This window comes from Shinella sp. CPCC 101442 (assembly GCF_024704725.1).
Classification (GTDB): domain Bacteria; phylum Pseudomonadota; class Alphaproteobacteria; order Rhizobiales; family Rhizobiaceae; genus Shinella.
The window spans coordinates 593,412-649,105 of the sequence record NZ_JALIQS010000004.1; the positions used below are offsets into that span (position 1 = coordinate 593,412).

At 63.3% G+C, this 55,694-nt stretch carries 55 protein-coding genes, 1 tRNA gene and 1 other RNA gene (2 of these 57 cut by a window edge); 37 read left to right on the forward strand and 20 right to left on the reverse strand.

Features of this window, described 5'->3' with window-relative positions; all coding sequences use genetic code 11:
• Positions 1-96, reverse strand: the beginning of a protein-coding gene (gene nudC / locus MUO32_RS18205; RefSeq protein WP_257949784.1) for an NAD(+) diphosphatase. It extends 879 nt beyond the left edge of the window; the window shows 96 of its 975 coding nt (coding positions 1-96); the start codon lies at positions 94-96; its stop codon lies off the left edge, out of view.
• On the reverse strand, positions 93-503 hold the full coding sequence (locus tag MUO32_RS18210; RefSeq protein WP_257949785.1) for an HIT domain-containing protein: 411 nt from the start codon (positions 501-503) through the stop codon (positions 93-95). Before MUO32_RS18210 ends, nudC begins: the two co-directional genes overlap by 4 nt.
• A 114-nt stretch (positions 504-617) precedes the next feature.
• Between MUO32_RS18210 and ffs the strand changes: the two genes are divergently transcribed.
• The 4 genes from ffs (at position 618) to MUO32_RS18230 (ending at position 3,653) form a co-directional block, all read left to right on the forward strand.
• An RNA gene (gene ffs, locus MUO32_RS18215) (signal recognition particle sRNA small type) lies at positions 618-715 on the forward strand.
• Between the two features lie 59 nt (positions 716-774).
• Entirely contained in the window at positions 775-2,655 is a 1,881-nt protein-coding gene (locus MUO32_RS18220; RefSeq protein WP_257949786.1) for a DNA polymerase III subunit gamma/tau, read from the forward strand.
• A 26-nt stretch (positions 2,656-2,681) separates the two neighbouring features.
• Positions 2,682-3,005 (forward strand): YbaB/EbfC family nucleoid-associated protein, encoded by a 324-nt coding sequence (locus MUO32_RS18225; protein WP_069060033.1) that lies wholly within the window; start codon positions 2,682-2,684, stop codon positions 3,003-3,005.
• A gap of 36 nt (positions 3,006-3,041) precedes the next feature.
• Complete coding sequence (locus MUO32_RS18230; RefSeq protein ID WP_257949787.1) at positions 3,042-3,653, forward strand: LysE family translocator; 612 nt, start codon at positions 3,042-3,044, stop codon at positions 3,651-3,653.
• Here MUO32_RS18230 and MUO32_RS18235 read toward each other — a convergent pair whose 3' ends face one another.
• Positions 3,654-4,265 carry an MOSC domain-containing protein gene (locus MUO32_RS18235; protein WP_257949973.1) on the reverse strand — a complete coding sequence of 204 codons (612 nt, stop codon included), beginning with the start codon at positions 4,263-4,265 and terminating at the stop codon, positions 3,654-3,656. It abuts the gene before it with no gap.
• Between the two features lie 55 nt (positions 4,266-4,320).
• On the opposite strand from MUO32_RS18235, the gene recR reads away from it, so the two are divergent.
• Both recR and MUO32_RS18245 read left to right on the forward strand, forming a co-directional pair.
• Positions 4,321-4,926 (forward strand): recombination mediator RecR, encoded by a 606-nt coding sequence (gene recR / locus MUO32_RS18240; protein ID WP_257949788.1) that lies wholly within the window; start codon positions 4,321-4,323, stop codon positions 4,924-4,926.
• A gap of 48 nt (positions 4,927-4,974) precedes the next feature.
• Complete coding sequence (locus tag MUO32_RS18245; RefSeq protein ID WP_257949974.1) at positions 4,975-6,192, forward strand: lytic murein transglycosylase; 1,218 nt, start codon at positions 4,975-4,977, stop codon at positions 6,190-6,192.
• Between the two features lie 12 nt (positions 6,193-6,204).
• Here the strand turns inward: MUO32_RS18245 and MUO32_RS18250 are convergent, their stop codons facing one another.
• Entirely contained in the window at positions 6,205-7,833 is a 1,629-nt protein-coding gene (locus tag MUO32_RS18250; protein WP_257949789.1) for an MFS transporter, read from the reverse strand.
• Between the two features lie 246 nt (positions 7,834-8,079).
• Here MUO32_RS18250 and rimP point away from each other — a divergent pair, with 246 nt between their 5' ends.
• The 12 genes from rimP (at position 8,080) to MUO32_RS18310 (ending at position 21,942) form a co-directional block, all read left to right on the forward strand.
• The gene (gene rimP, locus MUO32_RS18255) at positions 8,080-8,697 is read left to right on the forward strand and encodes a ribosome maturation factor RimP (protein WP_257949790.1); all 618 of its coding nucleotides are present in this window, start codon (positions 8,080-8,082) and stop codon (positions 8,695-8,697) included.
• Positions 8,698-8,813: 116 nt separating this feature from the next.
• Positions 8,814-10,412, forward strand: a complete 1,599-nt coding sequence (gene nusA, locus MUO32_RS18260) for a transcription termination factor NusA (RefSeq protein ID WP_257949791.1) — start codon at positions 8,814-8,816, stop codon at positions 10,410-10,412.
• 75 nt (positions 10,413-10,487) lie between these two features.
• Positions 10,488-11,144, forward strand: a complete 657-nt coding sequence (locus MUO32_RS18265; protein WP_257949792.1) for an RNA-binding protein — start codon at positions 10,488-10,490, stop codon at positions 11,142-11,144.
• A gap of 104 nt (positions 11,145-11,248) precedes the next feature.
• Entirely contained in the window at positions 11,249-13,939 is a 2,691-nt protein-coding gene (infB, locus tag MUO32_RS18270) for a translation initiation factor IF-2 (protein WP_257949793.1), read from the forward strand.
• Between the two features lie 72 nt (positions 13,940-14,011).
• Positions 14,012-14,422 (forward strand): 30S ribosome-binding factor RbfA, encoded by a 411-nt coding sequence (gene rbfA / locus MUO32_RS18275; protein WP_257949794.1) that lies wholly within the window; start codon positions 14,012-14,014, stop codon positions 14,420-14,422.
• Between the two features lie 11 nt (positions 14,423-14,433).
• On the forward strand, positions 14,434-15,366 hold the full coding sequence (gene truB / locus MUO32_RS18280; RefSeq protein ID WP_257949795.1) for a tRNA pseudouridine(55) synthase TruB: 933 nt from the start codon (positions 14,434-14,436) through the stop codon (positions 15,364-15,366).
• Positions 15,367-15,586: 220 nt separating this feature from the next.
• Positions 15,587-17,239 carry a sensor histidine kinase gene (locus tag MUO32_RS18285; RefSeq protein WP_257949796.1) on the forward strand — a complete coding sequence of 551 codons (1,653 nt, stop codon included), beginning with the start codon at positions 15,587-15,589 and terminating at the stop codon, positions 17,237-17,239.
• Positions 17,240-17,273: 34 nt separating this feature from the next.
• A complete protein-coding gene (locus tag MUO32_RS18290) occupies positions 17,274-17,594 on the forward strand; it encodes an SH3 domain-containing protein (protein WP_257949797.1) in 321 nt (106 codons plus the stop codon).
• Positions 17,595-17,759: 165 nt separating this feature from the next.
• On the forward strand, positions 17,760-18,029 hold the full coding sequence (gene rpsO / locus MUO32_RS18295; protein ID WP_257949798.1) for a 30S ribosomal protein S15: 270 nt from the start codon (positions 17,760-17,762) through the stop codon (positions 18,027-18,029).
• A gap of 317 nt (positions 18,030-18,346) precedes the next feature.
• The gene (gene pnp, locus MUO32_RS18300) at positions 18,347-20,488 is read left to right on the forward strand and encodes a polyribonucleotide nucleotidyltransferase (RefSeq protein WP_257949799.1); all 2,142 of its coding nucleotides are present in this window, start codon (positions 18,347-18,349) and stop codon (positions 20,486-20,488) included.
• A gap of 93 nt (positions 20,489-20,581) precedes the next feature.
• A complete protein-coding gene (locus MUO32_RS18305) occupies positions 20,582-21,598 on the forward strand; it encodes a class I SAM-dependent methyltransferase (RefSeq protein WP_257949800.1) in 1,017 nt (338 codons plus the stop codon).
• Positions 21,599-21,711: 113 nt separating this feature from the next.
• Complete coding sequence (locus tag MUO32_RS18310; protein ID WP_257949801.1) at positions 21,712-21,942, forward strand: hypothetical protein; 231 nt, start codon at positions 21,712-21,714, stop codon at positions 21,940-21,942.
• A gap of 39 nt (positions 21,943-21,981) precedes the next feature.
• Here MUO32_RS18310 and fabI read toward each other — a convergent pair whose 3' ends face one another.
• From fabI to fabA, 3 genes are all read right to left on the reverse strand, one after another.
• Positions 21,982-22,788: an enoyl-ACP reductase FabI gene (gene fabI, locus MUO32_RS18315; RefSeq protein WP_257949802.1), complete on the reverse strand. Its 807-nt coding sequence runs from the start codon at positions 22,786-22,788 to the stop codon at positions 21,982-21,984.
• 5 nt (positions 22,789-22,793) lie between these two features.
• Positions 22,794-24,017, reverse strand: coding sequence for a beta-ketoacyl-ACP synthase I (gene fabB / locus MUO32_RS18320; RefSeq protein ID WP_257949803.1), 1,224 nt, complete (start codon positions 24,015-24,017; stop codon positions 22,794-22,796).
• 79 nt (positions 24,018-24,096) lie between these two features.
• The gene (gene fabA / locus MUO32_RS18325) at positions 24,097-24,612 is read right to left on the reverse strand and encodes a 3-hydroxyacyl-[acyl-carrier-protein] dehydratase FabA (protein WP_257949804.1); all 516 of its coding nucleotides are present in this window, start codon (positions 24,610-24,612) and stop codon (positions 24,097-24,099) included.
• A gap of 316 nt (positions 24,613-24,928) precedes the next feature.
• Here fabA and irrA point away from each other — a divergent pair, with 316 nt between their 5' ends.
• Entirely contained in the window at positions 24,929-25,351 is a 423-nt protein-coding gene (gene irrA, locus MUO32_RS18330) for an iron response transcriptional regulator IrrA (RefSeq protein WP_257949805.1), read from the forward strand.
• 8 nt (positions 25,352-25,359) lie between these two features.
• Here irrA and MUO32_RS18335 read toward each other — a convergent pair whose 3' ends face one another.
• Positions 25,360-25,995 carry a trimeric intracellular cation channel family protein gene (locus MUO32_RS18335; protein ID WP_257949806.1) on the reverse strand — a complete coding sequence of 212 codons (636 nt, stop codon included), beginning with the start codon at positions 25,993-25,995 and terminating at the stop codon, positions 25,360-25,362.
• Between the two features lie 128 nt (positions 25,996-26,123).
• Here MUO32_RS18335 and MUO32_RS18340 point away from each other — a divergent pair, with 128 nt between their 5' ends.
• Entirely contained in the window at positions 26,124-26,597 is a 474-nt protein-coding gene (locus MUO32_RS18340) for a hypothetical protein (RefSeq protein WP_257949807.1), read from the forward strand.
• Positions 26,598-26,603: 6 nt separating this feature from the next.
• Here the strand turns inward: MUO32_RS18340 and MUO32_RS18345 are convergent, their stop codons facing one another.
• Both MUO32_RS18345 and MUO32_RS18350 read right to left on the reverse strand, forming a co-directional pair.
• Entirely contained in the window at positions 26,604-27,395 is a 792-nt protein-coding gene (locus MUO32_RS18345) for a YdcF family protein (protein ID WP_257949808.1), read from the reverse strand.
• Positions 27,396-27,417: 22 nt separating this feature from the next.
• Positions 27,418-28,602, reverse strand: coding sequence for a TMEM43 family protein (locus MUO32_RS18350; protein ID WP_257949809.1), 1,185 nt, complete (start codon positions 28,600-28,602; stop codon positions 27,418-27,420).
• A gap of 161 nt (positions 28,603-28,763) precedes the next feature.
• Here MUO32_RS18350 and MUO32_RS18355 point away from each other — a divergent pair, with 161 nt between their 5' ends.
• Both MUO32_RS18355 and MUO32_RS18360 read left to right on the forward strand, forming a co-directional pair.
• The gene (locus MUO32_RS18355) at positions 28,764-29,036 is read left to right on the forward strand and encodes a DUF2934 domain-containing protein (protein WP_257949810.1); all 273 of its coding nucleotides are present in this window, start codon (positions 28,764-28,766) and stop codon (positions 29,034-29,036) included.
• 122 nt (positions 29,037-29,158) lie between these two features.
• A complete protein-coding gene (locus MUO32_RS18360; RefSeq protein ID WP_257949811.1) occupies positions 29,159-29,782 on the forward strand; it encodes a recombinase family protein in 624 nt (207 codons plus the stop codon).
• Between the two features lie 351 nt (positions 29,783-30,133).
• Here the strand turns inward: MUO32_RS18360 and MUO32_RS18365 are convergent.
• Both MUO32_RS18365 and MUO32_RS18370 read right to left on the reverse strand, forming a co-directional pair.
• A tRNA-Ala gene (locus MUO32_RS18365) sits at positions 30,134-30,209 on the reverse strand.
• A gap of 147 nt (positions 30,210-30,356) precedes the next feature.
• Entirely contained in the window at positions 30,357-30,743 is a 387-nt protein-coding gene (locus MUO32_RS18370; protein ID WP_257949812.1) for a TIGR02300 family protein, read from the reverse strand.
• A gap of 254 nt (positions 30,744-30,997) precedes the next feature.
• Between MUO32_RS18370 and aroA the strand changes: the two genes are divergently transcribed.
• The 3 genes from aroA (at position 30,998) to rpsA (ending at position 34,919) form a co-directional block, all read left to right on the forward strand.
• Positions 30,998-32,353, forward strand: coding sequence for a 3-phosphoshikimate 1-carboxyvinyltransferase (gene aroA / locus MUO32_RS18375; RefSeq protein ID WP_257949813.1), 1,356 nt, complete (start codon positions 30,998-31,000; stop codon positions 32,351-32,353).
• Positions 32,354-32,467: 114 nt separating this feature from the next.
• Complete coding sequence (cmk, locus tag MUO32_RS18380; protein WP_257949814.1) at positions 32,468-33,097, forward strand: (d)CMP kinase; 630 nt, start codon at positions 32,468-32,470, stop codon at positions 33,095-33,097.
• A 115-nt stretch (positions 33,098-33,212) separates the two neighbouring features.
• Positions 33,213-34,919: a 30S ribosomal protein S1 gene (rpsA, locus tag MUO32_RS18385; protein ID WP_257949815.1), complete on the forward strand. Its 1,707-nt coding sequence runs from the start codon at positions 33,213-33,215 to the stop codon at positions 34,917-34,919.
• A gap of 81 nt (positions 34,920-35,000) precedes the next feature.
• On the opposite strand, the gene MUO32_RS18390 is transcribed toward rpsA, so the two are convergent.
• Positions 35,001-36,806 carry a hypothetical protein gene (locus MUO32_RS18390; RefSeq protein ID WP_257949816.1) on the reverse strand — a complete coding sequence of 602 codons (1,806 nt, stop codon included), beginning with the start codon at positions 36,804-36,806 and terminating at the stop codon, positions 35,001-35,003.
• 402 nt (positions 36,807-37,208) lie between these two features.
• Between MUO32_RS18390 and MUO32_RS18395 the strand changes: the two genes are divergently transcribed.
• Together MUO32_RS18395 and MUO32_RS18400 are read left to right on the forward strand one after the other, a co-directional pair.
• Positions 37,209-38,591 (forward strand): nicotinate phosphoribosyltransferase, encoded by a 1,383-nt coding sequence (locus MUO32_RS18395; protein WP_257949817.1) that lies wholly within the window; start codon positions 37,209-37,211, stop codon positions 38,589-38,591.
• Positions 38,592-38,648: 57 nt separating this feature from the next.
• On the forward strand, positions 38,649-38,990 hold the full coding sequence (locus MUO32_RS18400; RefSeq protein ID WP_257949818.1) for a DUF6665 family protein: 342 nt from the start codon (positions 38,649-38,651) through the stop codon (positions 38,988-38,990).
• On the opposite strand, the gene MUO32_RS18405 is transcribed toward MUO32_RS18400, so the two are convergent.
• Genes MUO32_RS18405 through MUO32_RS18415 form a run of 4 tightly spaced genes read right to left on the reverse strand, consistent with a single transcriptional unit; the run spans position 38,987 to position 41,799 of the window.
• The gene (locus MUO32_RS18405; protein WP_257949819.1) at positions 38,987-40,237 is read right to left on the reverse strand and encodes a hypothetical protein; all 1,251 of its coding nucleotides are present in this window, start codon (positions 40,235-40,237) and stop codon (positions 38,987-38,989) included. The two genes, MUO32_RS18400 and MUO32_RS18405, sit on opposite strands and share 4 nt — an antisense overlap.
• Before the next feature lie 55 nt (positions 40,238-40,292).
• A complete protein-coding gene (locus tag MUO32_RS18410) occupies positions 40,293-41,039 on the reverse strand; it encodes a DUF817 domain-containing protein (RefSeq protein ID WP_308311311.1) in 747 nt (248 codons plus the stop codon).
• Complete coding sequence (locus MUO32_RS29320) at positions 40,937-41,164, reverse strand: hypothetical protein (RefSeq protein ID WP_308311312.1); 228 nt, start codon at positions 41,162-41,164, stop codon at positions 40,937-40,939. The genes MUO32_RS18410 and MUO32_RS29320 overlap by 103 nt, the downstream gene beginning before the upstream one ends.
• Before the next feature lie 8 nt (positions 41,165-41,172).
• The gene (locus MUO32_RS18415; RefSeq protein WP_257949820.1) at positions 41,173-41,799 is read right to left on the reverse strand and encodes a ribonuclease D; all 627 of its coding nucleotides are present in this window, start codon (positions 41,797-41,799) and stop codon (positions 41,173-41,175) included.
• A 108-nt stretch (positions 41,800-41,907) separates the two neighbouring features.
• On the opposite strand from MUO32_RS18415, the gene MUO32_RS18420 reads away from it, so the two are divergent.
• On the forward strand, positions 41,908-42,192 hold the full coding sequence (locus tag MUO32_RS18420; RefSeq protein WP_257949821.1) for a hypothetical protein: 285 nt from the start codon (positions 41,908-41,910) through the stop codon (positions 42,190-42,192).
• Between the two features lie 55 nt (positions 42,193-42,247).
• Entirely contained in the window at positions 42,248-43,279 is a 1,032-nt protein-coding gene (locus tag MUO32_RS18425) for a hydroxyacid dehydrogenase (RefSeq protein ID WP_257949822.1), read from the forward strand.
• Positions 43,280-43,336: 57 nt separating this feature from the next.
• Here the strand turns inward: MUO32_RS18425 and MUO32_RS18430 are convergent, their stop codons facing one another.
• The 3 genes from MUO32_RS18430 to MUO32_RS18440 form a co-directional block, all read right to left on the reverse strand.
• Positions 43,337-43,591: a GlsB/YeaQ/YmgE family stress response membrane protein gene (locus MUO32_RS18430; protein WP_244761038.1), complete on the reverse strand. Its 255-nt coding sequence runs from the start codon at positions 43,589-43,591 to the stop codon at positions 43,337-43,339.
• Between the two features lie 96 nt (positions 43,592-43,687).
• Positions 43,688-44,977, reverse strand: coding sequence for an L-rhamnose catabolism isomerase (gene rhaI, locus MUO32_RS18435; RefSeq protein WP_257949823.1), 1,290 nt, complete (start codon positions 44,975-44,977; stop codon positions 43,688-43,690).
• Positions 44,978-44,987: 10 nt separating this feature from the next.
• A complete protein-coding gene (locus tag MUO32_RS18440) occupies positions 44,988-47,087 on the reverse strand; it encodes a bifunctional rhamnulose-1-phosphate aldolase/short-chain dehydrogenase (RefSeq protein ID WP_257949824.1) in 2,100 nt (699 codons plus the stop codon).
• Between the two features lie 201 nt (positions 47,088-47,288).
• Here MUO32_RS18440 and MUO32_RS18445 point away from each other — a divergent pair, with 201 nt between their 5' ends.
• The 8 genes from MUO32_RS18445 to MUO32_RS18480 form a co-directional block, all read left to right on the forward strand.
• Positions 47,289-48,101, forward strand: a complete 813-nt coding sequence (locus MUO32_RS18445) for a DeoR/GlpR family DNA-binding transcription regulator (RefSeq protein ID WP_257949825.1) — start codon at positions 47,289-47,291, stop codon at positions 48,099-48,101.
• 36 nt (positions 48,102-48,137) lie between these two features.
• Entirely contained in the window at positions 48,138-49,124 is a 987-nt protein-coding gene (gene rhaS / locus MUO32_RS18450; protein WP_257949826.1) for a rhamnose ABC transporter substrate-binding protein, read from the forward strand.
• Positions 49,125-49,273: 149 nt separating this feature from the next.
• Complete coding sequence (locus MUO32_RS18455) at positions 49,274-50,770, forward strand: sugar ABC transporter ATP-binding protein (RefSeq protein WP_257949975.1); 1,497 nt, start codon at positions 49,274-49,276, stop codon at positions 50,768-50,770.
• Positions 50,767-51,753: an ABC transporter permease gene (locus MUO32_RS18460; RefSeq protein ID WP_257949827.1), complete on the forward strand. Its 987-nt coding sequence runs from the start codon at positions 50,767-50,769 to the stop codon at positions 51,751-51,753. The genes MUO32_RS18455 and MUO32_RS18460 overlap by 4 nt, the downstream gene beginning before the upstream one ends.
• Positions 51,746-52,750: an ABC transporter permease gene (locus tag MUO32_RS18465; RefSeq protein WP_257949828.1), complete on the forward strand. Its 1,005-nt coding sequence runs from the start codon at positions 51,746-51,748 to the stop codon at positions 52,748-52,750. The genes MUO32_RS18460 and MUO32_RS18465 overlap by 8 nt, the downstream gene beginning before the upstream one ends.
• Before the next feature lie 2 nt (positions 52,751-52,752).
• Entirely contained in the window at positions 52,753-53,067 is a 315-nt protein-coding gene (gene rhaM, locus MUO32_RS18470; protein WP_257949829.1) for an L-rhamnose mutarotase, read from the forward strand.
• Positions 53,068-53,071: 4 nt separating this feature from the next.
• The gene (locus MUO32_RS18475) at positions 53,072-54,433 is read left to right on the forward strand and encodes an FGGY-family carbohydrate kinase (protein ID WP_257949830.1); all 1,362 of its coding nucleotides are present in this window, start codon (positions 53,072-53,074) and stop codon (positions 54,431-54,433) included.
• Positions 54,434-54,988: 555 nt separating this feature from the next.
• Positions 54,989-55,694, forward strand: partial view of a globin-coupled sensor protein gene (locus MUO32_RS18480; protein ID WP_257949831.1) — the 5' end (the start) only. The gene runs 893 nt beyond the window's last position; 706 of the gene's 1,599 nt are visible here — the first part of the coding sequence; the start codon lies at positions 54,989-54,991; the stop codon falls past the right edge of the window.

Here is a 55,694-nt window from a genome sequence, read left to right on the forward strand (position 1 = left end):
GTGTTCGGACTGGCGGTCGAGCGTGTTTTCCGCAAAGGCCACCATGGTGCTGGGTTCCGCATGCGGGCGATAAAGGTCGAAAAGCGATGGCTTCATGGGGTCAATGCGTCCAAAAGCTTGGCTGAAAAGGCCTTGGTTTCATCGGCCGAGCGCGGCTCGGCGGCGCCGAAGCCCCAGACGGGGCCGGGCCAATTGGGATCATCCTCGCTGCGGGCGATGACATGGACGTGAAGCTGACGCACGATGTTGCCGAGCGCCCCAACATTGATCTTCGTGGCGCCCGTCACGGTCTTCAGCGCCTCGGCGACAAGCGTCGTCTCGAAGGTCAGCATGGTCTGGTCGAGGGGGGTGAGATCGAAAATTTCGCAGACATCGGGGCGCTGCGGCACGAGAACCAGCCAGGGCCAGCGGCTGTCCTTCATCAGGCGCAGCTCGCACAGGCCGATCCTGGTCAGGAAGTCGCTGTCGCGCGCCAGCCGTTCGTCGGGTCGAAAATCGCTCATCGGGTTCTCCCGCATGCTGTTATCAACGATTCATGCCACGCGCCTGATTTCCCTCCAACAGTTTTTTGTAAGCCGCGCTTGCATTCGGATGGAATATTGCCGATATGGGGGACGGGAGGTTGGTGGTGGACGAGCCACTCGCCAACCGGGTCAGGTCCGGAAGGAAGCAGCCCCAACGAGCTCCGGCACGGGTCATCGTGCCAGCCTCCCACCTTACCGTCCTGCTTCTGGCCGTCCTGTCGGGACAGACATTTGAATAACGGCAGGGTCGATGAGCGACGAAACCTCTAAACCGTCCACCGAAAAGCCCGCCGCCTATCGCGTCCTTGCGCGAAAGTACCGGCCGAAGGATTTTTCGGATCTCATGGTCGGCCAGGAGCCGATGGTTCGCACGCTGACCAATGCGTTCGAGACCGGCCGTATCGCCCAGGCCTATATGCTGACTGGTGTTCGCGGGGTCGGCAAGACCACGACCGCCCGCATCCTCGCCCGCGCGCTGAACTACAAGACCTCTGAAATCGACAAGCCGACGATCGACCTCCGCGTGCCCGGCGAACATTGCCAGGCGATCATGGAAGGCCGCCATGTCGACGTCATCGAGATGGACGCCGCCTCCCATACGGGTATCGACGATATCAGGGAGATCATCGAGCAGGTGCGCTACCGCCCGGTTTCGGCGCGCTACAAGGTCTATATCATCGACGAAGTGCACATGCTTTCGACGCAGGCCTTCAACGGCCTGTTGAAGACGCTCGAAGAGCCGCCGGAGCATGTGAAGTTCATTTTCGCGACGACGGAAATCCGTAAGGTTCCGATCACCGTTCTGTCGCGCTGCCAGCGTTTCGACCTGCGCCGCATCGGCGCTTCCGATCTCGTTGGCCTGTTCACCACCATTCTCGGCAAGGAAGGCGTCGAATTCGAGCCGGATGCGCTCGCCATGGTCGCCCGCGCCGCCGAAGGCTCGGCCCGCGACGGCCTGTCGCTGCTCGATCAGGCGATTGCCCACGGCGCCGGCCGCGTCGAGGTCGATGCCGTGCGCTCCATGCTCGGCCTTGCCGACCGTGCCCGCATCGTCGATCTCTTCGAGCATATCGTGAAGGGCGATGCCGCCGCCGCACTTGCCGAATTCGCCGCGCAATACGAGGCGGGCGCCAGCCCCTCCGTCGTGCTGACGGACCTTGCCGATTTCACCCATCTCGTCACCCGCATGAAATATGTGCCGGATGCCACGGGCGATCAGTCGCTGAGCGAGGTCGAGCGCGTGCGCGGTGTCGAATTCGCCAATACCATCGCGGTCACGGCGCTATCGCGCATGTGGCAGATGCTCCTGAAGGGCATTCCGGAAACCGAGGCCTCCAGCCGCCCGGCCGGTGCCGCCGAAATGGTTATCATCCGTCTTGCGCATGCCGCCAATCTTCCCTCGCCGGAGGATGCCGCGCGTCGTGTTGCGGAACTCTCCAGCGGCGAGGGCGGTGGCAACGGTTTTCGTGCACCGCAATCGGGCGGCAACGGTGGCCAGCCTTCGGCGCAGGCCTCGGTTTCAGCCATCGCGCGTCAGCCGGACTCGCCGGTTCGGGCCCAGGCGGGCGGCGGAACGGTTACCATGCTGCGCCCCGTGCCGCAGGCCGAACCCGTCGCGCAGCCGGTCGGCCGCATCGAGACCATGCCGGCCGTCCAGCCGGCGGCTGCGCCGAAAGTGCCGGTCAACTCGCTCTCCGATATCGCCGATCTCTGCACCAAGAACCGCGACATCCGCCTGCGGGCGCTGTTGCGCGCCTTCGTGCGGCCCGTCAGCGTCGAGGCCGGCAAGCTGGAAATCAGCCTGACGGATGATGCGCCGAAATCGCTGGTTGCCGACCTTTCCAACCGGCTCCAGGAATGGACCGGCATGCGTTGGCTGGTCATCCTGTCGCGCGAGGCCGGTGGGCCGACGCTCTCCGAAGCCGAGACGATGGCGCAGGAAGCCCGTGTCGCCGATGCGCGCCAGGACCCTGACGTTGCGGCCATCCTGCAGCGCTTTCCCGGCGCCAAGATCACCGACGTGCGCATAAAGGTGCAGGAAACCGAAGAGGAGGCCGAGACCGTCGAGGTCGCGGCCGCAGCGGAATCCGCCGAGGGCGATATTTTGCCCGGCGACGACATCGAACACTAATATCAAGCAAAAAAGAGGAGAGACCGATGCGCGACATCATGGGCATGATGGGCAAGGTCAAGGAAATGCAGGCCAAGATGGAGAAGATGCAGGAGGAGATCGCCGCTCTCGAGGTGAACGGCACCTCCGGCGGCGGTCTCGTCTCCGTCACGCTCGACGGCAAGGGCAATCTCAAGGGCTTGAAGATCGATCCCTCGCTCTTCAAGGAAGACGACGTCGAAATCCTCGAGGACCTGATCGTCGCCGCCCACAAGGACGCCAAGGACAAGGCTGAGGCCGAAACCGCCGAACGCACCAAGGCGCTGACCGCCGGCCTGCCGATCCCGCCCGGCTTCAAACTGCCGTTCTGATGTTGTAGGGTTCGGGCTTCCCGAGGAGGAATTCCGATGAGCCTGATGACCCTGCTTGTCTTTGCCGGCGCGCTGATGATGGCAGCCGGTTCACCCGGTCCGAGCATTGCGGCGCTCGTTGCCCGCGTGCTCTCTCGCGGGCCGAAGGACGTAATGCCCTTCCTCGCCGCCATGTGGATCGGCGAGGGTGTCTGGCTCACCTTTGCCGTGCTTGGCCTTGCGGCGATTGCGGAAACCTTCCACACCGCCTTCGTCGTTATCAAGTGGCTCGGCGTTGCCTATCTGCTCTATCTCGCCTGGAAAATGTGGTTCGCGCCGACGGAAACCGGCGACGAGACGCTGCCCGAGGCGCGCTCGGGCGCAAAACTGTTCTTCGCCGGGCTGACCGTGACACTCGGCAATCCCAAGATCATGATGTTCTACGTCGCACTCTTGCCGGCGATCATCGATCTCGGCGCCGTCACGCTGGTCGGCTGGGCCGAACTGGTCGTCACCATGTTCGTCGTGCTCGTGGCGATCGATCTCGCCTGGGTCTTCCTCGCGTCCCGCGCCCGCCTCTTCCTGAAGAGCCCGCGCGCCGTGCGCATCGCCAACCGCCTCAGTGCCGGCACCATGGCCGGAGCCGCCGCGGCGATCGCCGCGCGCTGATCAGCCGGTGAGTGCTGCGCGCAGCTTGTCGTTGATCGGGGCAGCGAGATAGCGGATACGGTCGTCCTCGGAAATGTTCCTGCCGTAGGTACGCAGCAGTTCCGGCATGGTGACGGGCTCGCCGTGAAAAGGCGTATAGGTCACGGCATCGCCGGCCTGGATCACGCCGTCGCGCAGCACGCGGCAGTAAAAGCCCGGCCGGCCGGCCTGCATGAAACGTCGGGCGAAACCCGGATCGCCCATGGTTGCCGTCAGTGTGTTGCAGGGAATGCGCGTCGAGGTGACTTCCAGGAGCACGCTCTCGGTCTCGAACCGGTCGCCGACGGAAACGCTGCGGCTGTCGATGCTTTCGATCACGAGGTTTTCGCCGAAGGTGCCGGGTACGATCGTGCGGCCCAAGTCCTTCGACCACCAGTCGAGGTCCACGGAGCCGAGGCCGTAGACGGCCTGCTCGGGGCCGCCATGGTGTTTGCGGTTGCAGATGGCATCGCCCAGAAGTCCTTCGCGGTCGACGACGATGGCGGCATCGGTCGGCGTCTTGAAAATGCCGGTCTTGTAGGTTTTGCCGGGCATTGGACGGGCGACGCCCGTGCACACCGCGAGGATTTTGATCAAGCGTCGAACTCCCGAGATTCCGTTTCCCCTTGATATGGGCTAGATACCGGCAATGGCAAAACGAGTCACCGGCCCCGAAATCGAAAAACTCATCCAGCTTCTGGCCAAGGTGCCGGGCCTCGGGCCGCGCTCGGCGCGGCGCGCCGCGCTCCATCTCGTCAAGAAGAAGGACCAGCTGCTTGGCCCGCTCGCCGAAGCGATGGGCGAGGCGCATCGCAAGGTGCGCATCTGCTCGTGCTGCGGCAATGTCGACACGAGCGATCCCTGCACGGTCTGCACGGACGTGCGCCGTGACCACACGATGATCATCGTCGTCGAGGACGTTTCCGACCTCTGGGCGCTGGAGCGCGCCGGCGCCATGAACGCCGCCTATCATGTGCTCGGCGGCACGCTGTCGCCGCTCGACGGCGTCGGTCCTGACGATCTCAACATCCGCGGCCTCGTCGACCGGGTGGCCAAGGGCGGCGTGCGGGAATTGATCATCGCCGTCAATGCCACCGTCGAGGGTCAGACGACGGCGCATTACATCACCGACCAGCTTGCGGGCCTCGACGTGAAGATCACGCGGCTTGCCCATGGCGTGCCCGTCGGCGGCGAGCTCGATTATCTCGACGAAGGCACGTTGACGGCCGCGCTCCGCGCCCGAACCGCAATCTGAAGGAGACCGATCTTGAGCATTCGCAAAGCCTTCAAGGCCTCCGTCGGCATAGCGCTGTTTTCCCTCGCTCTCGCGCTGCCGGCAGCGGCCGCGTCCAAGGCCGAGGTAGAAAAAATGTTCCGCGCCTGGATCGACAAGGATCTCTGGCCGGCGGCTCAGAAAACCGGCGTCAGCGAAAAGACTTTTCGCGCGGCTATGGAGGGCGTAACGCTCAACTGGGACCTGCCCGATCTCGTGCCGCCGGGCTCCAAGCCGAAGAAGGAGCAGGCGCAGAGCCAGGCGGAGTTTTCCTCGCCCGGCGCCTATTTTTCGGAAAAGCGCTTGCAGGGGCTGGCGGGAACGGGTCGTGGTCTTGCCAAGACCCACGCATCGACGCTGCGCAAGATCGAGCAGAGGTTCGGCGTTCCCGGCGAGATCGTCGTTGCCGTCTGGGGCCGTGAATCCGGTTTCGGCAGCGCGAAGATCCCCTATTCGGCGGTCGAGGTGCTCGCGACAAAGGCCTTCATGTCGACGCGCAAGGATCTCTTCCGCAAGGAGCTGATCGCCGCGCTGCACATCGTCGATGGTGGTGACCGGACGGTGGCGCAACTGAAGGGCTCCTGGGCCGGCGCGCTCGGCCAGCCGCAGTTCATGCCGACCAGCTACCTGCAATATGCCGTCGATTTCGATGGTGATGGCGTGCGCGACATCTGGGGTTCGGTGCCGGACAGTCTTGCCTCCATCGCCAATTACCTCGCGAAAAAGGGTTGGCAGGCCGGCCGTGGCTGGGGCTACGAGGTCTCCATTCCCTCGGGCGTTTCCTGTGCGCAGGAAGGGCCTGATCTCGCCAAGCCGATCTCGGCCTGGGCATCGACGGGTATCACGCGTATTTCCGGCAAGGGCTTTCCGGGCAGCGAGAGCAAGGCCTCCGGCATGATGCTCGTTCCGGCCGGTACGCATGGGCCGGAATTCATCGTCACGCCGAATTTCTACGTGCTGAAGGAATACAACAACTCCGACCTCTACGCGCTCTTCCTGGGCAATCTCGCTGACCGTATCGCCTATGGCAGCGGGCCGTTCCAGGGGGCTTGGGGCGATGTCGGAAAGATGCTGCGCTCGGATGTGCTCGCCATGCAGAAGGCACTGGTCGCCAAGGGTTACGATGTCGGCAAGGTCGATGGCCTGCCGGGCTACAAGACCCGCCGCTCGCTGGGCGACTGGCAGGCCAAAAGCGGCCTTGCGCCGACGTGCTATCCGGATGCATCGCTGAAATCCAAGCTGCGGTAGGCGCTCTGTCGCTCAGTGCATATCCATCTGCCGCTTGAAGCGTTCGTATTCATGCGGAACGATGGTCTGGCGTTCGATCATGCGGTGCACGCGCGGATCTTCGGCTCCACTGTGCAACTGGCGTAGTTTCTCGCCGTTTGCCGCATCCGCATGGGTGCGGCGCTGGTTGTGGCGAACATATTCCACCCAGGTCGGCACGTGGTAGGTCTCGGTCCAGATCGTCGGGTTTTCGAGATCGCGCATCAGCGCCCATTGTCCGGCGCCATCGCGGATGCGGATGCGCCGCCGCTCGGTCATCGTCTCCAGGAACTCCGGAATATCCGCTTCGGCGATCTCGTAGTCGATCAGAATGACGATCGGGCCGCTGCGTGGTTTCAGGTCGAGTGGCAGGTCGGGTTCGCTGAAACGGTTGAGCGGGTCGACATTGAGGCTCTGCAGTTCGGGAAGGGCATAGCGCAGGCCAAGCGCGGCGCCGGCGATCATCGCGACCGCCGAAGCCAGCAAGGCGGCCTCCGCGCCGTGCGTATCGGCGGTCGTGCCCCAGATCCAGCTGCCGGCCGCGATACCGCCGAAAGTGGTGGTCTGGTAGAGCGAGAGCGCCCGGGCGACGACCCAGCGCGGGGTGGAAAGCTGCACCGTCGTGTTGAACAGCGAGAGCGCCATGACCCAGGAGGCCCCGGCGATGAGCAGGACTGCGCCCGTCAGCGCCGCCGAGGTGCTGGTCGCCGCGACCGTCGCGCTGATGGCAAAGCCGGTGAAGGCCATGCGGGCGATGGTTTCGCTGTTGAAACGCTCGCGCAGCCTCTCGTTCATCAAGGCCCCGCCGATGGCGCCTAGCCCGAAACAGCCGAGCAGGATGCCGAAGGTGAGCGGTCCGCCGTTCACCAGGTCGCGGGCGATCAGCGGCAGAAGCGACAGGATCGAACTCGTCGCAAGACCGAAGGCGAAGCCGCGCAGCAGCACCTTGCCGATATTCGGCGACATCGAGACGTAGCGCAGGCCGGCCGAGACCGCGCGGCCGAAATCTTCGCGTGGAAGCGTGCGCGTCGACAGATTGGGCTTCCAGCGGAAGAGGGTGAAGAAAAGGGCGAAGTAGCTGCAAGCATTGACGGCAAAGGCCGCGGCCGCACCCGCCGTGGCGACGATGACGCCGCCGATGGCGGGGCCGACGCTGCGGGTGATGTTGAAGCCCATGCTGTTGAGCGACACGGCGGCCGGCAGGTCCTCGCGCGGCACCATGTCGCCGACGGACGCCTGCCAGGCCGGGTTGTTCAGCGCCGTGCCACAGCCGATGAGGAAGGTAAAGGTCAAAAGCAGCCAGGGCGTGATCAGCCCGTACCACGCGCAAAGCGTGAGCGTGACCGAGACGACGAACATGAAACACTGCGCCGTCAGCATGAGCCTGCGCCGGTCGAAATTGTCGGCAAGCGCGCCGGCGGCCACCGAGAACAGCATGATCGGCAGCGAGGTGGAGGCCTGCACCAGCGCCACCATGTTGGCGGAGGACGAGATGGAGGCCATCATCCACGCCGCGCCGACGGACTGGATGAGCCCGCCGAAATTGGAGATCAGGCTTGCCGCCCAGATCACCCGAAAGGTTTCGTTTCGGAAGGGAGCGAGGGGGGATTTCCGGTCCGGCACGATGGGGCACTCATTCTCGACGCAGCGACACCTGCAATCTAGTCCATCGGTGAAAAGCGGCAAGGCGATGACGGCAAATACGTTGCCCACAGACGCCTTTCAGGGCCGAACTTGCAATTGTGACGGATACGGTCTATATCACCATCAAATTCTTGATCGTCAGATGGAGAGTGGGCCCGCAAGGACCCGCTCTTTTTTGTTGCCGCGATCAGGTGCATGATAACGACTATCCCGGGAGGGCATGTCATGTCCGACACGAGTGAGACAGAAACTGTGGCGATCGAGCCGCGCCTGATCGTCGAAACCGGCCTCGACCGCCGCGTCGCCGACATCATCGAGCCTTCGATCGAGCAGATCGGCTACCAGCTGGTGCGCGTGCGTCTTTCGGCGCAGAACGGCGCCACGCTGCAGATCATGTGCGAGCGCCCCGACGGCACCATGACCGTCGAGGACTGCGAGAAGGTCTCTATGGCCGTGTCGCCGGTGCTCGACGTTGAGGATCCGATCGACAAGGCGTATCATCTCGAAGTGTCGTCGCCCGGCATCGATCGGCCGATGGTGCGCAAGTCGGACTTTTCGCGCTGGACCGGTCATCTCCTGAAGTGCGAGACCTCGATCCTTGTCGAGAGCCGCAAGCGCTTCCGCGGCAAGATCGTCGCTGCCGACGAAAACGGCTTCACGCTGGAACGCGACCAGCCCGCCGCCGGCGAGGAGCCGACGGTCGTCATTCCCTTCACGGCGCTTGCCGAGGGCCGGCTGATCCTGACCGACGAACTGATCCGCGATGCGCTGGCCGCCGACAAGAAGGCGAAGGCCGCGCAGGCCGCCAACCAGAACGACGAAGACGGCGGCGACGAAGAGTAAGCGAGTGAGTGCGTTTCGCCCAGGGTGGCGGAGCGGAGAGGACGGAACCGGAGCGGCCAAACCGCTCCTGACAGGCCGGCGACAAAACCCCGGCCCGACCATGGAGACCTGAGACAATGGCAGTCAGTGCGAACCGGCTTGAGCTTCTGCAGATCGCGGATGCCGTGGCCCGTGAAAAGGTCATCGACCGCGAGATCGTGCTTGCCGCGATGGCCGACGCCATCCAGAAGGCAGCCCGCTCGCGTTACGGCACGGAATCCAACATCCGCGCCGACATCAATTCCAAGACCGGCGAAATCCGCCTCCAGCGCCTGCTGGAAGTCGTCGAGAAAGCCGAAGACTATTCGACCCAGATTCCGCTGGAGCTTGCCCGCGACCGCAACCCGGACGCCAAGCTCGGCGACTTCATCGCCGATCCGCTGCCGCCGATGGATTTCGGCCGCATCGCCGCCCAGTCGGCCAAGCAGGTCATCGTGCAGAAGGTGCGCGAAGCCGAGCGTGACCGCCAGTTCGACGAATACAAGGATCGTATCGGCGAAATCGTCAACGGCACGGTCAAGCGCGTCGAATACGGCAACGTCATCGTCGATCTCGGCCGTGGCGAAGGCATCATCCGTCGCGACGAGATGATCCCGCGTGAAAACATGCGCTACGGCGACCGCGTTCGCGCCTTCGTCTACGACGTGCGCCGCGAGCAGCGCGGCCCGCAGATCTTCTTGTCGCGTACCCATCCGCAGTTCATGGTGAAGCTGTTCACCATGGAAGTGCCGGAAATCTACGACGGCGTCATCCAGATCAAGTCCGTCGCCCGTGATCCGGGTTCGCGCGCCAAGATCGCCGTCATCTCGAACGATAGCTCGATCGATCCGGTCGGCGCCTGCGTCGGTATGCGCGGTTCGCGCGTCCAGGCCGTCGTCGGCGAATTGCAGGGCGAAAAGATCGACATCATTCCGTGGTCGCAGGATCCGGCGTCGTTCATCGTCAACGCGCTTCAGCCGGCGGAAGTCGCCAAGGTCGTTCTCGACGAGGATGCCGAGCGCATCGAAGTCGTGGTTCCCGATGAGCAGCTGTCGCTCGCCATCGGCCGTCGCGGCCAGAACGTTCGCCTCGCTTCGCAGCTGACCGGCTGGGATATCGACATCCTGACGGAAGCCGAAGAGTCCGAGCGTCGCCAGAAGGAATTCAACGAGCGCACCGCGCTCTTCATGGACTCCCTCGACGTCGACGAGATGGTCGGTCAGGTTCTCGCGTCCGAAGGCTTCGCCGCCGTGGAAGAGCTTGCCTATGTCGATCTCGACGAAATCGCCTCGATCGATGGTTTCGATGAGGATACGGCCCAGGAACTCCAGACCCGTGCCCGCGAGCATCTCGATCGCCTCGAAGCGGCGATGGATGCCAAGCGCAAGGAACTCGGCGTTTCCGACGACCTGCGCCAGATCGACGGTCTGACGAGCCAGATGCTCGTTGCACTCGGCGAAGACGGCATCAAGACGATGGAAGACTTTGCAGGCTGCGCCGCTGACGACCTCGTCGGCTGGTCGGAGCGCAAGGACGGCGAGACGAAGAAGTTCGAAGGCCTGTTCTCGAAGTTCGAGGTTTCCCGCGCAGAAGCCGAAGCCATGGTCGTTCAGGCCCGCCTTGCGGCCGGCTGGATCACGGAAGCGGACCTGGTAAAGGAAGAACCGGTCGTCGAAGGCGGTGAAGAGGACGCCTGACCGGCGTCCCCTGAGGTTGGACATGCCGTTGGCTGATGTGCTCAGCGGTTTGCGTTGGCAAGAGCGGAAACCTATATGGGCAAGAAGGACGAGGACGGCGTGAACGACCGCATGTGCATCGTGACGCGCGAAAAGGGCGAGGCGGATGATTTGATCCGCTTCGTCGCAGGTCCCGACGGAAGCGTCGTGCCGGACCTGAAGCGTCAACTCCCCGGACGCGGATGCTGGGTAAAGGCCGAACGGGCGATCGTCGACAAGGCGGTCGCCAAGAAGCTTTTCGGGCGTGCGCTGAAGACGGAGGCGAAAGCCGGGCCGGAACTTGGTGCCGAGGTGGACAGGCTGATCGCCGCCCAGCTCGGCGGCATGATGAACATGGCGCGCAAGGCGGGCCAGTTCATCACGGGCTCCTCGAAGGTCGACCAGGCAGTGCGTTCTTTGGCAGCCCTTGCGGTGTTCCATTCGACGGACGCGGCGGCCGACGGGGTGCGGAAAATAGACCAGGCGCGGAAGGCTGCGAGCTTTCTCACCGACGACGAAACGGAAATACGCTCCTTCAAGCTCTTTTCGGAGAGCGAATTGGAGGGCCTTTTGGGCCAGAATGCTTTTATCCATGCCGCAGCGCTTGCAGGGCAGGCGGGTGAGGGTGTAGTGAAGCGCGCAATCATGCTCGAGAAGTACCGGGGCGACAGCCAAATGATGGCACAAGGTGGCGCTGGCCAGACAAACCAATGACGCGGTTACCGGCATCCGGCCGGCCGCAATCGCATTGGATGAACACATTTGAACGACAGAGTCTGGTGATACGCATCCGGCTCTGATCTTAGGAACGGAACGGAATGACCGACAACGAAGACGACAAGACGACCAATGTGGCTGGCAAGAAGACCCTTAGCCTGAAGCCCTCGGGGGTTCAGCAGGGAACCGTGCGCCAGGACATGGGTCGTGGCCGCACCAAGGCCGTCGTGGTCGAGACCCGCACGAAGCGCCATTTCAGCCGCCCGGGTGAAGAACGCCAGGCATCGACGCCCGTCGCGCCGGTGCAGCGCCAGCCGGAACCGCAGCAGGCGCGTCCTGTGCAGCAGCCTTCGCGCCCTGTGCAGCAGCCTTCTCGTCCGGCGCACCAGCAGTCCTCCCGTCCGGTCGAACAGAACCGTCCGCGCGGCGTGGTGCTGAACCAGCTTTCGCCTGACGAAGTCGAGGCCCGTCGCCGCGCGCTTGCAGAAGCGCAGATCCGCGATGCCGCCGAAGCCCGCCAGCGCGCCGAGGACGAAGCCCGCCGCAAGGTCGAGGACGAAGCCCGCCGCATTGCCGAGGAAGAAGCACGCCTCGTGCGCGAGAAGGAAGAGGCAGAGCGCCGCGCCGTCGAGGCCGCCTCTCCCTCGCCCGTCGTGGAAGAGGTCGTGGCAAAGCCTGCCGCCGTCGCCGCTCCGGCAGCCGCCGAAGCCCGCCCGCAGCCGGCCCGCACGCCTTCGGCTCCCGCGCCGGCCGCCACGCCGGTCGCCGGCCGTGGCCGCCGCGAAAACGAAGAGGACGACGACAAGCGTCCGCGCAGTGGTGCTCCGGTAAACCGTGGCGCCGTCAAGCGTCCCGAACCGGCCAAGGCTCCCGCCCGTCCGAAGGCCGACGACGGCCGCCGTCAGGGTAAGCTCACGCTGACCACCGCCTCGACCGATGAGGACGCGACACAGCGTGGCCGTTCGCTCTCGGCCATGCGTCGCCGCCAGGAGAAGTTCAGGCGCAGCCAGATGCAGGAGACGCGCGAAAAGGTTATGCGCGAAGTCATCCTGCCGGAGACCATCACCATTCAGGAACTGTCGCAGCGCATGTCCGAACGCGCGGTCGACGTCATCAAGTACCTGATGAAGGAAGGGCAGATGATGAAGCCCGGCGATCTGATCGATGCCGACCTGGCTGAAATCATCGCCGGCGAATTCGGCCATACCGTCAAGCGCGTTTCGGAATCCGACGTCGAAGAAGGCATCTTCAATGTCACCGACGATGCCGGCGATCTGGAATCGCGCCCGCCGATCGTGACCATCATGGGCCACGTCGACCACGGCAAGACCTCGCTGCTCGACGCCATCCGCAAGGCGAACGTGGTCGCTGGCGAAGCCGGCGGTATCACGCAGCACATCGGCGCCTACCAGGTCGAGCATAACGGTCACAAGATCACCTTCATCGACACCCCCGGCCACGCCGCGTTCACCGCCATGCGTGCCCGCGGTGCGCAGGCGACGGATATCGCGATCCTCGTGGTCGCGGCCGACGACAGCGTGATGCCGCAGACGATCGAGTCCATCAATCACGCCAAGGCGGCGGGTGTTCCGATCATCGTGGCGATCAACAAGATCGACAAGCACGAAGCCGACCCGCAGAAGGTGCGCAATCAGCTCCTCCAGCACGAGGTGTTCGTCGAATCCATGGGCGGTGAAACGCTCGACGTGGAAGTGTCGGCCAAGAACCGCCTCAACCTCGACAAGCTGCTCGAAGCCGTTCTGCTGCAGGCCGAAATCCTCGACCTCAAGGCGAACCCGGACCGTACGGCCGAGGGCGTCGTCGTCGAAGCCCAGCTCGATCGTGGCCGTGGTTCCGTTGCCACCGTTCTCGTCCAGACGGGTACGCTGAGGCCCGGCCAGATCATCGTGGCCGGCGATCAGTGGGGCCGTGTGCGCGCGCTCGTCAACGACAAAGGCGAACACGTCAAGGAAGCCGGCCCGTCCATGCCGGTCGAAATCCTCGGCCTGTCCGGTACCCCGGCCGCCGGCGACAAGTTCGCCGTGGTCGAAAACGAGAGCCGTGCCCGCGAGATTTCGGAATACCGCCAGCGCCTCGCCCGCGAAAAGCAGGTGGCACGCCAGGCCGGTTCGCGCGGTTCGCTCGAACAGATGATGAGCCAGTTGCAGAATACGGGCCTCAAGGAGTTCCCGCTGCTCATCAAGGGCGACGTGCAGGGCTCCATCGAAGCCATTGCCGGCGCGCTCGAAAAGCTCGGCACGGACGAAGTCCGCGCTCGCATCGTTCACTCCGGTGCCGGTGGCATCACGGAGTCGGACATCTCGCTTGCCGAAGCCTCGAACGCCGCCATCATCGGCTTCAACGTTCGTGCCAACGTACAGGCTCGTACGGCTGCCGAACGGGCCGGTCTCGAAATCCGCTACTACAACATCATCTACGATCTGGTGGATGACGTGAAGGCGGCGATGTCGGGTCTGCTCTCGCCGGAACGTCGCGAAACCTTCCTCGGCAATGCCGAAATCCTCGAGGTGTTCAACATCACGAAGGTCGGCAAGGTCGCAGGTTGCCGTGTCATCGAGGGCAAGGTCGAGCGTGGCGCCGGTGTGCGTCTCGTGCGCGACAACGTCGTCATCCACGAAGGCAAGCTCAAGACGCTCAAGCGCTTCAAGGACGAAGTCTCCGAAGTGCCGATGGGCCAGGAATGCGGCATGGCCTTCGAGAACTACGAGGACATCCGCGCCGGCGACACGATCGAGTGCTTCCGCGTGGAGCACATCACCCGCACGCTGTAAGCGTCCGGCGATCCCAATATCGTGCGAGCGCCGGACTGTTTCGGCGCTCGCATTTTTTTGAAGGTGACGACCATGGTAAGAGCAACAACCTCAGCACCGTCGCAACGCATGCTGCGCGTGGGCGAGCAGGTGCGCGCGGCGATCACCCAGGTTCTCCAGCGCGGCGAAGTGCGTGATCCCCTGATCGAGAAGACCGTGATTTCCATTTCGGAGGTCCGCATGTCGCCGGACCTGAAACATGCGACGGCCTATGTGACGCCGCTCGGCGTCAAGGATCATGACGTGGTGATCGAGGCGCTGAACCGCAACGCGAAGTTCATCCGCGGCCGTATGGGCTCGCAGCTGCGGCAGATGAAATACATGCCGGACGTTCGCTTCCTCGACGATACGAGCTTCGACAATTACAAGAAGATCGACGAACTCCTGCGCTCGCCGGAAGTGTCGCGCGATCTCTCCGCCGATGACGGCGAAGACGACAAGTAATCAGGATACAGATGTCCAGACCCCGTAAACCCAAGGGCCGGCCGGTTTCCGGCTGGCTGATCCTCGACAAGCCCTTCGATTTCGGCTCGACCGAAGCCGTCGCCAAGATCAAGTGGCTGTTCAAGGCGCAGAAGGCCGGCCATGCCGGCACGCTCGATCCGCTCGCATCCGGCATGCTGCCGATCGCGCTCGGCGATGCCACCAAGACCGTTCCCTATGTGATGGATGGCCGCAAGATCTATGAATTCACCGTGACCTGGGGCGAGGAGCGTTCGACTGACGACCTCGAGGGCGAGGTGACCCACAGCGCGGACAAGCGTCCGACCGCCGACGAAATCAACGCGATCCTCGGCGAGTATACGGGCGTCATCCAGCAGATTCCGCCGCAGTTTTCCGCAATCAAGATCGATGGCGCGCGCGCCTATGACCTCGCCCGCGAAGGCGAAGTCGTCGAGATCCCGTCGCGCGAGGTGGAAATCCACCGGCTGACGCTGGTCGGTTCCGACGAAAACACCGCCCGCTTCGAAGCCGAATGCGGCAAGGGCACCTATGTCCGTGCGCTTGCCCGCGATTTCGGCCGGCAGCTCGGTTGCTATGGCCATATCTCGGCGCTGCGTCGCACCTTCGTCGCGCCCTTCGGCGAGGATGACATGGTGCCGCTCGCCGATCTTGTCGCTCTGGAGAAGATCGAGGACGATGCCGAACGACTGGCCGCGCTCGACGCCTTCCTGATCGATACCGGCGAAGCGCTTTCGAGCCTGCCGCAGATCGTCATCAACGACGACCAGGCCCATCGCCTGCGCATGGGCAATCCCATCATCGTGCGCGGCCGCGATGCGCCTGTTTCGGCGGATGAAGCCTATGCTTCGGCGCGTGGCAAGCTCGTTGCGATCGGCGAGATCGCCGGCGGCGAATTCCGCCCGAAGCGCGTTTTCCAGGGCTAAGAATCAGGGGGCGGAACCAACGTCCCCTGACTTGATTTCACCACAAGCTATGGGCTTTATGGGCCGGCGAGGTTCGCTTGAGCGCGGGCCGGGCGGCGCTTTGCCGTTTCGGCCGGTTGGGGTGAAGGGTGAAAAGGGCTGGCCGTTGACGATTTCGCCGACTGACAGAACGGTATCTGCCGGGGGCGCGGAAGCGAAACCCGCCGAGGCGCGTCGGCGCATGCACCACCCGGTGGTCTTCTATCTCGTCTGCCTCATCCTGGTCATCGTGATCCCCGCCTTCCTTTTTTCGATCGTCGTGCTGAAGCGCACCACCGAGGCGCAGGACCGTATCTTCGAGTCGCTGCTGCGCACCTCGACAAGCGCCGTGAACCGTGCGGTCGAGCGCGAAATCTCGGGTATGTTCTCGACGCTGAATTTCCTCTCGACATCGGAAAGCCTGCAGCAAAGCGATTATGCGGGGCTGCATGCGCAGGCTGTGAAGACGCTCGAGGGCACGGATATCTATTTCCTGGTTATCGATCAGTCGATGCGCCAGCTCGTCAACACACGTGTGCCTTACGGCACGCCGCTCAACGCGGCATCGGACCCGGTCTCTGCCGGCATGGCGCTGGCGCGGGGCGAGCGCATGGTCTCTGACCTCTTCTTCGGCAAGACTGCCCAGCAATGGGTGTTCAACGTCTATCAGCCGATGCGGCTTCCAAGCGGCGAGCATGTTCTCCTTACGCTGACGAAAAATGCCGAAGCGCTGCGGCGCGCGGCCAATCCGGACGTCCTGTCGCCAGGCTGGAATGCCGCCGTGCTCGACAGCAGGGGCACTGTCATCGCGTCGACCGATGAAAAGCAGGAGACGGGAAAGCCGTTCTTTCTGCGCGTCGTGCCGGCGCTGCGGCTCGGCGTGAGCACGATGGGGCAGGACGGCGTCAACTACCAGGTCGTCACCGAATTCTCCTCGCTTGCCGGCTGGCGCATGATTGCCTGGGCGAAATCCTCCGACGTGCAGGCGCCTGCCGTGTCTTCCTTCTTGTGGCTGGCGATTGGCGGCATCGTGTTTGCGCTCCTTGCCGCCGTGAGTGCCGTCGGCATTGCGCGCGTGCTGTCCCGCGACGTGCGGCTGCTCGCCTATGACGCCCGCCGCCTTGGTCACGGAGAACGCGTCGCGCCGCGTCTCTATGCCATTTCCGAGCTGGAGACGGTCTCCAAGGCACTGGCGGAAGCGGCGGATGCACGGGTGAAATCGGAAAACGAGGTGCGCTTCTTGATGCGGGAGGTCGCGCATCGCTCGAAGAACCAGCTGACCGTCATCCAGGCGATGCTCAACCAGTCGGCGGCGGGCGCGGACAATGCCGGCGAATTCGCCGAAACGTTCCGTCGGCGGGTGGCGGGTCTCGCCCGCTCGACGGACCTGATGATCGCCAACGCCACTGAAGGCATCAATCTCGTTGAACTCGCCCGGAACCAGCTGAAGCCCTTCACGCCGGATGACGCCGCGCGCGTGCGCATTGCAGGCCCCGCCGTGCTGCTTGATCCCCAGGCCTCCCAGACGCTCGGCATGGCGCTGCATGAACTCTCCACCAATGCCACCAAGTACGGCGCGCTTGCCAATGACAAGGGCATCGTTTCACTGAGCTGGGTCAGTGCGGGCGAAAACCTCGACCTCGTCTGGCGCGAAAGCAAGGCGACCATCGACAGGCAGGCCATCGCCGCCAGTCGCAAGGGTTTCGGCAGCGTGGTGCTGGAGCGTATGCTCGGCATGGTGCTCGACGCGAAGCTGGACTTCATCGTGCATGACGACGGCATCGAATGGCGGGTGACGATCCCGCTCGCCCGCCTGCGCGATGAGAGTGGGCATCAACAGGAGGGCGAACATTGACGGATCCCGCGTTTCACGCCTGCAGGAATGTTTCATGATGGTTCTTTTGCGCGCTGCCGTCCTTTTGAGCCTGTTTGCCGTCACGCCCGCTCTTGCGGCCGGCGAATGCCTGATCGACGACCCCACGGGCACGCCGCTCAATGTGCGCGCCGAGCCGAATGGCGCGATCCTGACGACGCTTCAGAATGGCGCCAGCGTCGCCATCATCGAAGAGCGCAGGCTCGGCACGAAGCGCTGGCTCCTCGTCTCCTTGCAGGGTCGGCAGCTCGGCTGGATCTTTGGCGCCTATGTCGTCTGCCCCAAGGCGGGCGATGAGGTGAAGGCTGCACCGAGCCAACCGGCTGAGCAGCGCTAGAGGCATCCGGCGGCCGTTCATCACGGCTCTTCCCTTTCATAAGGGAATGGTTTATAGGCACCGCCAGCAATGCGGGGCTTCATGCCTCCTTGCCTTCACGGCCATCGCTGGACGACATCCCGGCTTTTGGCGACCTTTAGTTCTCCATTCATGAAAGGACATACGATGTCGATCACTGCTGAGCGCAAGGCTGCGCTGATGAAAGAATACGCTACTGTCGAAGGCGACACCGGCTCTCCGGAAGTTCAGGTTGCGATCCTGACCGAGCGTATCAACAATCTCACCGGCCATTTCAAGGACCACAAGAAGGACAACCACTCCCGTCGTGGCCTTCTGACCATGGTGTCCACCCGTCGCTCGCTTCTTGATTACCTCAAGAAGAAGGACGATGCCCGTTACAGCAAGCTGATTGCTGCTCTCGGTATTCGCCGCTAAGCAATTTCGGCGGGCGTTCTTGCGAGCGCCCGCCGCTTTCTTTCGCGGAAGAGAATTCCGCCATACCGCTTTGCCTGTGCCGGTTGCGACCGCCTCGTGAAACGGATTTTCCAGCAGGCCGGATGGGCCGGCCCTGCGGAACCAACCGATGACCTGTCATGGGGCAGGATTGCAGGATGCTTCGGGCACGCGTCGTTGGAGACCGCGAGCCGTCACCCGGAAGCCTCCCGTTGTCTTGCCCATGATGTGTCATGAAAGCGGATAGACCACCTGCGCCCTATGGCGGCGGTGCGCGTATCCGCCAAGAAGGACAACACATGTTCGATACCCATACGGTTGAAATCGAATGGGCGGGCCGCCCGCTCAAGCTGGAAACCGGCAAGATCGCCCGTCAGGCTGACGGCGCTGTTCTCGCGACCTACGGCGAAACCGTCGTTCTCGCCACCGTCGTTTCCGCCAAGGCGCCGAAGCCGGGCCAGGATTTCTTCCCGCTGACCGTCAACTACCAGGAAAAGACCTACGCCGCCGGCAAGATCCCGGGTGGCTACTTCAAGCGCGAAGGCCGTCCGTCGGAAAAGGAAACGCTGGTTTCCCGCCTGATCGACCGTCCGATCCGCCCGCTCTTCCCGGAAGGCTACAAGAACGACACGCAGGTTGTCGTCACGGTCGTCCAGCATGACCTAGAAAACGATCCCGACGTCCTGTCGATGGTTGCCGCTTCCGCAGCGCTCACGATTTCCGGCATTCCCTTCATGGGCCCGGTCGGCGGTGCGCGCGTCGGCTACATCAACGGCGAATACGTCCTGAACCCGCATCTCGACGAGATGGACGAGTCGGTTCTCGACCTCGTCGTCGCCGGCACGCAGGACGCCGTCCTGATGGTCGAATCCGAAGCCAAGGAACTGAACGAAGACGTCATGCTCGGCGCCGTCATGTTCGGCCACAAGGGCTTCCAGCCGGTCATCGACGCGATCATCAAGCTCGCCGAAGTGGCTGCCAAGGAACCGCGCGATTTCAACCCGGAAGATCATTCCGCGCTTGAAGCCGAAATGCTCGGTATTGCCGAAGCCGAACTTCGCGTTGCCTACAAGAACACCCAGAAGGCTGAGCGCTACGCTGCCGTCGACGCCGTTAAGGCCAAGGTGAAGGCGCACTTCTTCCCGGAAGGCGCTGAGCCGAAGTACACGAACGAAGTCATCGGCGCGGTGTTCAAGCACCTGCAGGCCAAGATCGTTCGCTGGAACATCCTCGACACCAAGAGCCGCATCGACGGCCGCGATCTCGACACCGTTCGCGCCATCGTGTCGGAAGTCGGTATCTTGCCGCGCACGCACGGCTCGGCCCTGTTCACCCGCGGTGAAACCCAGGCTGTGGTCGTTGCCACGCTCGGCACCGGCGAAGACGAGCAGTATGTCGACAGCCTGACCGGCATGTACAAGGAACGCTTCCTGCTGCACTACAACTTCCCGCCCTACTCGGTCGGTGAAACGGGCCGCATGGGCTCCCCGGGCCGCCGCGAAATCGGCCACGGCAAGCTCGCTTGGCGCGCTATCCGCCCGATGCTGCCGACGGCGGAACAGTTCCCCTACACGCTGCGCGTCGTCTCCGAGATCACCGAGTCGAACGGTTCGTCCTCGATGGCCACGGTCTGCGGCACCTCGCTTGCCCTGATGGATGCCGGCGTACCGCTGGCAAAGCCCGTTGCCGGTATCGCCATGGGCCTCATCCTCGAAGGCGAACGCTTTGCGGTTCTCTCCGACATCCTCGGCGACGAAGACCACCTCGGCGACATGGACTTCAAGGTTGCCGGCACGGCTGACGGCATCACCTCGCTGCAGATGGACATCAAGATCGCCGGCATCACCGAAGAGATCATGAAGGTCGCGCTCAGCCAGGCGCAGGGCGGCCGCAAGCACATCCTCGGCGAGATGGCCAACGCCATCACCGAAGGCCGCTCGCAGCTCGGTGAATTCGCTCCCCGCATCGAAGTCATGAACATCCCGGTCGACAAGATCCGTGAAGTCATCGGCACGGGCGGCAAGGTCATCCGCGAAATCGTCGAGAAGACCGGCGCCAAGATCAACATCGAAGACGACGGCACGATCAAGATCGCGTCGTCCTCCGGCAAGGAAATCGAAGCGGCCCGCAAGTGGATCCACTCGATCGTCGCTGAACCGGAAGTCGGCATGATCTACGAAGGTACGGTCGTCAAGACCGCCGACTTCGGCGCTTTCGTCAACTTCTTCGGCCCGCGCGACGGCCTCGTGCACATCTCGCAGCTTGCTCAGGAGCGCGTTGCCAAGACCTCCGACGTCGTCAAGGAAGGCGACAAGGTCTGGGTCAAGCTGATGGGCTTCGACGAGCGCGGCAAGGTTCGCCTCTCCATGAAGGTCGTCGACCAGGCGACCGGCAAGGAAGTCGCTGCCGACAAGAAGGGCGACGGCGAAGCCGCCGAGTAACCCTATCCTTACGCATCGAGGGGGCGCGGAGCGGTACGTTCCGCGCCCCTTTTCCTTTGACCAACCCGTTGTCCCGTCCGCCGAAAGCCCGCTATGACCCGCGAAGCCCTGAAAACCCTGTTCCATCCCTTTGCCGCCGGCACGCTCGGCATGCCCGGCGAGGGCGAACGCTACCTCTTTCTCGGAGCAGAGGCCGGCCAGCGTCCGCCGGAAGGCTTTGGTGCAACGCTTGAGGCCGTACAGCCGCAGCGCGCCCTCTATCGCGGCCTGGAGGCCGTGCGCGTACCGGTCAAGCCGGTCATCGAGGGCGAGGATTTCGACGGCGCGCTCATCCTGATGACCAAGCACAAGGGCGAGAACGAGAACCGCATCGCGGAAGCCCTTCGCCTTGTGCGCACGGGCGGCCTGATCGTCGTTGCCGGCGGCAAGGAAGACGGCGTGCAGTCGATGCGCAAGCGCCTCGACCAGCTTGGGCTTACCGGCGACTACATGCCGAAATACCATGGCCTCGCCATCTGGTTCGCGCGCCCGGAAGACCCGGCCGAGGCAATCGCCAAGCTCGCCGCAAAGCCGGTGCGCATCGTCGGCCGCTTCACGGCCGCACCGGGCATGTTCTCGCATGACCGGATCGACGACGGCTCCGAACTGCTGGCCACCCGCATCCCGGAGGATTTTCATGGCCACGCCGCCGATTTCGGCGCCGGCTGGGGCTATCTGTCCGTCATGCTCGGCGGCCGCGCGCCGCAGGTGAAGGGTATCGACCTCTTCGAAGCGCATTACGAGGCGCTGGAAGCTGCCAAGGAAAACATGGCGGAGAATTGCCCCAACATTCCCGCACGCTACTACTGGTTCGACCTGACGGCGGAAACGCCGCGCGACCACTACGACCTCATCGTCATGAACCCGCCGTTCCACGAAGGCCATGCCGTCGACCATTCGCTGGGTGCCGGCATGATCGGCATGGCGGCGAAGTCCCTGAAGGTGGGAGGTCGCCTGCTGATGGTCGCCAACCGCGGCCTGCCCTATGAGCCGGTGCTGAAGGCTTCCTTCAAGGAAAGCGGCGAACTCTGCCGCAATGCGCGGTTCAAGGTTCTCTGGGGCAAGCGCTGATCCCGGCGACTTGACAGGCGTCAGGACTGGCTGACGCCGATTGCCGCAGCCGATTGCCATTTCCCTGAAACGGGTCCACCATCTCCGGACCGTTCCCGTTCAGGAGATCCGTAATGGCTTTTGGACCTGCCAGACCGCCGATCACGGAAGATGTGGCGGATGTCATCGCAAAGGATGTAAAGCAAGGGGAGGGGCATACGCCGACCTCCGAGGTTCCGCTCGCCTTTCTGAGGCGCAGCGCGGATGGCAAGCCGCTGGAAATGAACAGCCGTGTGAAGATGATGTTCCTCGGCGTTCTCGCCGCGGTGATCCTGCTCGTCTTCGTGCTGATGGTGCTTTCATAAGAAAACGGCGCGAAGTTTGAAACTCCGCGCCGGTTCTTGTTACTCGCTATCGGCCTTGGCCAACCGCTCCAGCGTCGGCATGGAGGTGATGTTGTAGCCGGAGTCCACATAGTGGATTTCGCCGGTAACGCCGCTCGACAGGTCGGAAAGCAGATAGAGCGCCGAGTTGCCGACGTCCTCGATGGTAACGGTGCGGCGCAGCGGTGCGTTCTTCTGCTGCCAGGACAGCATGGCGCGGGCGTCGGAAATGCCCGCACCCGCCAGCGTGCGGATCGGGCCGGCCGAAATCGCGTTGACGCGGATGCCCTGCGGACCGTAGTCGCCAGCAAGGTAGCGCACGGAGGCTTCGAGTGCCGCCTTGGCGACGCCCATGACGTTGTAGTTCGGCATGAGGCGCGTGGAGCCGCCATAGGTCAGCGTCAGCATCGCACCGCCGTCGGTCATCAGGTCAGCGGCGCGCTTGGCGATTTCCGTGAACGAGAAGCAGGAAATGACCATGGTGCGCGAAAAATTGTCGCGCGAAGTGTCGGCATAGAGGCCCTTCAACTCGTTCTTGTCGGAGAAGCCGATGGCGTGCACGACGAAATCGAGCTTGCCCCACTTTTCCTTGATCGCGTCGATCGTCGCATCCACCGAAGCGATGTCCTCGACATCGCAGGGGATGACGAAATCGGAACCGAGTTCGGCAGCAAGCGGCTTCACGCGCTTGCCGAGCGCTTCGCCCTGGTAGGTGAAGGCGAGTTCGGCGCCCGCACCTGCGAGCTTCTGCGCGATTCCCCAGGCGATAGAGTGGTTGTTCGCGACCCCCATGATGAGGCCGCGCTTGCCGTTCATGATCCCCGTCATGCTGTTCATCCGTTGTGGCGCTGGAAGACCAGCGTGGCGTTCGTGCCGCCGAAGCCGAAGGAGTTGGAAAGAACGGTATCGATCTTGGCATTGTCGATGCGCTTGCGCACGATCGGCACGCCGTCGAATTCCGGATCCAGCTCGGTGATGTGGGCGCTTTCACCGATGAAGCCGGCCTGCATCATCAGCAGTCCGTAGATCGATTCCTGCACGCCGGCGGCACCCAGCGAATGGCCGGTCAGCGACTTGGTCGACTGGATATGCGGGATTTTGTCGCCGAAGACTTCGCGGATCGCGCCGATTTCCTTGGAATCGCCGACAGGCGTCGAGGTGCCGTGCGTGTTGATGTAGTCGACATCGCCCTTCACCGTGGCGAGCGCCTGGCGCATGCAGCGCATGGCGCCTTCGCCCGAGGGCGCGACCATGTCGTACCCGTCGGAGGTCGCGCCGTAGCCGACGATTTCCGCATAGATCTTCGCGCCGCGGGCCTTGGCATGCTCCAGCTCTTCGAGAACCAGAACACCCGCACCACCGGCGATGACGAAGCCGTCACGGGTCGCGTCATAGGCGCGCGAGGCCGTGGCCGGCGTGTCGTTGTACTTGGAGGACATGGCGCCCATGGCGTCGAAGAGGTTCGACATGGTCCAGTCGAGGTCTTCGTGGCCGCCGGCGAACATGATGTCCTGCTTGCCCCACTGGATCATTTCCGCGGCATTGCCGATGCAGTGCGCGGACGTCGAGCAGGCCGACGAGATCGAGTAATTGACGCCGTGGATCTTGAACCAGGTGGCGAGCGTCGCAGACGCCGTCGATGACATCGCCTTCGGTACGGCGAACGGGCCGATCCGCTTCGGAGAATTGTTCTTGAGCGTGATCTCGGCGGCTTCGATCAGCGTGCGGGTGGAGGGGCCGCCCGAGCCCATGATGATGCCGGTCCGCGGATTGGCCGCGTAGTCGGCTTCCTCGAGACCCGAATCGGCGATCGCCTGCTTCATGGCGACGTGGTTCCACGAACCGCCCTGCGAGAGGAAGCGGGCCGCGCGACGGTCGACAAGCTCGGTCGTGTCGATGTTTGGCGAACCCCAGACCTGGCACTTGAAGCCGTGGTCGGCGAAATCCTGGCTGAAGCTGATGCCGGAGCGCGCGTCGCGCAGCGACCCCGTCACTTCGTCCGCGTTGTTCCCGATAGAGGATACGATCCCCAGACCCGTGACAACTACCCGTCTCATATTCCTGCCCTTTTCTTGAACGTCTCGTGGTGACGGCGGCACTGGCGCCGCCCTCAGGCTTCCAGCGGCTCGCGCCGCCTCAGGCTTCCTTGTCCTTCGAGAGGCCGACGCGCAAATCCGTCGCCTGATAGATCGTCTCGCCATCGGCCTTCAGCCAGCCGTCCGCCGTGCCGAGCACGAGGCGCCCGCGCATGACGCGCTTGAAGTCGATGCCGTATTCCAGAAGCTTGGTGTCCGGGCGGATCATGCCCTTGAATTTCACTTCGCCGGTCGAAAGCGCCATGCCGCGGCCGGGTTCGCCGAGCCAGCCGAGGAAGAAGCCGGTCAGCTGCCACATGCCGTCGAGGCCGAGGCAGCCCGGCATGATCGGGTTGCCCTGGAAGTGGCACGGGAAGTACCAGTCGTCGGGCTTCACGTCATAAGCCGCGCGAATGTAGCCCTTGTCGAAGGCGCCGCCGGTTTCGGAGATGTCGGTGATGCGGTGGACCATCAGCATCGGCGGCAGAGGAAGCTGCGCATTGCCGGGGCCAAAAAGCTCTCCGCGGCCGCAGGACAGAATTTCCTCATAGTTGTAGCTGGATTGCCTGGTCGTCATCGAAGGTCTCATCCCCGGTCTTGTATGCGCTTGTTCAGCGTTAGATTTAGAGGAAGATGGATGCGATTTGAAGCATCCCGGCCGCCTCGTCTTTTTTGCCCCACCCTTTGAGGATGAGACGTCCATTCCGCTGTCCGCATACATGATGCCAGCGGTCACAGCCAGTGCAAAGTGGCGCGGGCAAAGCAAAGGCCCCGGTTTTTCCGCATGTTGCGCGCCTTTCGGATGCCGCATTCCTATTGAATCCCGCTTCCGCTAAAGTTATATCGAAAGTTCAAGTTAGTTGTTCAAGGCCCAGCAAGTGGACCCGTCGCCCATGACGCATGCACACGAGATGCCCATCGAAACGCGCCTGCGCCATTCCGGCCTGCGCCCGACGCGCCAGCGCGTGGCTCTTGCCGACCTCCTGTTCGCCAAGGGTGACCGTCACCTTACCGTCGAGGAGCTGCATGAGGAGGCGGTGACCGCAGGCGTGCCCGTGTCGCTGGCAACCGTGTACAACACGCTGCACCAGTTCACCGAGGCCGGCCTCATTCGTGTTCTCGCCGTCGAAAGCTCGAAAACCTATTTCGACACGAACGTTTCGGACCATCACCATTTCTTCGTCGAGGGTGAAAATCGCGTTCTCGACATACCCGTCAGCAATATCGCGATCGACAACCTGCCGGAGCCCCCGGAAGGCATGGAAATCGCCAATGTCGACGTGATCATCCGCCTGCGTCCGCGCCGGAAGGACTGAAACCCTTCTTACATGACATCGTCCGGATGCCGCCCCGGCCGGGGCCGGTAGACCGGGAAGCGCCAGCCGAAGCGCAACGCCCCGCCGCGCACGGCGAAGGCCGCGGCAATGCCGATCGCGGATGCGATCCAGAGCGGCGCGCCGGCCACGGTCGCGAATGTGAAGCCACCCGCCCCGATCAGTGCCGCCGTCACGTAAACCTCAGGCCGCAGCAGCACCGAGGGCTCGTTTGCCAGGAGATCACGGATGATGCCGCCGAAGCTGGCGGTCAGCACGCCGGTGGTGATGGCGACTGTCGGCGACTGGGTCGCCGCATAGCCCTTGGCCGCCCCCATCACGCAATAGGCCGAAACGCCCATGGCATCGAGCCAGAGCAGCAGCCGATAGCGCGACTCGATGCGGTGGGCGAGCACGAAGACGAGAAGGGCGACGGCGACGCAGACGATCAGGTAGGTCGGCTTCACCACCCAGAAAACGGGCGTTGCGCCAAGGATGACGTCGCGCAGCGTGCCGCCGCCGATGCCGGTTGCGGCCGCCAGGAACAGGAAGCCGATAATGTCGAGCTGCTTGCGCGAGGCGGATAGCGCGCCGGTCGCCGCAAAGACCGCGACACCGGTGTAATCAAGCAGTTCCAGGAATGTCACGCTCTTCTCCCCCTCCGGCCAAGCCTCGCGACAGCTTGGCAGCGGTAAAGTCGCGCGCGACAGAATCAGACCGCGCGCGTTCCGCAGCGCATAATGACCGAATCGCCTGCCATGGAAAGGTTTGAGAGATGGCCACCCGCATCATAGCCCTCGCGCTCGTCTCCGCCGCGCTGCTTGCCGCCGGCGTGCCGGCCCGTGCCGCCGAGATCGTGCAGGACCCGCTCGCGACCGTGGAGGCTGAGATCGCCACGCGCTGCAAGAGCACGATCTACGGCGAAGACTTCGCCGACAATGTCGATTTCAACAACGACCGTCTCGTCGATACGATCTTCAATCTTGGCGCTGTCAATTGCGACGGCGTGCCGGGAGGCTTGTGCGGCGATGTCGGTTGCCCGCACCAGTTCTACATCCGCGTGGCGGAGGGCGGCTACTTCCTGGCCGCCAATGCCGATCTCTACGGCTACGACATGAAGCAGCGCTTCGGCAACAAGGTGCTGGAACTCAAGGCCAACGCGGCAAGCTGTGGCCGCGACGACAGCGAATACTGCACGATGACGATCCGGGTGCGCGGCGCCCGCTTCGAAACGATTTCCAAGAAGTAGGGCCGTCTATTGCGGGAAGAGCGCGGGCGTGCGGCCCGCGACGTAGTAGAAGAGCAGGCCCGTCCATTCCCGTACCGCGGTGGTCATCAGCTGGGTGTTCGCCGAAGGCTGCGTGAAATCGAGCCCGAGGCTGGCCTTGCCCGTCGTGCGGTAATCCGTCGGCCATGGCAGGACGTCCAGACCGAGTTTGCGGAAGAGCCCCATGGACCGCGGCATATGGAAGGCCGACGTTATCAAGAGGCAGTTTTTCAGCCCGTTTGACGCCAGCAATGTCTCCGTATTGGCCGCATTCTCGAATGTGTCGCGCGATTCCGTCTCGCGGATCAGCCGGTCGGCGGGGATGCCGAAGGCGGAAAGGAAGCGCTCGGCAATAACGGCGTCGCCTTCATAGGCGCCGCTGAGCGAGCCGTCGCCACCGGAAACGAGGATGCGCGCCGCGGGGAAATCGCGCGCGAGCCGAAGCGTTTCGACAAAGCGGTCGCCCGCCTGCGTCATCTCGAAACCACCGCGTGCCGTGACGATTTCCGATTCGAAGCCGCCACCGAGTGTGATGATGCAGCTCGGCCCGCCCGCCGGGAGATCTGCGCGGGCGAAGCGGTCTTCCAGCGGCTGCAGCAGCACCGCGCCGGTCGTCGTGAACAGTGTCACGAAGAGGACGAGGGCTGCGGCGATGCTCGCCCCCATCCGGATGCCGCCCCAGTTCAGCAGCCCTGCGAGGATGCCGATGACGAGGAGCAGGAAGGCGAGGGAGAGCGGTTGGGCGACGAGCCAGAAAATCTTCGAAATGTAGAAGGTCACGCGTCACCCACTCCTGCCATTGCTATTGTCTGCCGAGCGCACCCGTCGTTACAGGCGCTGCGGCGGTCTTGCCCCTGCGCAGGTAGATGATGCCCGCCGCCAGCGCAATGCCGATGACGAGAACGGCGATGGCGATGAACGGGCGGTAGGCTATCCAGGCGATCGCGATCACGGCCGGGCCGATCAGCAGCGTCAGGATTAGCGCAATGATGGATGTGCCGAAATTGACGATGGAGCCGATGAACGGCACGACGTCACCGATCACGCCGAGGATCGAGAAGATGAAGGCAAAGCCGATGAAGATGCCGACAAGCCCACCCACGCGCACCGCCCAGGTGATGATCGTATTCTCGCTCTGCGCAGTCTCGAACATCGCCACCGCATCGTGGAGGCCGGCCTCGCTGAGAAGAAGCTCGCGCCCGTTCGTCGTCTTGTAGGGCGTAAGACTTTCGCCACGCTGCGCACCGACGAAACTCGCCTCGGAAAGATCCGACCGCTTGAAGGCAATCCTGATGTCGCCGACCTGTGGATTCTGCGGATCGAACGAGAAGACGGCCTGGCCACCAAGGGCGGAGACCGGTTTTCCGAGCGTTGCTGCTTCACCGACGCGGGTTGCGTCGAGCGCGGTCAGCGGGATCGGCCGGTCGTCACCGAGATTGGCCGCCGTTCGCCCATCGACGCTGAAGGCGCCGATATTGGCGGACTCGACCGGGAAGCTTGCATCGTCGATCGGCTTTTGCGGGTTGTCATGGCCCGGCTGGCGGAAGCTGCCGGAGCTGATTTCGCGATGGTTCCATTCCTTGCGATAGGAATAGGTCGTGACGGTTTCCTCGCTGCCGCCGAGCTGCTTGCGCGTCTCGGACTTCGAATCTTCGACCCACTGGTACATCTCGACAACGCGGTCGAGGCCAACCGCGCCCTCGGCCGAAATGCCGAGCATATTGTCCTCGGGCACGCCGACCGGCTTGACGGGACCGGATATGTGCACGAGCTTGCCCTCGTTGGCCGCATCGACGCTGCCGATATCGACTGAAACGACAAGGCCGGCGCCCTCGACGAGCGATCGATAGGTTTTGACCGAGCGGCCTTCGTTCCAGAACAGAAGCCAGATGCAGGCGATCAGCAGGATGAAGCCGACCACGATCTTGATCAGCGCCCCCTTCAGTCTGGAAAACCAGGAGGTAGTCGTTGTTTCCGTAAAGCTCATAATGTCCCCCGACAAGGCTGGCGTCGATCCCTAGACGCCCGGCGAACCATGCTTATTCGCGACCCGTGAAAGACGCAAGAAAAGTCGTTCCCGCCGGCGCCTGTGGAGGGAACATCCTGCCTCGTCAGCCGTTTTTTATCGCAACCTGAAGGGAGCCTGTCATGACCGACGACCGCGACGAAAAAATCCGCAAACGCGCCCACGAACTCTGGCAGCAGCAGGGCCAGCCCGATGGTAAGCCGGATGACCACTGGTATCAGGCCGAACGGGAAATCGACCAGGGCGGCAGAGGCGAAATCGAAGGCGACGATATTCCCAATCTCGCCGCACTGCGCGAAGCCGCCCGCCAGCACAACGACACGTTCATCGTGAAGAGCGATCTCGAGGATGCGGACCAGCGCGAAGCGACGCCGGGCATGCGCGAACAGCCCTGATGGGCGCGCTTCCAGCGAAGCGCCTCAATCTCCATCAAGGCGCACTTCGATAAATGGCATTGAGAACTCAAAACGAAGCGATAATATCGAAGCTATCCAAAGCGAAGTATGGAGCTTCACCTATGTTCATCCGCGCCTATCTCCGCGCCTCCACCAAGGAACAAGATGCCACCCGAGCGAGGGCCGACCTACAGCGTTTCGTTGATGAACGCGGCCTGAGGATTGCGGCTTCCTATGTCGAGAATGAAAGCGGCGCATCTCTCCAGCGCCCTGAACTCTTCCGCCTCCTGTCCGATTGCCAGCCGGGAGACGTGCTTCTGGTGGAGCAGGTAGACCGCCTTAGCCGTCTCAACGCTGCGGACTGGGAGAAACTCAAGGCTGAGATTGCCGCCAAGAGGGGCCGCGTGGTGGCGCTGGACCTCCCGACTTCGCATCAGTTGATCCAGCAAGGCGGTGACGAGTTCTCTGCTCGGATGCTCGACGCCATCAACGGGATGATGCTCGACATGCTGGCCGCTATCGCTCGCAAGGACTACGAGGACCGTAGGAGGCGACAAGCGCAAGGGATTGAGAAGGCGAAGACGGCAGGTGCCTACAAGGGGCGGCCGGAAGATGCGGGGCGCAATGCCGCGCTGATGGACCTCCTCAGGAAGGGGCAGACTTGGGCGAGCATCGTGGCGGCAACGGGTGTCTCAACGTCCACGCTGGCGCGGCTGGCAAAACGGCTCAAGGATGAGGCCGCCTAGCGACATTTCCCTTTCGTGTCCGAGCCCACATTTTTTGGCCCCCAAGGTGTCACCCGAGGGCAACCCCCAGACCCGTTAGAATGGAGCACATGAACAATGGAAGCAGTGAGCGTTATCGGAAAGGTTTTCCTTTGGGCCATAGCTGCCGCTTCGGTCCTCGGCATGACGTGGGTGCCGCTGTCATTGTTTGTTGATGACCGGAATAGGCGGAAGAGCGTCAATCGGTCAGTTCGCGGTGACAGCCGTTAGTCGTGGGGGCGCAAGCTGGGTACGCAAGTGGGTACTCACGATCAATTCGATTGTTCTAATATTCTTTGTAGTTCAATAGTCTATGAAGGGAAAATAGGGGTTTGGTGGAGCTAAGCGGGATCGAACCGCTGACCTCTTGCATGCCATGCAAGCGCTCTCCCAGCTGAGCTATAGCCCCATAACGGGTTCCGGCGGAGCCGGTTTCCGGGAACCGAAGCGGCGTTGCCGTTCGGTGTGGCGGCTTATTACTTCCGGTACCCGGAGATGGCAAGCCGAAAAATGAAATCCGGCCGATTTTTTTGAAACCGGCCGGAAAATCAAAATCTTACACTTCGTCGTCGTCGCCGCCGACACCGATGATGCCGGTCATGTCCTCATCGTCGTCTTCTTCCTGCTCCAGGAAGGTGTCGTCGTCGTCGCCGTCGATTTCAACATCGTCGTCGCCGAGATCCGGCAGGTCGTCGCCGCCTGCTGCGTCTTCATCGGCATCCTCGAGCGAAACGAGTTCGACTTCCGTGTTCTCGGTATCGACTTCGTTGGCGTCCTCTTCCTCTTCCTTTTCCAGGACGGCGGCCGCAGAGGTCTCTTCGAAGAAGGACAGCGGATAGGACTTGCCCGTATAGGGGGAAACGATCGGGTCGCGATTGAGGTCGTAGAACTTCTTGCCCGTTTCCGGATCGATGCGTTTGGTTCCGAGTTCCGCTTTTGCCACAGTCAAAGCCTTCTTAGTGCCGTATGTTTCCGGCGGGGCCGGATGCCCGGCGCGTTGAAAGGTAAAATGATTAGCCGGTCCCCTTAATCGTCTTGCGCAATCCTGTCAAAGCCTAACTTCTGAAGGGGCCTTTGCGCGCCGCGCAGCGATTGTTTTCCGGGAGGTGGATGACGGTTTAAATCGTTTGTGATAGCAAGCCCGCGTTCTTCCCGGCGCTCTTCCGGGGAGCTGTCCATATATCAAGGAAGACGCCCATGTCGCACGGCGCCAGTGCACGGCCCGCAACCGCCCGCAAATCCTCCGGCCTTTCCGGAACCGTTCGCATTCCCGGCGACAAGTCGATCTCCCATCGCTCCTTCATGTTCGGCGGCCTTGCCAGCGGCGAGACCCGCATCACCGGCCTGCTCGAGGGCGAGGACGTGATCAACACGGGCAAGGCGATGCAGGCCATGGGCGCCAAGATCCGCAAGGACGGCGACACCTGGATCATCAACGGCGTCGGCAATGGCGCGCTGCTGGCCCCCCAGGCGCCGCTCGATTTCGGCAATGCCGGCACCGGCTGCCGCCTGACCATGGGCCTCGTCGGCGTCTACGATTTCGCTTCCACCTTCATCGGCGACGCCTCGCTGACCAAGCGCCCGATGGGCCGCGTGCTGAATCCGCTGCGCGAAATGGGCGTGCAGGTGACGTCCGAGGACGGCGACCGTCTTCCAGTTACCTTGCGTGGGCCAAAAACCCCCACGCCGATCACCTATCGCGTGCCGATGGCATCCGCCCAGGTAAAGTCCGCCGTGCTGCTCGCCGGCCTCAATACGCCCGGCATCACGACGGTCATCGAGCCCGTCATGACGCGCGACCATACGGAAAAGATGCTGCAGGGTTTTGGCGCCAACCTCACCGTCGAGACGGATGGCGACGGCGTGCGAACGATCCGCCTCGAAGGCCGCGGCAAGCTGACGGGCCAGGTCATCGACGTTCCCGGCGACCCGTCCTCCACGGCGTTCCCGCTGGTCGCAGCCCTGCTTGTTCCGGGCTCCGACGTCACCATTCTCAATGTGTTGATGAACCCGACCCGCACCGGCCTCATCCTGACGCTGCAGGAGATGGGCGCTGATATCGACGTGCTGAACCCGCGCCTTGCCGGCGGCGAGGACGTGGCGGACCTGCGGGTGCGCTCCTCCACGCTCAAGGGTGTCACCGTGCCGGAAGACCGCGCACCGTCGATGATCGACGAGTATCCGGTTCTCGCCGTCGCCGCCGCTTTCGCCGAGGGCGCGACCGTCATGAACGGCCTGGAAGAGCTGCGCGTCAAGGAAAGCGACCGCCTCTCGGCCGTCGCCATCGGTCTCAAGCTCAATGGCGTCGATTGCGACGAGGGTGAAGCCTCGCTCGTCGTGCGCGGCCGCCCTGATGGCAAGGGCCTCGGCAATGCCGCGGGTGCTGCCGTAGCAACCCATCTCGACCACCGCATCGCCATGAGCTTCCTCGTCATGGGCCTCGTCTCGGAGAACCCTGTCACGGTGGACGACGCGACCATGATCGCGACGAGTTTTCCGGAGTTCATGGACCTGATGGCGGGTCTGGGCGCGAAGATTGAACTGAACGCATAGAAGCGGCCCGGTCGGGTGCTGCATTAATGACGACCGCCAAGCCTTACCTCTTGGCATGGCGGCGTCTTTTCCGCTAACACCCTTGATGAAAAGCATTTGATGCATGGGTGCGCTATGAAGACGATCGCCATCGATGGCCCCGCTGCTGCCGGCAAGGGCACGCTGTCGCGCCGTATTGCAGAAGAGTTTCGCTTCCATCATCTGGATACGGGCCTGACATACCGGGCAACGGCGAAGGCGCTGCTTGATCGCGGCCTGCCGCTTGACGACGAGGCGGTCGCCGCCGATGTCGCACGCAGTCTCGATCTCGGCGGGCTCGACCGTGCGGTGCTTTCGGCCCATGCGATCGGCGAGGCCGCGTCCAAGATCGCCGTCATGCCCTCCGTGCGCCGTGCGCTCGTCGAGGCGCAGCGCAGTTTTGCGGCGCGTGAGCCCGGAACGGTGCTGGATGGCCGCGATATCGGCACGGTCGTTTGCCCCGATGCGCTGGTAAAGCTCTACGTCACGGCCTCGCCGGAGGTGCGCGCGAGGCGGAGGCTGGACGAAATCCTTGCCGCCGGCGGGTCGGCCGATTTCGAGACGATCCTCGACGATATTATCCGCCGTGACGAGCGCGACATGGGTCGGGCGGACAGCCCGCTGAAGCCTGCGGACGATGCGCACTTGCTTGATACCTCGGAAATGAGTATAGAGGCGGCGTTTTCCGCGGCAAAGTCGTTCATCGACACCGCGCTTAAGCAATAGAGCAAGGCCTGTCCCCGCGCCGGATTTGCTGTCTTCCAAGACAGCGGACATCGTTTTGTTCCTCATCAACGCTAACCCCCGGCGCCCGTGCCCCAGAGGCACACCAGGAGTTTCAATGTCTCAAGCAAACCCCACGCGCGAAGATTTCGCAGCCCTTCTGCAGGAATCTTTTGCGTCTAACGATCTCGCCGAAGGCTATGTTGCCAAGGGTATCGTTACGGCCATCGAGAAGGACGTCGCCATCGTTGACGTCGGCCTCAAGGTCGAAGGTCGCGTACCGCTGAAGGAATTCGGTGCCAAGTCCAAGGACGGCACGCTGAAGGTCGGCGACGAAGTCGAAGTTTACGTCGAGCGCATCGAAAACGCGCTGGGCGAAGCTGTTCTGTCGCGCGAAAAGGCTCGCCGCGAAGAGAGCTGGGCCAAGCTCGAAGTCAAGTTCGAAGCCGGCGAGCGCGTCGAAGGCGTCATCTTCAACCAGGTCAAGGGTGGCTTCACCGTCGATCTCGACGGCGCCGTTGCCTTCCTGCCGCGTTCGCAGGTCGACATCCGTCCGATCCGCGACGTCACGCCGCTCATGCACAACCCGCAGCCCTTCGAAATCCTCAAGATGGACAAGCGTCGCGGCAACATCGTTGTTTCGCGCCGTACGGTTCTTGAAGAGTCGCGCGCCGAGCAGCGTTCTGAAATCGTTCAGAACCTCGAAGAAGGCCAGGTTGTTGACGGCGTCGTCAAGAACATCACCGATTACGGTGCGTTCGTTGACCTCGGCGGCATCGACGGCCTGCTGCACGTCACCGACATGGCCTGGCGCCGCGTCAACCATCCGTCGGAAATCCTGTCCATCGGCCAGCAGGTCAAGGTACAGATCATCCGCATCAACCAGGAAACCCACCGTATCTCGCTCGGCATGAAGCAGCTCGAGTCGGATCCGTGGGATGGCATCGGCACCAAGTACCCGACCGGCAAGAAGATTTCCGGTACGGTTACGAACATCACCGACTACGGTGCGTTCGTCGAGCTGGAGCCGGGCATCGAAGGCCTGATCCACATCTCCGAAATGTCCTGGACGAAGAAGAACGTTCACCCCGGCAAGATCCTGTCCACCAGCCAGGAAGTTGACGTGGTCGTTCTCGAAGTCGACCCGACGAAGCGCCGCATCTCGCTCGGTCTCAAGCAGACCCTCGAGAACCCGTGGCAGGCATTCGCGCACAGCCACCCGGCTGGCACGGAAGTTGAAGGCGAAGTCAAGAACAAGACCGAATTCGGCCTGTTCATCGGCCTCGACGGCGACGTCGACGGCATGGTGCACCTGTCGGACCTCGACTGGAACCGTCCGGGCGAGCAGGTCATCGAAGAGTTCAACAAGGGCGACGTCGTCAAGGCTGTCGTTCTGGATGTGGACGTCGACAAGGAGCGCATCTCGCTCGGCATCAAGCAGCTGGGCAAGGACGCTGTCGGCGACGCCGCCACGTCCGGCGACCTGCGCAAGAACGCCGTCGTTTCGTGCGAAGTCATCGCGATCAACGATGGCGGCATCGAAGTGAAGCTCGTCAACCACGAGGACCTCACGTCGTTCATCCGCCGCAACGATCTGTCGCGTGACCGTGACGAACAGCGTCCGGAGCGTTTCTCGGTCGGCCAGACCGTTGACGCCCGCGTCCTGAACTTCTCGAAGAAGGATCGCAAGATCCAGCTTTCGATCAAGGCTCTGGAAATCGCTGAAGAGAAGGAAGCCGTCGCACAGTTCGGTTCGTCCGACTCGGGCGCTTCGCTCGGCGACATCCTCGGCGCGGCTCTGAAGAACCGCAACAACGCCGAGTAAGCCTTGCTTGCCTGACCAATAAGAAGCCCGCGGAGAGCAATCTCCGCGGGCTTTTTCGTTGCGAGGTTTTTTGCTGCGCGCTCAGGTCCAGTAGTCGCCGAGCTTCTGGTAGAAGACGAGGCCGGGTTCGATGACGCCGACCATCTCCGCCGTCTTCTCGCGTCGGCGGGCCATGTCGGGGGTCTCGGGCCCTTCGCCGTCACCCGTGTTTTCGTCGTCCGTATCGCCGCCATTGCCTTCGCCGGCATCCTCGTCGGTGGCCTCATCCGTCTCGGCTTCGCGCGTTTCCGACCAGTCCAGGTCTTCTTCCACAGGTGTGTAGGGTACGAAGGCCAGCGGCACGCCCTCGCGCAGGGCCGCGACCGTCGGCGGCGCGAGATCGGGCTGCGCGGCAATCTGAACCTGGGGAGCGCCGGCGTCCGCAAGGCGCTGGGCGGGGCGGGCCTCCTCGGTGAGGACCGGCGTCTGCCGTGCCGGAACGGAGGCCGTCTGGGTCGGGTCCGGCCTTGCGCGCATCGCTTCCTCGGGAAGGTCGGTGCTCGCCAGTTCGGCATCCTGCTCGGGCGTGGCAATCGTTTCCGGTGCCGGGTCTCCTTCGACAGGCGGAAGGTCGGTCTCTGCAAATTCGCCTTCTGGTGGGATAACGAGATCGAGGGGGCGCTCAAGGAGCGTGCGGAGGAACGTTGCCTCTTCCGGAGAGAGATTCTCGACGAGATGCGCGACGGCCTGCGTCATCAGGGCGGGGGGCAGGTCCCGCGCCACGGCCTGTAGCACGCTGCGTGCCAATGCCTGGCCCACGACATTGGCAAGCGGCGTCTTTGCGGGTGTTTCCTCGCGCCTGACAGTCGCCGGCGTGGCGGTTTCATGCTCTTTCGCATCGACCTGATGGGGCGTGGCGACTTCGTTGGCGTCTATCCGCGAGTGGGCGTCTGTGACGGGGAGGACGGGCACTGACGCAGGGCTGGTCACGGTCGAGCGCGTCTCGGGCGTCCGCAGGAGAGCAGGCATCTCGACCTGCTGCCGGATGGAGCCGGCAAGTTCGGCTCTCTGCACCACCGTTCCGCGCGTTTCCGCCCGGCTTGCCGGTTCCGTCTTTACCGTCGTCGGTGTGGGTTCAGCTTTCTCCGCGTTTTCGGGCTTAGCGGTCAGTACCGCTTTTTCAGTCCTTCCAGCGGTTTCGGCTTTTGCGATCGGCTCGGCCTTGACGATCCTTGTCGTCGTCTCCACCGCTTCCGTCAGCTCGGCAGCCGCAACAAGCGGCTTGCTGGTGGCCCCATCGAAGCCGAAGATGCGCTTCAGCGCGGCTTGCAGGGTGCGGGCGTCGCCGCCGGGCAGCTGCGCCAACTGTGCCACCTGCTGCATGCCGTGGCGGCCGACGACGGCGAGTTGCTGCGCCGTCAGGGCGAGCGGCTTCTGCTGGGACGTCTGGCCGGCGGCGGGTGTATCGTCTGCCGTCAGGTTCGTGGCGAGCAGGCTGGCAAGTTTCTGCGCCTCCGGGCCATTCGGGTTGCGTACGATTTCCACGAGGGTGCGCGTCGGCATGGCCGACAGCACGGTGCTGATCAGCTTTTCAACAGCAGGACGTATTTCTGCCGGCAGCTTGGCAATGAGGTCCGCGAGCTTACGCCCGCTTTCGCCTTCCTTGCCGGGCAGGGTTTTCAGGATGGTCAGCAGCGTTTCGAGGAGGTCGCGATTGGGGCTCGGCTGGCCGGTGCGCGGCATATGCTTCAGCATCGTCTCGATGAGGCGGAGCAACACTTCGGCACGCAGATTGGCAAGGGCGGCCGCCGAGAGTTGCGGCTTGGCGGCGGCATCGACTGGTCCCTCCGCCGGAAGGGCGGGGGTGGGCTGGGTCGTCCCGGTCGTTGTCGCTACGCGCGGCAGCATGCCTGCCTCCTGTTCGCCGCCTTGCCGATGCACCGCACCCGCAAGGCCCGCCAATGTTCCATCGTCCGTCGGATGGCGCATCATGCGCGACGCTGCGAGGGGTGCTTTCGACCCGGACGAACCGGGTACTCTACGCGGAGGCGGCGGGTAAACCTGCTGGCACTGGACCGCTTGACTGTGCCGGACGGGCGTTCCCGAGACTCCGAACAACTTCTAGCCCTTACATTTGGCATTTTATGGTTAACAAAGTCCTAACGGACCAGGAAGCCTTCGCAGATGCAGCAAGCATCCCGGAAATGTCCCGTCCGGCGGCTCTTGCCCCTTATGCTCAGCTCAAGTAAATCTTGCCCGCATTGCTGGCCGCTGCTTTGCGAGAGGCCCGGAAGCGGCGGAGACTTTTCGATGAACCTCACCAACCTTGTCCTCAATACGGACAGCTACAAGTTCAGCCACTACCTGCAGTATCCCCCGGAAACCCGCGCCATCTCGTCCTATGTCGAGGCGCGCGGCCATTCGGATCACGCGGAAGTGCTGTTCTTCGGCCTCCAGATGTTCCTCAAGGAATATCTGTCGAAACCGGTGACGATGCAGGACATCGACGAGGCCGAGGGCATCGTCACGGCGCATGGCCTGCCGTTCAACCGCGAGGGCTGGACGCATATCGTCAACGCACACGGCGGCTACCTGCCGCTCCTCATCGAGGCTCTGCCGGAGGGTACGCTCGTGCGTCGCGGCGTGCCGATGGTGCAGGTCGTGAACACGGACCCTGCCTGCTACTGGCTGACGTCTTATATCGAGACGGCGCTCCTGCGCGCCATCTGGTATCCGAGCACCGTCGCTTCCAATTCGCGCAAGGTGAAGCAGATCATCCAGCCGTTCCTCGAGAAGACCTGCGACGATCCCGCCGCCGTCCTTCCCTTCCGCCTGCACGATTTCGGCGCGCGCGGCACGACGAGTCTCGAACAGGCCGGTATCGGCGGTGCGGCGCATCTCGTCAATTTCATGGGAACGGATACGGTCAGCGCCGTGCTCTATGCCCGCCGCTACTATGGCGCGGACATGGCGGGCTTTTCGATCCCTGCCTCCGAGCATTCGACCATGACCTCCTGGGGCCAGGAGCGCGAGGCGGAAGCCTATGGCAACATGGTCGACAAGTTCGGCGGCAAGGGCCTCTATGCCGTCGTCTCCGACAGCTACGATATCAACAATGCCGTTTCGGAAATCTGGGGCAAGCAGTTGAAGGATCGCGTACAGGCGGCCGGCGGCACGCTGGTCGTCAGGCCCGACAGCGGAGATCCCGTGGAAACACCGGTGCAGGTGCTGCGCCAGCTCGCCTACGCCTTCGGCACGCATCTGAACGGCAAGGGCTACAAGGTGCTCGACAACAGCGTGCGCGTCATCCAGGGCGACGGCATCTCGCCAGCCGATATCACCCTCATCCTCGGCCGGCTGGAAGCCTTCGGTTTTTCCGCGGAAAACATCGCCTTCGGCATGGGAGCCGGTCTGCTCCAGCGCGTCAACCGCGACACCTATTCCTTCGCCATGAAGGCCAATGCACGGCAGGATTCCACCGGTGCCTGGCACGACGTCTACAAGCGCCCGGCGACCATGAACCTGAAAGCCTCCAAGGCCGGCCGACAGGCGGTGGTCGAAGGCTATATCGGGCTCGAGGGCGCGCGCGTCGACCAGTTGGCCGGTCGTCGCAACCTGCTGCAGCCGGTCTGGCGGGACGGAAAACTCCTTGTCGACTGGCACTTCGATGAGGTGCGCGCCCGCGCGGTGTAATGCTCTTGCAGTCGGGCGCCCGCCGCTCCATCTTGGGCTTCTGACTGGAGACGAGAGATGACGGTACGCCCGCCGCAGGCGCTCGCGCCCTCCTTCACCAAGGAAACGGGGCTCAATATCCTCGAATACGAGTTGATGTCGGAACGGGCGGACGCGCTCGGCCGGCATGGATTGAAGGTCGAGAAGGCGATTGCGCTGCTTGCCGGGCGCCTGGCCGCCGGTTGCGGCGAGGCGGAGCGGGAAGACCTCCTGAACGACGCGGCCGACAAGGTCTGGGCGTTCTTCATCCAGCGCGAAATGTGCGGCCTGCGCAGCCAGAAGGATGCGATCAGCCGCTACGGCATTCCACCGGAGGTGATCGCAAGGCTCGGCATCGTCAGGAAGACGCCGGGCGTCTAGGCCACGAGCTGACGCGTGATCAGATCGTAGATGCCGTTGTCGTCGACGCGCAGCGCGAAGATTTCCTTCTTCGCATCTTCCCGCTCGTCGCGTTCCTCCGTGCCGGCGGCGGCAAGGTTGCGAACGGCTTCGCCCGTCGTTTCGGCAGGCGCATCCTTGTGCTTGAAGAGCGTGTCGTCGGTCTTTGCCGGCGCCTTTTCGGCCGCCTTGGTCGCTTCCGCACCGGAGGCGAGAAGCTGGATCGTATTGACGGCATCGTGCGACGGGTCGGAGGCGGGCTTGCCGTCCGCCTTGCCCTTGGCGGCATCCTCATGGGCGCGGCCGACGGCGTCCTGGAGATCCTGCACGTCCTCGAGTTTTTCGCCCGCTTCCAGCGTGCGGATCGTCGCCTCGCGCTCCTTGCGCGTCTCCGCATCCTCCACGCGGGTCGGGTCCCGCTTCGTGCGCTCGAGCTTCAATTCCTCGACGGTCTTGGGGTTCGCCGCGTCTTCGAGACGGGCGAGCACCTTCTGCATTTCCGGCGTCAGCGCCTTTTCGTCCCTGGCTTTCTCGGCCAGCGCATCCTTCACGCGCTCGGCCTCTCTGCCGTAGGGATTACGGATCGCCGCCACGAGGTCGCTGGCGCGCAGGCCGAGATCGGTGAGGCCCGTCTTCTTCTCGATCGCCGTCGTATCCGCCGGCAGTTCGCCGCGCTGGCGGGTCAGCATGGCGGAGAGGCGCTGCTCGTAGTCTGCGTCGGCCTCGTCTTCGCCCTGCGTCACATTCGTGGCCAGCGCGAGGCGCGCGACGAGATTGGCGCTCGCATCGTCGGAAGGCCCGCTCATCGCCTGCTTTACGGCGTCAAGCGTCGTTCCAAGCGCGCCGAGCGAAACGCTGAGTTCGCTTCCTTTCGAGGGAAGGCCGACCGCCTCGACGAGGGTCAGCTGGTCGGCGAGGCGCTGGGCGAAATTGCGGGCTGATTCTCCCTCCTGCTGCGCGATGCCGAGCGCATCGGAAAAGCGGGAGATCAGCTTGGCAAGCGTGTCGCCGTCCTGGATGCTGTTGCCGAAGAAATGTTCGTTGATGCGGGCATTGGCCTGACGTGCGGCATCGTCAGAACGCAGATGCGCCTGTTGGAGCACATCGTCCTTCTTGCGGCCGCTGGCCTTTTCCGCTTCCTCGCGCTGGCGGTCCTCGATCGTCGTGACGATCGATTGCAGCGCCGACACGGCGGCGGTGGACTGCGCGCTCTGCAGGGGTGTCAACATGATGGCAACCTCCAGACTCAGCCTGAAGGATAGCCGCCGGTCCGTTAACCGGGCGTTAAGCCTGCCCCTGTCGGATTTCAGGGGGCCCGGGCGGCAGCGGCCGGCAGACGATGGTCACCAGCACGAAGCTGACATAGAGCAGCAGATACCATGAGCCGAGCTTGGTGAAGGGCACCATGTGCCAGGTCCGCTGACCCGGATAGAGCCACACGCCCGTCGCCGTGCCGATGTTCTCGGCGATCCAGAGGAAGATGCTGGTAAGGAAGGCGGCAAGCAGGAGCGGCATCCAGCGCGGCGTCGTCTCCACCGTGTAGTAGATGCGCACGCGCCCGAAGAGCAACACGGTCGCCGCAAAGAGCACGATGCGGATATCGGGCAGATAGTGATGCGCGTAGAAATTGGCGTAGATCGCGAGCGCCAGCACAGCCGTCGTCCAGAAGGGCGGATAGTGCGTGAAGCGCATGTCGAAGATGCGGATGGCGCGGGCCATGTAGCTGCCGACAGAGGCATACATGAAGCCGGAAAACAGCGGCACGCCGCCGATGCGGAACAGCGCCTCTTCCGGATACGTCCAGGAGCCCATATGGACCTTGAAGATCTCCATTGCCCTCCCGACGAGATGGTAGATCAGGATGACCTTCGCTTCCTCCAGCGTCTCCATCTTCAGCAACAGGAACGCGAACTGGATGGCGAGCGCCATCAGGAACAGCGCGTCATAGCGGTGGAGCGGCCAGTCCGGCTGCCAGAAAAGCTTCGTGAGGATGATAGGCCGAGCATGAGCCCGCCGAAGAGGCAGGCCCAGGCCTGTTTCAGCCCGAACAGGATGAATTCGGAAAGGCCCGGCGGAAGGGTGGCGAGCCGGCCGCGGATCAGCCGGCGCAGCGGCTCCAGCGTCGGCCCGGTCTGGTGCTGCCGCCCGTTCCGCACGCGAAAACTCAGCTATGGGCGAAGATGTCGGTCTCTTCCCAGCCGATGAGGTCGAGCTTGGCGCGGGTCGGCAGAAAGGTGAAGCAGGCTTCCGCATGGGCAAGCCGGCCGTCACGCACGAGGCGGGCATCGAGCTTGTCGCGCAGCGCGTGAAGGTGCAGCACGTCCGAGGCGGCATATTCGAGCTGTGCCGGGGAAAGCGTTTCGGCCGCCCAGTCGGAGGATTGCTGATGCTTGGAAATGTCGACATCGAGCATTTCCTTGAGATTGTCCTTCAGGCCGTGCCGGTCGGTATAGGTCCGCGTCAGGCGCGAGGCGATCTTGGTGCAGAAGACCGGTGTCGTGGTGACGCCGAACGTGTGGAACAGCACCGCGATATCGAAACGGCCATAGTGAAAGATTTTCTGGCGGGACGGATCTTCCAGCATGGCGACGAGATTGGGAGCCTGTTTCTGGCCGGCGGCGATGCGGATGACATCGGCAGAGCCGTCGCCCGGCGAAAGCTGCACGACGCAGAGCCGGTCGCGGCGCGGAATGAGGCCGAGCGTTTCGGTGTCGATGGCGATCGCTCCGGTGTAGCGGGCTGCGTCGGCCGCCGAGATGTCGCCTTCGTGATACCGGATTGCACTTACCATGAAAAACCCCATCTAAGCTGTCGGAATATCCGCAGGCCTATAGCGCATGTCGCCGGCCAGCGGTATCTCTTTGTGGATTGTGAAAGGCCGGCTCAGCCGGAAATAACGATGAAAACACGAGCTACCCTTCTTCTTCTGGCTTTTCTGGCGACCGCCGCGGGCGCGCAGGCGCAGGCTTTCAAGGACCTACCGGGCGTGGCGCCGAGCGACGCCACCGATGAATACAGGCACAAAGGGCAGGTGGTGTGCGAGCAGACGGTTGGCGCCTCCCGCAGCCGCGACAATCGCTGGATACCGCGCAACATCTATGTCTGCGAACAAAATGGCGTGACCGCAAGCGGCACCTATCTCCCGCCGTCCAGCATCCGCGCCCTGCGCGGCCTCGGCTACTAGTCGCAAGCCTCCGATGGCCGTGCTACCACGTCGTGGAAGCACATCCGGAGGAGCCATGACCGATACTACCCTGCCGCTGGTGATCAGCGCGCCCGAGCCGCGCACGCTCGATCTCATCTTCACGCGAGAGGCCGAGGCGGAACTGCGCCGGACCTATCGAATCGTCGAGGCCGATCCGGACAACATCGCCGGGCTCGGCGAAGACGTCCTCTCCGAGGCGCGCTACATTCTCGGCCAGCCGCCGCTTTCGGCGGAAACGCTCGGCCGCATGTCCAATCTGCGTGCCATCCTGAACGTCGAGAGCAATCTCCTCAACAACATGCCCTACGAGATCCTGTTTGCGCGCGGCATCCACGTCGTGACGACCGGACAGGTCTTTGCCGAGCCGGTCGCCGAACTGGGCCTCGCGATGGCGCTCAATCTTGCGCGCGGCGTGATCGATGCCGATGTCGATTTTCGCGAGGGGCATGAGCTCTGGGGCGGAGACGGCAACATGTCGGCCCGCCTCCTTTCCGGCTCCGATATCGGCATTGTCGGCTTCGGTGATCTCGGCCGGGCGCTGAACCGCGTTCTCGCCGGCTTCCGTGCGAAGGTTCGCGTCTTCGATCCCTGGCTGCCGCCGTCCATCCTGCGTGAGGCGGGCGTCGAGCCGGCGACGCTTTCCGACGTGCTCACCATGAGCGATTTCGTCTTCGTCGTCGCCTCGGTGACGAGCGAGAACAAAGGTTTCCTCGGTGCGGAGGCTTTTGCCTCGATGCGCAAGGGTGCGGCCTTCATCCTGCTCAGCCGGGCTGACGTCGTGGATTTCCCGGCGCTGATGGCCGCCGTCGAGCGCGGCCATATCGTCGCTGCGAGCGATGTCTATCCCGAGGAGCCGCTGCCGGCGGATCATCCGGTGCGCAGGCTGAAAGGCTTCGTGCGCTCGGCACACCGCGCCGGCGCCCTCGACAGCGCCTTCAAGAAGATGGGCGAGATGGTGCTGGAGGACATGGCGTTGATGGATCGCGGCCTTCCGCCGATGCGCTGCAAGCGGGCGGAGCGCGAGACGGTGTCGCGCATGCGCTCGAAGCCGGTCAGCGTCAACTGAAACGAAAAGGCCGTGGCGGGAGACCGCCACGGCCTTTCGGTTTTCATATGCTTGGGATCAGGCGCGTTTGATGACCTTGATGAGCACGAGCAGGATCACCGCGCCGATCGTGGAATGCAGGATCGCGGCGACGATGCCACTGCCGAGGCTGATGCCGATGGCGGGAAAGAGGAAACCGGCGATGAAGGCGCCGACGATGCCGACGACGATATTGCCGACGAGGCCGAAGCCGAAGCCCGAAACGATGAGGCCCGCAAGCCAGCCGGCAATGGCGCCGACGATGAGGAAAACGAGAATGCTTTCAATGCCCATAATGTGCTCCCTTGTGACAGTCTCATTCTGTCCCTGTTGAATGTGGCAGCGGTTCGCGGGAAAGCAAGGGGGTTTTGAAAGCCTTTCTGCAGCGGCTCAGACGATGCCGCCGCCGCCGCTTGCCACTGCCGGGCGCTCGCCTGCAACTCTCGCCCGGTAGCCTGCTGCCCGATAGGTCGCGACCGGATCGATCGCACCGCCCGATTCGATCCGCGCCATGGCGAGGATCGGCTCGACATCCGTGCGGAAACCGACTTTCAGCGTTTCCGAGGCCATCAGCGCGTCGTTGCCGTCCTGGTAACCGGCCAACGCCGTGCGGTCGACGATGAGGCCCTGCGCATAGGCGCGGCAGACTTCGGTCGCGCTGCGCATCAGGCTTTCGATCGGGTCTGTTACGTTGTGGCTCTGGTCCAGCATATGGGCCGGTGAGAAACCTTCGGCTTTGCGGACTTCCGCATCGACGAGCTCGTTGAAGACGAGAAAGAGGCGGTAGGGATCGATCGAGCCGGTATCGAGGTCGTCGTCGCCATATTTCGAATCGTTGAAATGGAAGCCGCCGAGTTTCTTGAACTGGATGAGCCGGGCGACGATCATCTCGATATTGACGTTCGGCGCATGGTGGCCGAGATCGACGAGGCAATAGGCCTTGGGGCCGAGTTCCTGCGCGATCAGGTAGTTGCTGCCCCAGTCCTGCACCACCGTGGAATAGAAGGCCGGCTCGTACATCTTGTGTTCGGTGAAGAGCCGCCAGTCGTCGGGCAGGCCCTTGTAGATATCCTTCATCGCATCGAGATAGCGCTCGAAGCTCTTGGTGAAATTCGCCTGGCCGGGAAAATTCGTACCGTCGCCGATCCACACGGTCAGCGCCTTGGAGCCGAGCGCATTGCCGATGGCGATGCATTCCAGATTGTGCTCGACCGCCTGCTGGCGTGTGCCGGCATTGGCATGCGACAGCGAACCGTATCTGTAGGAGTGCTCCTGCTGCGGCGCGTCGGAAAAGGTGTTGGAGTTCATGGCGTCGAAGCCAAGGCCGAGGGCTGCACCCCGTTCCTTCAGCCCTGTCAGGTCCGAAACCTTGTCCCAGGGAATATGCAGCGAGACGGTCGGCGTGGCGCGCGTCAGTTCCTGAATAACCGCGCAGTCCTCCAGCTTGTCGTAGATATTGCGCGGCTCGCCCTCGCCGGGGAAGCGGGCAAAGCGCGTGCCGCCGGTGCCCACGCCCCAGGAGGGCACGGCGACGGCATAGGCCGCGACCTTGTTCTTGACCGCTTCGATATCGACGCCCCGACGCGCCAGCTGCGCGCCGAGATGCTCATAGTCGCTTTTGAGGTCGGCGAGGCGCTTGTCGTTCTCGCGTGCCACCACGTCCTTGGAAATCATCGTCATAAAAAATTCCTCAGCGCGTGAAGGACTGGGCATTGCCCGCGTCCACATTGACGATGTTGCCGGTCGATTTCGCCGACATGTCGGAGGCGAGGAAGTAGATGGTCTCAGCGATATCCTCCGGGAAGACCGAGAGTTTCAGCATGGAGCGTTCGCGGTAAAGCGCTTCCAGCCCCTCCGTATCGGTCTTGTAGATCGCCGCGCGCTGTTCCTTCCACTCGCCGGTCCAGATCTTCGAACCGCGCAGCACGGCGTCCGGGTTCACCACGTTGACGCGGATCTGCTCGGAGGCGCCTTCAAGCGCCAGGCATCGGGCAAGGTGGATTTCCGCGGCCTTCGCCGTGCAATAGGCCGATGCACCGGGGGAGGCGGCAAGGCCGTTCTTGGAGGCGACGAAGACGACGTTGCCGCCCGCCTTCTGCCGGCGGAAGATGCGGAACGCCTCGCGCGAGACGAGGAAATAGCCGGTCGTGAGAATGCCGATATTCTTGTTCCAGAGTTCGAGCGTCGTGTCCTCGATGACGGCGGAGGAGGCGAGGCCGGCATTGGAAACGAGGATGTCGAGGCCGCCGAATTCGACCAGCGTATCGGCAAAGCTCCTGGCGACCAGCGCCTCGTCGGTGACATTCATGGCGACCGAGCGGACGACATCCTTGCCGTAACGGCCGGCAAGCTCGTTCTGCGCGTCGGCAAGGGCGGCCTCGTCGATATCGGCGAGCACGACGCAGGCGCCCTCCGCCATCAGCCGGCTCGCCGTCGCCTTGCCGATGCCGCCGGCACCGCCCGTGACCAGCGCGATGCGGCCGGCAAGGCTCTTTGGTTTGGGCATGCGCTGGAGTTTCGCTTCCTCCAGCAGCCAGTATTCGATGTCGAAGGCTTCCTGCTCCGGCAGGCCGACATAGTCGGAAACACCCGAAGCGCCGCGCATCACATTGATGGCGTTGACATAGAATTCGCCGGAAATGCGCGCCGTCGCCTTGTCCTTGGCAAAGGTGATCATGCCGACGCCGGGCACGAGATAAACGACCGCATTCGGATCACGCATGGCGGGGCTGTTGGCCCGCTTGCAGCGCTCGTAATAGGCGGCATAGTCGGCGCGGTAGGCGGCGACGGCATCGTCGAGGCCGGCCAGTGTCTTGTCGACATCAGGATTGGCCGGGTCGAAATCGATGACCAGCGGGCGAATTTTCGTGCGCAAAAAGTGGTCCGGGCAGCTGGTGCCAAGCGCCGCGAGCGGGGCAAGATCCTTCGCCGTGACGAAATCGAGCACCGCGCTGCTGTCGTCGAAATGGCCGACCTTCTTCTCGTCCTTGCTGATCATGCCGCGAATGACCGGCATCAGTTTTTCCGCGACCGCGCGGCGCTCGGCCGTTGCCAGAACCGGTTTCACCGCGCCGCCGAAGGCCGGCGCCGTGTTGTTGCCCTCGAACCAGGCGATCGCCTTGTTGATGATCTCGACGGTCGTCTCGTAGCATTCCTTGGCCGTATCGCCCCAGGTGAAGAGGCCGTGGCTTTCCAGCACGAGGCCGCGCGCATCAGGGTTTTCCAGGCAGAATTTTTCGAGCCACAGGCCCAGCTCGTAGCCGGGGCGCTTCCAGGGCAGCCAGCCGATATCGTCGCCGAAGATTTTTTGGGTCAGCTCGCGGGAATTCTTCGCGGCGGCAATCGCGATGATCGCGTCGGGATGCATGTGGTCGACATGTTTCCTCGGCACATAGGCATGCAGCGGCGTGTCGATGGAGGCGGCGCGCGGATTGAGGTTGTAGGTGCAGTGGGGGAGATAGCCCACCATCTCGTCCTCATGTTCGAGGCCGCGATAGAGGCCCTTCAGCGCGTTCAGCTTGTCCATGTAGAGCGTGGCGAAACCGTCCATCCTGATCGTGCCGACGTCGCCGCCCGAGCCCTTGACCCAGAGCACTTCGACATTTCCCGCGCCGAGCGGATCCTTTTCGATGACCTTCGCCGAGGTGTTGCCGCCGCCGTAGTTGGTGATGCGCTTGTCGGAGCCGAGCAGGTTGGAGCGATAGAGCAGGCGTTCGGATTCGCTCATGGCGGACGCCTTGGCGTCATCCCACAGATTTGCAAGGCGTGCGCCCTGGTTCTTGTCCAGCATCGGCATTTCCTCCCGGTATTTTATCGTGGCAGCACCTATCGCGGCGCTCGACGGCATGCTTTCAGATCACACGGGATTTTTGCCGATGTCAATCATAAACGATCAAAAACAATCATATTGCGCTGCACAATGAAAAAATATGATTGATTGTGATTGACAATGCGCGATCCTGATGGAAGCATTGCCAGCACTGGAGGAGCCATGCACGAGAAGGAAAGACACCGGATCATTCTGTCCGCCGTTCAGGAAAAGCCGGTCGTGACCGTGCCTGAGCTGGTGGACCTGACGGACAGTTCCGAGGCGACCATCCGGCGCGATATCGCGGCACTCCATGTGCAGAAGAGGCTGCGCCGGGTGCGCGGCGGGGCCGAAGCCCTGCATCCCCCGCAATTCGTCGGCCTCGCCGGCCGGCCCTTCACGGTCAACGAGACGCTGAACACCCGCCAGAAGCAGGCGATCGCCAAGGAGGCGGTGGCGCTCTGCGAGGATGGCGACCCGATCATCATCAATGGTGGCACCACCACCTTCCAGATGGTGCACTTCCTGACCAACCGCCGCATGCAGGTCTTCACCAACTCGTTCAACATCGCAGAACACCTGCTGAAGCATTCGAAGAACACGATTATGCTGTCGGGCGGCACGATCTATCGCGAGCAGAACATCGTGCTCAGCCCTTTCGACAATGACGTGACGCGCAATTTCTATGCGCGCCGCATGTTCATGGGCGCGCAGGGTATCGGCCCGCTCGGCCTGATGGAGGCCGATCCGTTGCTCATCCAGGCCGAGCAGAAGCTGATCGACCAGGCCGACGAGCTCGTCGTGCTGGTCGATTCCACCAAATTCCGCAAGCGTTCCAGCCTCATCCTGTGCGGCCTGAAGCGCATTGCCACCATCATCACGGATTCGGGCATCGAGGACAGGGATGCCGCGATGCTGGAGGAGGCCGGTGTCAACCTGATCGTCGCGAACGTTCAGGCGAGCGCCAAATCGGAGACTGCATCCTCATCGGCATGAGGCCGGAGGGTTGATTTTTCACTGGGAGGAAATGACGTGAAAATTCTGAAGACATTGCTCGTGACGGCGGCCGTTTCGGTCGCGATGATGGCGACCGCGCAGGCGGAAACCAAGAAGATCGCCCTCGTCGTCAAGGCGCTCGGCATCGGCTTCTTCGAGGCCGCCAACAAGGGCGCGCAGGAAGCCGCCAAGGAACTCGGCGATGTCGAGGTCATCTATACCGGCCCGACGACGACGACCGCCGAAGGCCAGATCGAAGTGATCAACGCGCTGATCGCCCAGAAGGTCGATGCCATCGCCGTTTCGGCCAACGATACCAATGCCCTCGTACCGGCTCTCAAGAAGGCCATGGACCGCGGCATCAAGGTCATTTCCTGGGATTCCGGCGTTGCCCCCGAGGGACGCTCGATGCATCTCAACCCCTCGTCGAACCCGCTGATCGGCAACATGATCATCAAGCTCGCCGCCGACAACCTGCCCGAGGGCGGCGACGTCGCAGTGCTTTCGGCCACCGCCACCTCGACCAACCAGAACGTCTGGATCGAGGAAATGAACAAGGTGCTGCCGAACTACAAGGGTATCAACGTGGTCGCGACCGTCTATGGCGACGACCTTGCCGACAAGTCCTACCGCGAGACGCAGGGCCTCATCCAGTCGCATCCGAACCTGAAGGCGATCATCGCGCCGACCTCCGTCGGCATCGTCGCCGCCGCCCAGGCCGTCACCGACGCCGGCAAGATCGGCCAGATCAACGTCACCGGCCTTGGCCTTCCCTCGGAAATGGCCGGCCACGTGAAGTCGGGCGCCTCCAAGTCCTTCGCGATCTGGAACCCGATCGACCTCGGCTACTCCGCCACGATGATCGCCAACGACCTCATCGGCGGCGCGGAAGCCAAGCCCGGCGCCGAACTGAAGATGGGCCGCATGGGCGTAGTCAAGCTCGACGACAAGAACGAAGGCGCCATGGCCGATCCGTTCATCTATGATGCCAAGAACGTCGAGGAATTCGCCAAGATCTTCTGATCCGCGAGAAATCCGCCCTTCCCCCTGTGGGGGAGGGGCATTGCCCGTGACATGCTGATCCTGCCCGAACCGGCCACGCCGGTGGCCGGGCGATTGCAACCGAAATTCCGGTGGACCGAGACTTGCTGCAGGACACGACCACATCGCGGATGAAGCCCGCCGTTGCGCTCGAGGGGATCTCGAAATCCTTTCCCGGCGTGCGCGCGCTGTCGGACGTTTCGCTCTCGCTCTATCCCGGCTCGGTGACGGCGCTGGTCGGCGAGAACGGCGCCGGCAAGTCGACGCTGGTGAAGATCCTCACCGGCATCTACCAGCCGGACGAGGGCACGATCCGCGTCGATGGTGCGGAAACCCGTTTCCCGACCGCCAATTCCGCTGCCAAAGCCGGCGTGACGGCGATCCATCAGGAGACCGTGCTGTTCGACGAACTGTCGGTCGCCGAAAACATCTTTATCGGCCATGCGCCGCGCAATGGCCTCGGCCTCATCGACTGGAAAAAGATGAACGCGGATGCGCGTGCGCTCTTGTCGCGCGTCGGCGCCGATCTCGACCCATCTATCCGCCTGCGCGATCTCGGCATCGCCAACAAGCACCTCGTCGCCATCGCGCGTGCGCTCTCCATCGATGCGCGCGTCGTCATCATGGACGAGCCGACGGCGGCACTGTCGCACAAGGAAATCCATGAGCTTTACGAGCTGGTCGACCGGCTGAAGGCCGATGGCAAGGCGATCCTCTTTATCAGCCACAAGTTCGACGAGATCTTCCGCATCGCCGACCGCTACACCGTCTTCCGCGATGGGCGCATGGTGGGCGAGGGGCTGATATCGGAGACGACGCAGGATGACCTGGTGCGCCAGATGGTCGGCCGCGATGTCGGTCAGGTCTTTCCCAAGCAGGAAGTCGCCATCGGCGAGCCGGTGCTCACCGTCTCCGGTTACCGCCATCCGACGGAATTCGAAGACATCAATTTCGAGCTGCGCCGCGGCGAAATTTTAGGCTTCTATGGTCTCGTCGGTGCCGGCCGCTCTGAATTCATGCAGTCGCTGATCGGCATCACCAAGCCGTCCGCCGGCGCGATCCGGCTGGATGGGCACGTCAAGGTCATCCGTTCGCCGGCCGAGGCCATCGAGGCGGGCATCGTCTATGTGCCGGAAGAGCGCGGCCGGCAGGGCGCGATCATCGGCCTGCCGATCTTCCAGAACGTCACGCTGCCCTCGCTGTCGCGCACCTCGCGCGCCGGCTTCCTGCGCATGGCGGAAGAGTTTGCGCTTGCGCGGGAATATACCGCGCGGCTCGACCTGCGCGCCGCCTCGCTCGATCAGGATGTCGGTACGCTCTCGGGCGGCAACCAGCAGAAGGTCGTCATCGCCAAGTGGCTGGCGACGCGGCCGAAGGTCATCATCCTGGACGAGCCGACCAAGGGCATCGACATCGGCTCCAAGGCCGCCGTGCACGCCTTCATGAGCGAGCTTGCCGCCTCGGGCCTCAGCGTCATCATGGTCTCCTCGGAAATCCCCGAAATCATGGGTATGGCCGACCGGGTCATCGTCATGCGCGAGGGCCGCATCGCCGGCCGCTTCGAGCGGGCAGACCTGACGGCCGAAAAACTCGTGCGCGCCGCCGCCGGCATTCAGGAGGCCGCGTGATGAAGCTTCTTCTCAAGAATCGCGAAATGCTGCTGGTCGTCGCGATCATTGCGCTGCTGATATTGATCGCCATCCGCTTCCCGCCCTTCGTGGCGCCGGGCAATCTCGCCAATGTCTATAATGACACGTCGATCCTGATCATCCTGGCGCTCGGCCAGATGGCCGTCATCCTGACGCGCTGCATCGATCTGTCGATGGCCGCCAACCTTGCCTTGTCGGGCATGGCAGCGGCGATGCTGAATGCGGCGTTTCCCGGCCTGCCGGTGCCGCTGATCATTCTCGCCGCCGTCGCACTCGGCGCGTTTCTCGGCTCGATCAACGGCCTGCTCGTCTGGAAGCTCGATATCCCGCCGATCGTTGTCACACTCGGCACGCTCACCATCTATCGCGGTCTGATCTTCCTCATCTCGGGCGGCGCGTGGATCAATGCGCACCAGATGAGCGATGCCTTCAAGGCTTTGCCGCGTGCCACATTGCTCGGCTTCCCGCTGCTTTCCTGGCTGTCGCTGGTCATCATCGCCATCATGGTCGTGGTGATGCGCCGCACGCCGCTCGGCCGCGCCTTCTTCGCGCTGGGCGGCAATCCGCATGCCGCCGTCTATACCGGCATCGATGTCGGCCGCACGCGCTTCCTCGCCTATTGTCTGTCGGGCATGCTGGCCGGCCTCTCGGGTTATCTCTGGGTCTCGCGCTATGCGGTCGCCTATGTCGATATCGCGGCGGGCTTCGAACTCGACATCATCGCGGCCTGCGTCATCGGCGGCGTGTCGATTGCCGGCGGCATCGGCTCGGTCGGCGGGGCGGTGCTCGGCGCGCTCTTCCTCGGCGTCATCAAGAATGCGCTTCCCGTCATCAACATCTCGCCCTTCGCCCAGATGGCGATCTCGGGAACGGTCATCATCATCGCCGTCGCCGTGAATGCGCGCGCCGAAAAACGCAAGGGCCGGGTCATCCTCAGGAAAGCGGAGGCCGCCCATGGCTGACGTCCAGACGATCGCACGCCACATTCCCGACCGGCTGGAAAGCCGTGGCGCGCGCCTCATCAAGAGCTGGGAGACGCTGCTTGTCGCCGTGGCGCTGGCGATCTTCCTCGTGAACTCCTTTGCCTCGCCCTACTTCCTCGATCCGTGGAACCTGTCGGACGCGACCTTCAACTTCACGGAAAAGGCGATGATCGCCTTTGCCATGGCGCTGGTCATCATTTCAGGTGAAATCGACCTCTCCGTCGCCTCGATCATCGCGCTCACCTCCACGGTTATGGGCTACGCCGTGCAGCTCGGCTTCGATACGCCCGCGCTCGTCATGATCGGTCTTGCCACAGGCCTCCTCTGCGGCGCCTTCAACGGGCTGCTCGTCACCGGCCTCGGCCTGCCCTCCATCGTCGTCACCATCGGCACGATGAGCCTCTTCCGCGGCCTGTCCTTCCTCATCCTCGGCGACCAGGCCTTTACCGGCTATCCCGCGAGTTTTTCGTGGTTCGGCCAAGGCTATGTCTGGTGGGTTTTTTCGTTCGAATTCTGCCTGTTCGTTCTGCTTGCCGTCATCTACGGCGTGGTGCTGCACAAGACGAATTTCGGCCGTGCCGTCTATGCCATCGGCAACAACCAGACGGCAGCCCTTTTTTCCGGCGTGCGCGTCGGCCGGGTGAAATTCGTGCTCTTCCTGCTGACCGGCCTGATGGCAGCCATCGCGTCGATCTGCCTGACGGCCCGCCTCGGCTCGACCCGCCCCTCCATCGCGCTCGGCTGGGAGCTGGAGGTGGTGACGATGGTCGTGCTTGGCGGCGTCAATATTCTGGGCGGTTCGGGCACCATCCCGGGCGTCGTGCTGGCGGCCCTCATCATGGGCATGGTGACATTCGGCTTCGGTCTGCTCAACGTGCCGGGCATCGTCATGTCGATCTTCATCGGCCTGCTCCTGATTTCGGTCATCGCGTTGCCGATCCTTTACCGGCGTTTTCGTGGTCGCAGGAGCCACTGAACATGGAAAAATACGCGTTTCGCATGCGGCTCAATCCGGGCATGCAAGAAGAATACAAAGCGCGGCACGATGCGATCTGGCCGGAACTTTCGGCGCTCCTGAAGCAGGCTGGAGTCTGCGACTATTCCATCCATCTCGACGAAGAGACGAACCTGCTGTTCGGCGTGCTCTGGCGACGCGACGACCACACGATGGCCGATCTGCCAAACCATCCCGTCATGCAGCGCTGGTGGGCGCATATGGCCGACATCATGCAGACGAAGCCGGACAACGAGCCTGTCGCCGTGCCGCTCGTCACCGTCTTCCATATGGACTGAGCCGATGAGGACCATCGCCGTCGTCGATATCGGCAAGACGAACGCCAAGGTCGTGTTGGTCGATGCCGAGAGCTTTCGCGAGGTCGCCGCCCGCACCATGCCGAACGGCGTGGTCAATGCCGCGCCCTATCCGCATTTCGACACCGAAAAGCTCTGGGCCTTCATCGTCGAAAGCCTTGCCGCGTTGAACCGCGAACGCCCCATCGACGCCATTTCCGTCACCACCCACGGCGCCACCGTCGCCCTGGTCGGGGGAGACGGCGCACTGGTGCTTCCGGTGCTCGACTACGAACATGATGGCCCGCAGGAGCTTGCGGACGCCTATCGCACTGTCCGCCCGCCCTTTGCCGAGAGCGGCACGCCGATCATGCCGGTGGGCCTCAATGCCGGCCTGCAGATCTATTGGCAGTCGAAACGTTTCCCCGAGGCCTTCGCCAAGGTCCGTCATATCCTGATGTATGCGCAATATTGGTCCTTCCGTCTGAGCGGCGTCGCCGCCAGCGAAGTGACCTCGCTCGGCTGCCACGCCGACCTCTGGGAGCCGCGAAACGGCGGCTTCTCCAGCCTTGTGAGAGGTCAGGCATGGACAGGGTTGATGCCGCCGGTGCGCAAGGCGGGCGATGTGCTCGGCACGATCCGTCCGGAGGTCGCGGCTGCGACGGGGCTTGGTCCTGCGGTGCGCGTCCATTGCGGCATCCACGATTCCAACGCCTCGCTGCTGCCCTATGTGCTGACGCGCGAAGCGCCCTACGCTGTCGTCTCGACCGGCACATGGGTCGTCGTCATGGCGATCGGCGCGCGGCCGGTCGAACTGGATGAGGCCCGCGACACGCTGATCAACGTCAATGCGCTCGGCGATCCCGTACCGTCGTCCCGTTTCATGGGCGGTCGCGCCTTTTCGACGCTGGGCGGCAAATCCGGCGCGCTTCCGGCGGAGGCCATTGCGGACGTGCTGGAGCGTGGTGCCATGCTGTTGCCGTCCATGCCCGAAGGGTCCGGTCCGTTCCCTGGCCGGAAAGCCCGCTGGACGGTTTCGCGCGAGAAACTCGGGGACGACGAGGCACAGGCCGTCATCGCTTTCCATCTCGCTCTCATGACATCCACTTGCCTCGATCTCATCGGAGCGGAGGGGCCTGTCATCGTCGAGGGGCCGTTTGCGGCGAACCGCGCGTTCCTGATGATGCTGAAGGCGACGACAGGCCGGACCGTTCTGGCTGGCGGCAGCGCGACCGGCACGAGCATCGGGGCCGCATGCCTTGCAGCCGGCCGGGCGCCGGAGCCGGCACTGGTTACGATTGCGCAAGATCTGCCGCCGGAGGCCGCGGACTATGCAGCGCGCTGGCGCGTGCTTGCCGACAAAGGATGATCCCGGTCGCTGGCGGGGTTAGAAAACCCGAGCCTTGGCCGGGGTGCGGCCGGCGTCGATATCGAGAAGAAGATAGACGGCGGCGAGCGTTGCCGCTGCAATCACCGTAGCACCCAGTCCCAGAACAATCATTGTCCGTTCCCCCTGACATCATTGTCAGTACATGGGGGCACCCTACGCGCGCGAGCTTGCGTGTAGCTGACGTTACGGTTGTTCGTTTAATTTTAGCGAACTCAGAAGCAAGCCATAAACTATTAACCTTCAGGCAAGGAATTAACCATAAACATTGCTCTACACGTCGGAATGGGAAATTCGCCATTTCTCACCCAGGCATGATGCCGACCCGCCGTACCGGATCAGAGCCGGTATTCGAGTTTCACAGAATTTGATCATGGATCGACAGGGTGGCCGCGTCCGCGCCGGATTTCCGGCAGTGTACCGCGCCCTGAGAGCACGGCTTGGATCGCCAAGCTCTCCTCCATGTGAAAATTCGGTCGGTTCGCCCCTTTGGGCCGCACCGGGCATTGTTGGTTTGGGAGCATACTGGTGCAGGAAATGCCGGCAGAAAACGCTCGAACGGGACAGGCAGCCAGCCTGCGCGACCGTTTGCGCTTTGCCGGCGTCGAAGCCAGCCAGGGTGAAACGCTCCGCCGCCACCGCCAGACGCTCGAACGGCATGTCGAAACGGCCCTTCGCGATCTCTTCCAGCGTTTCCAGACCTTTCCCGATGCTGCCCGCCATTTTCAGAGCGAGCGCCAGATCGACCGCCTGCACGACCTCCAGAGCTCCCACTGGAGTGTTTTGACCGACGCGCGGTTCGACGGCCTCTATGCCGAGCGGGTCAAGATCCTCTCCGACAGCGAAAGCCAGATGGGCCTCGACCCACGCTGGCGCATTGCCGGCCATTCGGTCGTTCTCGAAACGGTCGTCTCCGGCCTCATCGAGGAATACTGGCCGAAATCCATCCTGCCCGGCGCCGGCAAGGCCCGCCGCAAGGAACTGACCGAGCTCGTTTCCGCCTTCATCCGCACCGCCATGGTGGATGCGGAAATCGGTGTCTCGCTGCGCTTCAACGAGCTGCGCCACGCCCACGGCCGGGCGCTCGCCGAGCAGCGCCGCGAGGATCGCGCCGAACTCGATCGCGTTTTTGGCGAGACGATCCGCAGCCTTTCCGAGCTTGATTTCTCTGTCCGCGTTTCCGGCGAGATGCCCGAGGCGTGGCGCGACATGGCCGACACGCTGAACGGCGCGCTGGATGAAA

What these genes read in the sequence shown, in the direction of transcription:
- MUO32_RS18210 (WP_257949785.1), bottom strand. Translation starts at nt 503, where the DNA reads ATGAGCGATTTTCGACCCGACGAACGGCTGGCGCGCGACAGCGACTTC.
- MUO32_RS18220 (WP_257949786.1), top strand. Translation starts at nt 775, where the DNA reads ATGAGCGACGAAACCTCTAAACCGTCCACCGAAAAGCCCGCCGCCTAT.
- MUO32_RS18225 (WP_069060033.1), top strand. Translation starts at nt 2,682, where the DNA reads ATGCGCGACATCATGGGCATGATGGGCAAGGTCAAGGAAATGCAGGCC.
- MUO32_RS18230 (WP_257949787.1), top strand. Translation starts at nt 3,042, where the DNA reads ATGAGCCTGATGACCCTGCTTGTCTTTGCCGGCGCGCTGATGATGGCA.
- recR (WP_257949788.1), top strand. Translation starts at nt 4,321, where the DNA reads ATGGCAAAACGAGTCACCGGCCCCGAAATCGAAAAACTCATCCAGCTT.
- rimP (WP_257949790.1), top strand. Translation starts at nt 8,080, where the DNA reads ATGTCCGACACGAGTGAGACAGAAACTGTGGCGATCGAGCCGCGCCTG.
- nusA (WP_257949791.1), top strand. Translation starts at nt 8,814, where the DNA reads ATGGCAGTCAGTGCGAACCGGCTTGAGCTTCTGCAGATCGCGGATGCC.
- MUO32_RS18265 (WP_257949792.1), top strand. Translation starts at nt 10,488, where the DNA reads ATGGGCAAGAAGGACGAGGACGGCGTGAACGACCGCATGTGCATCGTG.
- infB (WP_257949793.1), top strand. Translation starts at nt 11,249, where the DNA reads ATGACCGACAACGAAGACGACAAGACGACCAATGTGGCTGGCAAGAAG.
- rbfA (WP_257949794.1), top strand. Translation starts at nt 14,012, where the DNA reads ATGGTAAGAGCAACAACCTCAGCACCGTCGCAACGCATGCTGCGCGTG.
- truB (WP_257949795.1), top strand. Translation starts at nt 14,434, where the DNA reads ATGTCCAGACCCCGTAAACCCAAGGGCCGGCCGGTTTCCGGCTGGCTG.
- MUO32_RS18285 (WP_257949796.1), top strand. Translation starts at nt 15,587, where the DNA reads ATGCACCACCCGGTGGTCTTCTATCTCGTCTGCCTCATCCTGGTCATC.
- MUO32_RS18290 (WP_257949797.1), top strand. Translation starts at nt 17,274, where the DNA reads ATGATGGTTCTTTTGCGCGCTGCCGTCCTTTTGAGCCTGTTTGCCGTC.
- rpsO (WP_257949798.1), top strand. Translation starts at nt 17,760, where the DNA reads ATGTCGATCACTGCTGAGCGCAAGGCTGCGCTGATGAAAGAATACGCT.
- pnp (WP_257949799.1), top strand. Translation starts at nt 18,347, where the DNA reads ATGTTCGATACCCATACGGTTGAAATCGAATGGGCGGGCCGCCCGCTC.
- MUO32_RS18305 (WP_257949800.1), top strand. Translation starts at nt 20,582, where the DNA reads ATGACCCGCGAAGCCCTGAAAACCCTGTTCCATCCCTTTGCCGCCGGC.
- MUO32_RS18310 (WP_257949801.1), top strand. Translation starts at nt 21,712, where the DNA reads ATGGCTTTTGGACCTGCCAGACCGCCGATCACGGAAGATGTGGCGGAT.
- fabI (WP_257949802.1), bottom strand. Translation starts at nt 22,788, where the DNA reads ATGACGGGGATCATGAACGGCAAGCGCGGCCTCATCATGGGGGTCGCG.
- fabB (WP_257949803.1), bottom strand. Translation starts at nt 24,017, where the DNA reads ATGAGACGGGTAGTTGTCACGGGTCTGGGGATCGTATCCTCTATCGGG.
- fabA (WP_257949804.1), bottom strand. Translation starts at nt 24,612, where the DNA reads ATGACGACCAGGCAATCCAGCTACAACTATGAGGAAATTCTGTCCTGC.
- irrA (WP_257949805.1), top strand. Translation starts at nt 24,929, where the DNA reads ATGACGCATGCACACGAGATGCCCATCGAAACGCGCCTGCGCCATTCC.
- MUO32_RS18340 (WP_257949807.1), top strand. Translation starts at nt 26,124, where the DNA reads ATGGCCACCCGCATCATAGCCCTCGCGCTCGTCTCCGCCGCGCTGCTT.
- MUO32_RS18350 (WP_257949809.1), bottom strand. Translation starts at nt 28,602, where the DNA reads ATGAGCTTTACGGAAACAACGACTACCTCCTGGTTTTCCAGACTGAAG.
- MUO32_RS18355 (WP_257949810.1), top strand. Translation starts at nt 28,764, where the DNA reads ATGACCGACGACCGCGACGAAAAAATCCGCAAACGCGCCCACGAACTC.
- MUO32_RS18360 (WP_257949811.1), top strand. Translation starts at nt 29,159, where the DNA reads ATGTTCATCCGCGCCTATCTCCGCGCCTCCACCAAGGAACAAGATGCC.
- aroA (WP_257949813.1), top strand. Translation starts at nt 30,998, where the DNA reads ATGTCGCACGGCGCCAGTGCACGGCCCGCAACCGCCCGCAAATCCTCC.
- cmk (WP_257949814.1), top strand. Translation starts at nt 32,468, where the DNA reads ATGAAGACGATCGCCATCGATGGCCCCGCTGCTGCCGGCAAGGGCACG.
- rpsA (WP_257949815.1), top strand. Translation starts at nt 33,213, where the DNA reads ATGTCTCAAGCAAACCCCACGCGCGAAGATTTCGCAGCCCTTCTGCAG.
- MUO32_RS18390 (WP_257949816.1), bottom strand. Translation starts at nt 36,806, where the DNA reads ATGCTGCCGCGCGTAGCGACAACGACCGGGACGACCCAGCCCACCCCC.
- MUO32_RS18395 (WP_257949817.1), top strand. Translation starts at nt 37,209, where the DNA reads ATGAACCTCACCAACCTTGTCCTCAATACGGACAGCTACAAGTTCAGC.
- MUO32_RS18400 (WP_257949818.1), top strand. Translation starts at nt 38,649, where the DNA reads ATGACGGTACGCCCGCCGCAGGCGCTCGCGCCCTCCTTCACCAAGGAA.
- MUO32_RS18405 (WP_257949819.1), bottom strand. Translation starts at nt 40,237, where the DNA reads ATGTTGACACCCCTGCAGAGCGCGCAGTCCACCGCCGCCGTGTCGGCG.
- MUO32_RS18415 (WP_257949820.1), bottom strand. Translation starts at nt 41,799, where the DNA reads ATGGTAAGTGCAATCCGGTATCACGAAGGCGACATCTCGGCGGCCGAC.
- MUO32_RS18420 (WP_257949821.1), top strand. Translation starts at nt 41,908, where the DNA reads ATGAAAACACGAGCTACCCTTCTTCTTCTGGCTTTTCTGGCGACCGCC.
- MUO32_RS18425 (WP_257949822.1), top strand. Translation starts at nt 42,248, where the DNA reads ATGACCGATACTACCCTGCCGCTGGTGATCAGCGCGCCCGAGCCGCGC.
- MUO32_RS18430 (WP_244761038.1), bottom strand. Translation starts at nt 43,591, where the DNA reads ATGGGCATTGAAAGCATTCTCGTTTTCCTCATCGTCGGCGCCATTGCC.
- rhaI (WP_257949823.1), bottom strand. Translation starts at nt 44,977, where the DNA reads ATGACGATGATTTCCAAGGACGTGGTGGCACGCGAGAACGACAAGCGC.
- MUO32_RS18440 (WP_257949824.1), bottom strand. Translation starts at nt 47,087, where the DNA reads ATGCTGGACAAGAACCAGGGCGCACGCCTTGCAAATCTGTGGGATGAC.
- MUO32_RS18445 (WP_257949825.1), top strand. Translation starts at nt 47,289, where the DNA reads ATGCACGAGAAGGAAAGACACCGGATCATTCTGTCCGCCGTTCAGGAA.
- MUO32_RS18455 (WP_257949975.1), top strand. Translation starts at nt 49,274, where the DNA reads ATGAAGCCCGCCGTTGCGCTCGAGGGGATCTCGAAATCCTTTCCCGGC.
- MUO32_RS18465 (WP_257949828.1), top strand. Translation starts at nt 51,746, where the DNA reads ATGGCTGACGTCCAGACGATCGCACGCCACATTCCCGACCGGCTGGAA.
- rhaM (WP_257949829.1), top strand. Translation starts at nt 52,753, where the DNA reads ATGGAAAAATACGCGTTTCGCATGCGGCTCAATCCGGGCATGCAAGAA.
- MUO32_RS18475 (WP_257949830.1), top strand. Translation starts at nt 53,072, where the DNA reads ATGAGGACCATCGCCGTCGTCGATATCGGCAAGACGAACGCCAAGGTC.